Raw genomic sequence first — 56,931 nt, forward strand, 5'->3', positions numbered from 1 at the left:
GATAATGCCGCTAACCTGAGGACGCACTTCCGCAATGCGGTAAGCATTTGTACGGCCGGGTAATTCGGTAGTGATTTGTAGAGGTTCAGATTTGAGCGTCACAACGCCTACTTCTGGCGCCTGCTGAGCTCCTTGTTGAGCCGGTTTGTCGTCACATCCTGTTAGCGCTAAGCTGCCTGAGAGCATCAGAACGACCGCCAGAGGCGTTAACCCTCTGTTTTTGTTCATATGTAAACCTCGAGTGTCCGATTTCAAATTGATCAAGGGTCCTGAGTCTAAAAACCCATTGCTGCGTTTATATTATCGTCATGCTATGGTACATACATTCACAAATGTATGTAAATCTGACTCCTGTAAATTCACCCACCTATGGCACGAAAAACTAAACAACAAGCGCTGGAAACCCGACAACACATTCTGGATGTGGCAATACGTTTGTTCTCGCAGCAGGGTGTTTCATCTACCTCGCTGGCACAAATTGCTCAGGCTGCCGGTGTGACGCGGGGAGCGATTTACTGGCATTTTAAAGACAAGTCAGATCTGTTCAGTGAAATCTGGGAGCTTTCAGAGTCCAGCATTAGCGATCTCGAGAGTGAGTATCGGGCAAAATTCCCTGACGATCCACTCTCAGTATTGAGAGAAATATTAGTATATATCCTTGAAGCTACGGTAGTTGAAGAACGTCGCAGATTAATGATGGAAATAATCTTTCATAAATGCGAGTTCGTGGGCGAGATGGCGATTGTTCAGCAGGCACAACGCAGCCTCAGCCTGGAGAGCTATGACCGTATTGAATACAACCTGAATCAGTGCATGCAGGCAAAACTGCTGCCTGCCAACCTGTTGACCCGCCGGGCGGCGATTCTGATGCGTAGCTACATTTCCGGTCTGATGGAAAACTGGCTGTTTGCGCCACAGTCGTTTGATCTTAAAGCGGAGGCCCGCAGCTACGTCGCGATTTTACTGGAAATGCTACAGCTCTGCCCGACGCTGCGCAGCGACGCGCCGTCGCTAACCGCCTGACTCATTTCCAGGATTTATCTCAGAGGCTCACGTTCGCGCTATTCTGCTTCCGGCGAGCGTGATATTCTTCACGCCGGACTATTTTCGGTCATCTTCTGACATCATTCACAACTATGCTGCCCATCAATCGCTCGCAACATCCTGTTTTTGCATTGCTCTTTGCGATGCTGTTTTTCTTCGCCACGGCGCCGCTGACCTGGGCCCGCGCCGACAACAGCAACGATATCCCCACGCGTGCGGATGTTCAGTCGCAGCTCGACACGCTGAACAAACAAAAAGAACTCTCTCCTCAGGAAAAACTGACGCAGCAGGATCTGACGGAAACGCTGGAAACGCTGGATAAAATTGAACGCGTTAAGGCTGAAACCGCACAGCTCCGTCAGAAGGTGGCGCAGGCCCCAGAAAACATGCGCAAAGCGACGGAATCGCTGAATGCCCTGAGCGACGTGGATAACGACGACGAAACACGCAAAACGCTCGCCGCGCTCTCCTTACGCCAGCTCGAATCGCGCGTGGCGCAACTGCTCGACGACCTGCAAACGGCGCAGTCCGATCTCGCCACCTACAACAGCCAGCTTGTCTCCCTGCAGACCCAGCCCGAGCGCGTGCAAAATGCGATGTACGCCGCGTCTCAGCAGCTGCAGCAGATCCGCAACCGCCTCAACGGCACAACGGTAGGAGAGGGCACGCTGCGCCCGACGCAGCAAACCCTGCTGCTGGTGCAGCAGACGTTGCTCAATGCGCAGATTGAACAGCAGCGTAAAAGCCTGGAAGGGAATACGGTGCTGCAGGACACCCTGCAGAAACAGCGCGATTACGTCACCGCGAACATTAATCGTCTGGAGCACCAGCTACAGCTGCTGCAGGAAGCGGTTAACAGCAAGCGCCTGACGCTGACGGAAAAAACCGCCCAGGAGGCCGTATCCCCTGACGAAACCGCCCGCATCCAGGCCAACCCGCTGGTGAAGCAGGAGCTCGAAGCCAACCACCAGCTTAGTCAGCGCCTGATACTGGCGACCGAAAATGGCAACTCGCTGGTTCAGCAAAATATCAAGGTGAAGAACTGGCTGGATCGCGCCCTGCAGGCGGAACGCAACATCAAAGAGCAGATCGCGGTCCTGAAAGGCAGCCTCCTGCTGTCGCGTATTCTCTACCAGCAGCAGCAGACGCTTCCGTCCGCCGATGAGCTGGAAGACATGACCAACCGCATTGCGGATTTACGTCTGGAACAGTTTGACGTCAACCAGCAGCGCGATGCTCTTTTCCAGAGCGATACCTTTGTCGCCAAAATTGAAGAGGGTCATTCCAGCGACGTGAACCCGGAAGTGCACGACGCGCTGCTCCAGGTCGTGGATATGCGTCGCGAGCTGCTGGATCAGCTCAACAAACAGCTGGGCAACCAGTTGATGATGGCCATTAACCTGCAAATCAACCAGCAGCAGCTGGTGAGCGTCTCGAAAAGTCTGCAGGAGATCCTGACCCAGCAGATTTTCTGGGTAAACAGCAACAAACCGATGGACTGGGACTGGATTAAATCCTTCCCTGAGACGCTGAAAACGCAGATCAAGAGCATGAAAATCACCGTGAACTGGGAGAAAGCCTGGCCTGCGGTGATGATTGCCTTGCTGGCGGGGCTACCGCTGCTGCTGATCGCGGGCCTGATTCGCTGGCGTCTGGGCTGGCTGAAAAAATACCAGGCGAAGCTGGCGTCCGAAGTGGGGCAGCTGCGTAACGATAGCCAGCTCCATACGCCAAAAGCGATTCTGATCGATCTCATTCGCGCCCTGCCGGTGTGCCTGATTATTCTGGCCGTGGGCCTGATTCTGCTCACCATGCAGCTCAACGTCAGCGATCTGCTGTGGGCGTTCAGTAAAAAACTGGCGCTGTTCTGGCTGGTTTTTGGCCTGTGCTGGAAGGTGCTGGAAAAAGACGGCGTGGCGGTGCGTCATTTCAACATGCCTGCGCAACTGACCAGTCACTGGCGTCGTCAGATTGTGCGCATCAGCCTGGCGCTGCTGCCGCTGCACTTCTGGTCGGTTGTCTCTGAGCTTTCCCCGCTGCATCTGATGGATGATGTGCTGGGCCAGCTGGTCATCCTGCTGAACCTGCTGCTGATTGCTATCCTGATGTGGCCGATGTGCCGTGACAGCTGGCGTGATAAAGAGTCCCACAATATCCGTCTGGCCACCGTGACCGTGCTGGCGATCATTCCGCTGGCGCTGATGGTGCTGACGGCAACGGGCTACTTCTATACCACGCTGCGCCTGTCCGGGCGCTGGATTGAAACGGTCTATCTGGTGATCGTCTGGAACCTGCTCTATCAGACCGTGCTGCGCGGCCTGAGCGTGGCTGCCCGCCGCATCGCCTATCGCCGTGCCATCGCGCGTCGTCAACATCAGGTGAAAGAGGGGGCCGAGGGCGCGGAGCCGCAGGAAGAGCCGACCATCGCGCTGGAGCAGGTTAACCAGCAGACGCTGCGCATCACCATGCTGGTGATGATCGCCCTGTTTGCCGTGATGTTCTGGGCGATCTGGTCCGATCTTATTACCGTTTTCGCCTATCTCGACAGTATTACCCTCTGGCAATACAACGGAACCGAAGCCGGCGCGGCGGTCATGAAAAGCGTGACCATGGGCAGCCTGCTGTTTGCGCTGGTGTCGTCGGTGGTCGCCTGGGCGCTGATCCGCAACCTGCCTGGCCTGCTCGAAGTGCTGCTCCTGTCACGTTTGAATCTTCGCCAGGGGGCGTCCTACGCCATCACCACGATCCTCAACTACGTCATCATTATTGTTGGAGCGATGACGGTCTTTGGTTCGCTTGGCGTCTCGTGGGATAAACTGCAGTGGCTGGCGGCCGCCCTCTCGGTCGGTCTTGGTTTTGGCCTGCAGGAGATCTTCGGTAACTTTGTCTCCGGCCTGATCATCCTGTTTGAACGTCCGGTACGTATCGGCGATACCGTCACCATCGGCACGTTCTCGGGAACGGTCAGCAAGATCCGCATTCGTGCGACCACCATCACCGACTTCGATCGCAAAGAGGTGATCATCCCGAACAAAGCGTTCGTGACCGAGCGTCTGATCAACTGGTCGCTCTCGGATACGGTGACGCGCGTGGTGATCCGCCTGGGCGTGGCCTATGGTTCGGATCTGGATAAGGTGAAAGAGGTGCTGCTGAAGGCGGCGTCTGAACATCCGAAAGTGATGCACGATCCGGCTCCTGCGGTCTTCTTCACCACCTTTGGGCCGAGTACGCTGGATCACGAGCTGCGTTTATACGTGCGTGAACTGCGTGACCGCAGCTACACGGTGGATGAGCTTAACCGCTCTATCGATCGTCTGTGCCGTGAAAACGATATTAATATCGCCTTCAACCAGCTTGAGGTTCACCTGCGTAACGAGAAAGGTGATGAGCATACGGAAGTGAAGCGCGAGATTAAGGGTGATGACCCGACTCCAGCTTAATCTATTTTCCCTCTCCCCGTGGGAGAGGGTTAGGGTGAGGGGGAAGTTTCCCCTCAAAATCCCGCCGTACAATTTCCAGTGCCTTAAGCACCGTCCCGGCGGGGATCTCATGATTCTCCAGCAGCATAATCAAATCGACGGCCAGCTTGACCTCATCGGGTGCATTTTCCAGTGACATGGGTGTGGCTCCTGTTAACGGGTCAAACGTTCTATGACGCGTTCAATGTCATCCAGCGCCTGACGGCAGCGGACGATGCGTCCTTCCAGCGCGCTAATCTCGCGCATCAATAGCTGCTGCTCTTCCAGCGTTTCGCTGTTGTTCAGGCGCACCTCGCGTTCGCGCTTCATCTCAAACAGTCGGCGTTCAAATTCCTGGTTCTCCAGCCGTTTGCGCTGCCATTTGCCAAGCCCCGGCGAGGCGCTGTCCCAGGCGCGCAGCGGCCAGGCGGCGATTTCGCGATGCAGCGCGGTGATCTGCTCGGTGAGATGCGCCGCAAGCCACGCCACCTGTTCCTGCTGTTCATGCTCAACCGCATGGCGAAGTTCGTCGAGGTTCGTCTGCGCTTCAGCCAGGTAATCCTGAATAACGGTGCTGCGGGTACGAAAAAGCTGCCGGTCAAAGCGCGGTTTCAGCGTGGCGTGCCCCATCAGCGGCGTGGCCTGCTCCCGCAGAGCAATCAGCTGATTTTGCAGCCTCTCAAGAAGCAGTGCTGTTTTCAAGGCGCTCTCCAGTGGTAAAGTAGCCGTTCAGTTTGATAACGATTCGCATTATGCAGCGTACTATTTTAATCATCATTGGCTGGCTCGCGGTAGTGCTTGGCACGCTGGGTGTGGTTTTACCCTTGCTGCCGACCACGCCGTTTATCCTGCTGGCGGCCTGGTGCTTCGCCCGCTCGTCACCGCGTTTTCACCACTGGCTGCTCTATCGCTCATGGTTTGGCGGCTATCTGCGGCACTGGCAAAAACACCGGGCCATGCCGCCCGGCGCCAAGCCGCGCGCGATCGCGGTGATCCTCATCACCTTCGCCATTTCATTATGGCTGGTGAAAATGATGTGGGTGCGGATCCTGCTGCTGGTCATCCTGACCTGCCTGCTTATCTTCATGTGGCGGATCCCCGTGGTTGATGAAAAGCAACAAAAGCACTGAAGCCTTATCATGGCTGTTGCAATTATTGCGTACAGCCAGTAAATTCGACCGTTTTCGAGCACAGGCGCGCCTGGTTAAAGGTTAAACAATTGTTACCTTTGCCGACTCGTTGCGCGCCGTGAGTAACACTGTTTCATTTAGGCACAAACCGATGACCGCAACTGCACAGCAGCTTGAATATCTGAAAAACAGCATCAAAAGCATCCAGGACTATCCAAAGCCTGGCATTCTTTTCCGTGATGTCACCAGCTTGCTGGAAGACCCGAAAGCGTACGCGCTCAGCATTGAACTGCTGGTCGAGCGTTATAAAAACGCCGGGATCACCAAAGTAGTAGGTACCGAAGCCCGTGGCTTCCTGTTTGGCGCACCGGTTGCGCTGGCGATGGGCGTAGGTTTTGTGCCGGTGCGTAAGCCGCGCAAGCTGCCGCGTGAAACCATTGCAGAAAGCTACGAGCTGGAGTACGGCACCGATCAGCTGGAGATCCACGTTGACGCGATCAAGCCTGGCGACAAAGTGCTGGTGGTTGACGATCTGCTGGCGACCGGCGGCACCATTGAAGCGACCGTGAAGCTGATCCGCCGTCTGGGTGGGGAAGTGACCGACGCGGCCTTCATCATCAACCTGTTCGATCTCGGCGGTGAACAGCGCCTGGAAAAACAGGGTATTACCAGCTACAGCCTGGTGCCTTTCCCGGGTCACTAATCCCGGTTTTCACAACCTCGCTCAATGGGTGAGGTTGTGATAGCATTCCCCTCCATAAATTCACCTTCCAGCGTTGCAGAGCCTGCCCATGAGTTATCAGGTGTTAGCCCGTAAATGGCGACCACAAACCTTTGCTGACGTTGTCGGTCAGGAACATGTGCTGACGGCCCTGGCGAACGGCTTGTCGCTAGGTCGCATCCATCACGCCTATCTTTTTTCCGGCACCCGCGGCGTCGGTAAGACCTCTATTGCCCGTTTGCTGGCAAAAGGTCTCAACTGCGAAACCGGGATCACCGCCACGCCGTGCGGCGTGTGTGATAACTGTCGGGAGATCGAGCAGGGGCGTTTTGTCGATCTGATCGAGATCGATGCCGCTTCGCGCACCAAAGTGGAAGATACCCGCGACCTGCTCGACAACGTGCAGTACGCCCCGGCGCGCGGCCGCTTCAAGGTCTACCTGATCGATGAAGTGCACATGCTGTCGCGCCACAGCTTTAACGCTCTGCTGAAAACGCTGGAAGAGCCGCCCGCACACGTGAAGTTCCTGCTGGCGACCACCGATCCGCAAAAGCTGCCGGTCACGATCCTGTCGCGCTGCCTGCAGTTCCATCTGAAGGCGCTGGATGTTGAGCAGATCCGCGCGCAGCTTGAGCATATTCTTGATGAAGAGAAGATTGTCCACGAACCGCGCGCCCTGCAGCTGCTGGCCCGCGCGGCGGACGGCAGCCTGCGTGATGCATTAAGCCTGACCGACCAGGCGATTGCCAGCGGTGACGGCAAGCTCTCCACCGAGGCGGTCAGCACCATGCTCGGCACGCTGGATGACGATCAGGCGCTGTCGCTTATCGAAGCGATGATTGCCGCCAACGGCGAACGCGTGATGTCGCAGGTGAACGCCGCCGCTGCCCGGGGTATTGAGTGGGAAGGGCTGCTGGTTGAGATGCTCAGCCTGCTGCACCGCGTGGCGATGCTGCAGCTTTCTCCCTCCGCGATTGGTGCGGATATGGCGGCCATTGAACAGCGGATGCGTGAGCTTGCCCGCACCGTGCCGCCTGCCGACGTCCAGCTTTATTACCAGACGCTGCTGATTGGCCGCAAAGAGCTACCGTTTGCGCCGGATCCGCGTATGGGCGTTGAAATGACGCTGCTGCGCGCGCTGGCGTTCCACCCGCGCATGCCGCTGCCGGAGCCGGAAGTGCCGCGACAGTCTTTCGCGCCGGTCGCGCCCACGGCGGTGATGTCACCGCAGCAGGTGCCGCCGCAGCCGACACCGCCACCGCAGCAGAACGTACCGCTGTCGGATGCCACCAGTTCGGTGCTTGCCGCGCGCAGCCAGCTGCAGCGTGCCCAGGGAGTAACCAAACCAAAAAAGAGTGAACCGGCAGCGCCAGGAAGAGCGCGGCCGGTGAACAACGCCGCGCTTGAACGACTGGCCTCGGTAACGGAGCGCGTACAGTCGCGTCCGGCACCGTCCGCGCTCGAGCAGAAAGCCCCGGTGAAAGAAGAGGCTTACCGCTGGAAGGCAACCACCATCACCGAAACCGTGAAGGAAGAGGTGGCCACGCCGAAAGCGCTGAAAAAGGCGCTGGAGCATGAAAAAACGCCGGAGCTTTCCGCGAAGCTTGCCGAAGAGTCCATTGCGCGCGACGCCTGGGCCGCGGAGGTCAGCAAACTCCAGCTGCCGAAGCTGGTGGAGCAGGTCGCGCTGAACGCCTGGAAAGAGCAGGACGGCAATCAGGTGCGTCTGCACCTGCGTCCGGGCCAGCGGCACCTCAATTCCCCTGGCGCGCAAAAGGCGCTGGCCGAGGCGCTCGCCGCTTTACAGGGTGCACCGGTTGAATTGACTATCATTGAAGATGATAATCCGGCTGTGAAAACGCCGCTCGAGTGGCGCCAGGCCATTTATGAAGAGAAGCTCGCGCAGGCGCGCGAGGCGATTATTGCGGATAACAACATTCAGACCCTGCGCCGGTTCTTCGACGCCGATCTGGATGAAGAGAGTATTCGCCCCATTTGATCGTGAGTCTGACTTACGGTTGTAATCCTTAAACGTGAAAGAAGAGAGAAGCCTATGTTTGGTGGAAAAGGCGGTCTGGGTGGCCTGATGAAGCAGGCTCAGCAGATGCAGGAAAAAATGCAGAAGATGCAGGAAGAGATCGCTCAGCTTGAAGTCACAGGTGAATCCGGTGCCGGTCTGGTCAAGGTGACCATCAACGGTGCGCACAACTGCCGTCGCGTTGAAATCGACCCGAGCCTGCTCGAAGACGACAAAGAGATGCTGGAAGATCTGGTTGCAGCCGCGTTTAACGATGCCGCTCGCCGTATCGACGAAACCCAGAAAGAGAAAATGGCCTCCGTGTCCAGCGGCATGCAGCTGCCGCCTGGCTTCAAGATGCCGTTCTGATGCAAACCAGTCCGCTGCTCACGCAGTTAATGGAAGCACTGCGCTGCCTGCCGGGCGTTGGCCCGAAGTCGGCGCAGCGCATGGCGTTTACGCTATTGCAGCGCGACCGCAGCGGCGGGATGCGCCTGGCGCAGGCTTTAACCCGCGCCATGTCAGAAATCGGTCACTGTGCGGATTGCCGTACCTTTACCGAGCAGGACGTGTGTAACATCTGCACGAACCCGCGTCGTCAGGAAAACGGCCAGATTTGCGTGGTGGAGAGTCCGGCGGACATCTACGCCATCGAACAAACCGGGCAGTTTTCCGGCCGCTATTTCGTGCTGATGGGGCATCTCTCCCCGCTGGACGGTATTGGCCCGGACGATATCGGTCTTGACCGCCTTGAACAGCGTCTTGAATCCGAAACGATCAAAGAGGTGATCCTCGCCACCAACCCCACGGTGGAAGGGGAGGCAACCGCCAACTATATTGCCGAGCTGTGCTCGCAGTATGGCGTTGACGCCAGCCGCATCGCCCACGGCGTGCCGGTCGGCGGCGAGCTGGAGATGGTGGACGGCACCACGCTGTCGCACTCTCTGGCCGGACGTCACAAGATTATTTTCTGACCAAACGGAGGCTGCGCGCGCGGCCTCCGCTTGAAAATTTCCCCCCGTATCCCCATCTCTCACTCAACGTTTTAAAACCCCATTAAATGGCATTGTTGAGGTCGACATAGATGAAAGGACAAGAAACCCGTGGTTTCCAGTCAGAAGTAAAACAGCTTCTGCACCTGATGATCCATTCCCTGTATTCCAACAAAGAAATTTTCCTGCGTGAGCTGATTTCCAACGCCTCGGATGCGGCGGACAAGCTGCGCTTCCGCGCGCTGTCTAACCCGGATCTGTACGAAGGCGACGGCGAGCTGCGCGTGCGCGTCTCGTTTAATAAAGAGAACCGCACCCTGACTATCGCCGATAACGGCATCGGGATGAACCGCGACGAGGTGATCGACCACCTCGGGACCATCGCGAAATCCGGCACTAAGGCGTTCCTGGAGTCCATGGGATCTGACCAGGCGAAAGACAGCCAGCTCATCGGCCAGTTCGGCGTCGGTTTCTACTCGGCGTTCATTGTGGCGGACAAAGTCACCGTGCGCACCCGTGCGGCGGGCGACAGCGCTGAAAACGGCGTGCTGTGGGAATCCAAAGGGGAAGGCGAATACACCGTTGATGACATCACCAAAGCGGACCGCGGCACCGAAATCACCCTGCACCTGCGTGAAGGGGAAGATGATTTCCTGAACGACTGGCGCGTGCGCTCCATCATCAGCAAATATTCCGACCACATCGCCCTGCCGGTTGAGATTGAAAAACAGGAAGAGAAAGACGGTGAAACCGTGGTTTCCTGGGAGAAAATCAACAAGGCGCAGGCGCTGTGGACACGCAACAAGTCTGAAATTAAAGACGACGAGTACAACGAATTCTACAAGCACATCGCCCACGACTTTACCGACCCGCTGACCTGGAGCCACAACCGTGTGGAAGGTAAGCAGGAGTACACCAGCCTGCTGTACATCCCGGCACAGGCGCCGTGGGACATGTGGAACCGCGATCACAAGCACGGCCTGAAGCTGTACGTGCAGCGCGTCTTCATCATGGACGACGCCGAGCAGTTCATGCCGAACTACCTGCGCTTTGTCCGCGGCCTGATCGATTCCAACGACCTGCCGCTGAACGTCTCCCGTGAAATTCTGCAGGACAGCACCGTCACCCGTAACCTGCGCAACGCCCTGACCAAACGTGCGCTGCAGATGCTGGAAAAACTGGCGAAAGACGATGCGGAAAAATATCAGACCTTCTGGAAACAGTTCGGCCTGGTGCTGAAAGAAGGCCCGGCAGAAGACACCGCGAACGTTGAAACCATCGCCAAACTGCTGCGCTTCGCCTCTACGCACACCGACTCCTCCGCGCAGACCGTGTCGCTGGAAGAGTACGTCTCCCGCATGAAAGAAGGGCAGGAGAAGATCTACTACATCACCGCCGACAGCTACGCCGCGGCGAAGAGCAGCCCGCACCTGGAGCTGCTGCGTAAGAAAGGCATCGAAGTGCTGCTGCTTTCTGACCGCATCGACGAGTGGATGATGAACTACCTGACCGAGTTCGACGGTAAGGCGTTCCAGTCCGTTGCCAAAGCCGACGAATCTATCGACAAGCTGGCGGATGAAGTGGATGAGAACGCGAAAGAAGCCGAGAAGGCCCTGGAGCCGTTCGTTGAGCGCGTGAAAACCCTGCTGGGCGACCGCGTGAAAGAGGTGCGTTTCACTCACCGTCTGACCGACACCCCGGCCATCGTCACCACCGATGCCGACGAAATGAGCACCCAGATGGCGAAGCTGTTCGCGGCGGCGGGCCAGCCGGTACCGGAAGTGAAATATATCTTTGAGCTTAATCCGGATCATCCGCTGGTGAAACGCGCGGCGGATACCCAGGACGACGCCCGCTTTGCCGAGTGGGTTGAACTCCTGCTGGATCAGTCCCTGCTGGCCGAACGCGGCACGCTGGAAGATCCTAACCTCTTCATTAAACGTGTGAATGCGCTGCTGCTGGCGTAATTAAACACCTGCCCCTCACCCTGGCCCTCTCCCCAAAGGGGAGAGGGTATAATCGTCCCCTCTCCCCTTTGGGGAGAGGGTTAGGGTGAGGGGGCATTCTCGCACTATCCCAAATTATCTCCCCCCATTAACCGTTTCAGCCTTCCTGCCTTCCTTGAGCGATGCCCGTTCTGGTGGTATTGTTTAGCGCTTTTGAAAAATTGAAACGACTTTTGAGGGGATTTTCGCAATGCGTATTATTCTGCTTGGCGCTCCGGGCGCGGGTAAAGGAACTCAGGCTCAGTTCATCATGGAGAAATACGGTATTCCGCAAATCTCCACCGGTGATATGCTGCGCGCCGCTGTTAAATCTGGCTCCGAGCTGGGTAAACAGGCGAAAGACATCATGGACGCAGGCAAGCTGGTGACCGACGAGCTGGTAATTGCTCTGGTCAAAGAGCGCATTGCTCAGGAAGACTGCCGTAACGGTTTCCTGCTGGACGGCTTCCCACGCACCATTCCTCAGGCTGACGCCATGAAAGAAGCGGGCATCAACGTGGACTACGTTCTGGAGTTCGACGTACCGGACGAGCTGATCGTTGACCGCATCGTTGGCCGTCGCGTACACGCTGCTTCTGGCCGCGTTTACCACATCAAATTCAACCCGCCTAAGGTTGAAGGCAAAGACGACGTTACTGGCGAAGAGCTGACCACCCGTAAAGACGATCAGGAAGAGACCGTGCGCAAGCGCCTGGTGGAATACCATCAGATGACCGCGCCGCTGATCGGCTACTACACCAAAGAAGCGCAGGCGGGTAACACCAAATACGCCAAAGTCGACGGCACCAAAGCCGTGGCTGACGTACGTGCAGAGCTGGAAAAAATCCTCGGCTAATTGCACTTCTCTCACCCGGGTCCTCCGGGTGAGAAATATTCTCATCTTACCTATTGCAGCAATGGGTTCCGTTTAAACGCATTTCCGCTACAATTGACAACCATTCAAATGGTTAAGAGGCGTGAATGAGTCAGGCGAAAACCGGCATCCTGCTTGCCAATCTGGGCACTCCAGAAGCACCTACATCAGACGCGGTAAAACGCTACCTGCGACAATTTTTAAGCGACACGCGCGTCGTGGATTTTCCGCGACTGCTGTGGTGGCCGCTGCTGCGTGGCGTCATTCTGCCGATTCGCTCTCCGCGCGTCGCCAAACTCTATCAGTCCGTATGGATGGAAGAGGGCTCGCCGCTGATGGTCTACAGCCGTCGCCAGGAAAAAGCGCTGGCTGCCCGCCTGCCGGAGATGCCCGTCGCGCTCGGCATGAGCTACGGCAAACCCTCTCTGGAAAGCGCGGTAGAATCCTTGCTGGCGCAGGGCGTGGACCATATCGTGGTGCTGGCGCTCTACCCGCAGTACTCCTGCTCGACGGTGGCCGCCGTCTGGGACGAGCTGGCGCGCATACTGGCGACCCGCCGCCGCATTCCGGGCGTGACCTTTATTCGCGACTACGCGGATAACGAGCTCTACATCAAGGCGCTTGCTAACAGCGCGCGCGCGTCGTTTGAAAAGCACGGTGAGCCGGATCTGCTGCTGCTCTCCTATCACGGGATCCCGCAGCGTTTCGCTAACGAAGGGGATGATTACCCGCAGCGCTGTCGCGATACCACCCGCGAGCTGGTCTCCGCCCTTGGCCTGCCGCCGGAGAAGGTGATGATGACCTTCCAGTCGCGCTTCGGCCGCGAGCCGTGGCTGACGCCGTACACCGATGAAACCCTCAAAATGCTCGGCGAGAAGGGCGTGAAGCATATTCAGGTGATGTCGCCGGGCTTCTCGGCAGACTGTCTGGAAACGCTGGAGGAGATCGCGGTGCAAAACCGGGAATTTTTCCTGGAGGCTGGCGGCGAAAAGTACGAGTACATTCCAGCGCTTAACGACTCGCCTGAGCATATCGACATGATGGTCTCACTGGTGACGAACAGCCGCTGATCGCACTTCGGGCCGGGTTTGTGCTACCATTCCCGGCCCATATTCTTCGTACAGTTCAGACCATGAAATTTCCCGGTAAACGTAAATCCAAACACTACTTCCCCGTCGATGCCCGCGATCCGCTCCTGCAGCAGATCCAGCCAGAAAATGAAACCAGTGCGGCGTGGGTCGTCGGTATCGATCAGACGCTGGTGGACATTGAGGCGAAAGTGGATGATGCGTTTGTCGCCCGTTACGGTCTGAGCGCCGGGCACTCGCTGGTGATTGAGGATGACGTTGCCGAAGCGCTGTACCAGGAGCTGGTGCGCGAAAACCTGATTACCCATCAGTTCGCCGGCGGTACCATCGGCAATACCATGCACAACTACTCCGTGCTGGCCGACGACCGTTCGGTACTGCTCGGCGTGATGTGCAGCAACATTGAAATCGGCGGCTACGCTTACCGCTATCTGTGCAACACCTCCAGCCGTACCGATCTGAACTATCTTCAGGGCGTCGACGGCCCGATTGGCCGCTGCTTTACGCTGATCGGCGAATCCGGCGAGCGGACCTTTGCCATCAGTCCTGGGCATATGAACAAGCTGCGCGCGGAAAGCATTCCCGAAGAGGTGATTGCGGGCGCCTCGGCGCTGGTGCTGACCTCCTACCTGGTGCGCTGCAAGCCGGGCGAGCCGATGCCTGAAGCGACCATGAAGGCGATTGAGTACGCGAAGAAGTACGACGTGCCGGTCGTTCTGACGCTGGGCACCAAATTCGTGATTGCCGATAACCCAGAGTGGTGGCAGGCGTTCCTGAAAGAGCACGTCTCGATTCTGGCGATGAACGAAGAGGAGGCCGAAGCGCTGACCGGTGAAAGCGATCCGCTGCTGGCGTCCGATAAAGCGCTGGACTGGGTGGATCTGGTGCTCTGCACCGCGGGCCCTGTCGGACTGTATATGGCCGGCTTCACGGAGGAAGAGAGCAAACGCAAAACCCAGCACCCGCTGCTGCCCGGCGCGATTGCCGAGTTCAACCAGTACGAGTTCAGCCGCGGCATGCGTTTTAAGGATTGCATTAACCCGCTGCGCATCTACTCTCACATCGCGCCATATATGGGTGGTCCGGAGAAGATCATGAACACCAATGGCGCAGGCGACGGCGCGCTGGCCGCGCTGCTGCACGACATTACCGCCAATGCCTACCACAAAACCAACGTGCCGAATTCCAGCAAGCATAAGTTCAGCTGGCTGACCTATTCGTCGCTGGCGCAGGTGTGCAAGTACGCCAACCGCGTAAGCTATCAGGTGCTGAACCAGCACTCACCGCGCTTAACGCGTGGCCTGCCAGAACGGGAAGACAGCCTCGAAGAGGCGTATTGGGATCGGTAAATGTAAAAAGGCAACGTAAGTTGCCTTTTTTAATGTTTGTTCCCTCTCCCCGTGGGAGAGGGCCAGGGTGAGGGCATCAGGCCGCACCAAACCTACCCCGTCACCGCCTCTTCAACCGGCGGTTTCTCCAGTAGCGTCAGCATGGTATTCGCAATCTCGCGCTCGCCCATCACCACCTTATCTGCACCGCGCTCGGTGATGTACTCTACCTCGTCGTCATAGTGCGCCCGGGCGATAATCTCAATCGTTGGGCACTTCGCGCGCGCGGAAGCCACAATCTCACCCGCTTCATAGCCGTTGGGTATGGTGAGCAGCAGCCAGCGGGCGCAGTCCAGATGCGCCAGATTCATGATCTCTTCGTTCGCCGCGTTGCCCAGCACCGCGCGAATACCGCGCTCGCGTAGCTCGTCGACGCGGGTGCGTGAGGTTTCAATCACCACCAGCGGAATGCCCTGCGCCATCAGCTTCTCGCCGAGCAGGCTGCCCACGCGGCCAAAGCCGACCAGCAGGGCGTGATTGCAGATATCCACCGGGATCTGCTTCTCTTCTTCGATGGCCTCTTCGAGCGTCTGCTCTTCCAGCGTTTCGGTTTTGTCGAGGTATTTTTCCAGCAGGGCAAACAGGACCGGGTTCAGCATAATCGACAGGATCGCCCCCGCCAGCACCAGGTTTTGCCCGGCCTGCGGCAGCAGGTTCAGGGCCATGCCCAGACCGGCCAGAATAAAGGCGAACTCGCCAATCTGCGCCAGGCTGGCGGCAATGGTCAGCGCCGTCCGCGGGGAGTGACCGAACATTCGCACCAGGAAGAAGGCAGCGAGCGACTTACCAAAAATAATGATCGCCAGCGTGCCCAGCACGGCCAGCGGCTGCTGGATCAGCACCAGCGGGTCAAACAGCATTCCGACGGAGACGAAGAATAGCACGGCAAACGCATCGCGCAGCGGCAGCGTATCGTGCGCCGCACGGTGGCTCAGCTCGGATTCGTTCAGCACCATTCCGGCGAAGAACGCGCCCAGGGCAAAGGAGACATCAAACAGCTCAACGGCACCAAAGGCGATGCCCAGCGCCAGCGCCAGCACGGAGAGGGTGAACAGCTCGCGGGAGCCGGTCGCCGCGCTGCGGGACATGATCCATGGTACCAGACGGCGGCCCACCAGCATCATGATGGCGATAAACGCCACCACTTTACCGATGGTGATGCTCATATCCAGCGCCAGCGAGGCGAAGCCGACGTTGTCTTTTTCCATCATTCCGGCGACGGCGGGCAGCAGCACCAGCGTCAGGACCATGACCAGATCTTCAACAATCAGCCAGCCAATCGCGATCTGCCCGCGCTGGCTGTCAATCAGCTGTCTCTCCTCAAGCGCGCGCAGCAGCACCACGGTACTGGCGGTTGAGAGACACAGCCCAAATACGATACCGGTCATTAACGACCAGCCCAGCACGGCCGAAAGCGCCATCCCAAGCAGCGTCGCCACCCCTATCTGGGCGATCGCTCCCGGTATGGCAATCGACTTTACCGCCATCAAATCCTTCAGGGAAAAGTGCAGACCGACGCCAAACATCAGCAGAATCACGCCCAATTCCGCCAGTTCAGGGGCCAGTTTGGTATCCGCAACGAAACCTGGCGTAAACGGTCCCGCCAGCACACCTGCCAGCAGATAGCCGACAAGAGGAGAAATACGCAGTTTATTGGCAATCATGCCGAGGATAAAAGCGAGCACAAGTCCACCAACAATGGTGGTGATAAGCGGTGTGGCGTGGTGCATTCCGTCTCCTTTCGTTGTGGGTGTTCCTTTTTGGTGAAAAACCAAAAAACCGAGTAATAGTTTATGACAATTTTTACTCTTATGTTTATGAATAATTGTTGAAGTTTGAATAAAACAGCAATATGCGCGTAAAAAAGCGCATTTTGATAAATTCAGAGAGAGGAGAAAGAAGAAACCCTTATGGCATCAGGGTGTCAGGCAGCCAACGTCACACTTTGGCTGCCCGTAATTCACGCTTTGTGGCGGTTATCAGGCAGGAATATGGTCAACATCCCAAGAAGTGGCAGGAAAGCGCAGATTTTATAAACCAGGAAGATGCTGGTGTGATCCGCAACCATTCCTAACACCGCTGCACCCAGCCCGCCCATGCCGAAGGCAAAACCGAAAAACAGTCCGGAAACCATACCGATACGGCCAGGCAGCAGCTCCTGGGCATAGACCAGAATGGCGGAAAACGCGGAGGCGAGAATAAAACCAATAATCACGGTTAAAATTCCCGTCCATTCAAGGCTGGCGTACGGCAAAATGAGGGTAAAGGGCGCCACGCCGAGGATAGAGCCCCAAATGACATATTTACGCCCAATCTTATCCCCCACAGGCCCGCCAATGACCGTACCGGCCGCAACGGCGAACAGGAAGGCAAACAGGTGGATCTGCGCATTTTGTACCGATAATCCGAATTTTTGCATCAGATAAAAGGTGTAATAGCTGCTGATGCTCGCCATATAGAAGTATTTCGAGAAAATCAGCACCAGCAGGACGGCTACCGCCAGGATAACCTTATTGCGCGGCAGGGGATTGATAACCTTCGCTTTAGGTTTTCCTTTATTGACGCGATGCTGAGCGGCATACCAGCGGCTAATCTGCGCCAGCACAATAATCGCCAGCAGCGCAGCCAGCACAAACCACGCCACGTTGCCTTTACCGTAAGGGGCAATGATGACTGCGGCCAGCAGCGGGCCGAGAGAGCTACCAAAGTTACCGCCCACCTGGAAAAGTGACTGCGCCAGGCCGTGGCGACCACCGGACGCCATCCGCGCCACGCGGGAGGACTCCGGATGGAACACGGACGAGCCGGTACCCACCAGCGCGGCGGCGATCAGCACGGCTTCAAAGCTCCCGGCCATGGCGAGCAGCACCAGACCGCTTAGGGTAAAGCACATGCCGATCGGCAGCGACCACGGCATCGGGTATTTATCCGTCCAGTAGCCCACCACCGGCTGCAGCAGCGAGGAAGCCAGCTGGAAGGTCAGGGTGATCATCCCGATCTGCACGAAGGTTAACGAAAACTCGGACTGCAGTAGCGGATAAATTGCCAGAATCAACGACTGGATCATGTCGTTGAGCAGGTGTGAAAGACTGATTGCCCCTAAGACTTTAAAGGAGGTGCGCGAAGCCGGCGCGCCCGGAACGGGCTGGGTTGATTCACTGATTGCCATAAATACCACGTTTTGTTAGCAGAAGTGCAGGGAGTAATTATTATCCGACTAACATACCTGCCTGCGACATTTGAAGAAAGTCGCAATTATGAAAACTTATTTGTCTATTCTTATTAGTCACTGTAATTTCTGCCTTTGTCTATTGGTCAGGGAGAGAGAAGATGAAGTTAATGAAGCGGGGCGTCGCGCTGGCGCTCATCGCAGCGTGGGGGCTGGTAAGCCTGCCCGCGCAGGCGTATGAAAAAGACAAAACCTATAAAATTACCATTCTGCATACCAACGACCACCACGGTCATTTCTGGCGCAGTGAATACGGCGAATATGGCCTCTCGGCACAAAAAACGCTGGTGGACGGCATTCGTAAAGAGGTCGCAGCCCAGGGCGGCAGCGTGCTGTTGCTCTCAGGCGGCGATATCAACACCGGCGTGCCGGAATCCGATTTGCAGGACGCCGAACCCGACTTTCGCGGCATGAATCTGATTGGCTACGACGCGATGGCCGTCGGTAACCATGAATTTGATAATCCGCTGACCGTACTCCGTCAGCAGGAAAAATGGGCCAAATTCCCGTTCCTCTCCGCCAATATTTACCAGAAAAGTACCGGCGAGCGCCTGTTTAAGCCGTGGGCGCTGTTTAAGCGTCAGGATCTGAAGATCGCGGTCATCGGCTTAACCACCGACGATACGGCGAAAATTGGCAACCCTGAGTTCTTCACCGATATCGAATTCCGCAAACCGGCAGACGAAGCGAAGCTGGTGATTCAGGAGCTGCAGCAAAACGAAAAGCCGGACGTGATTATCGCCACCACGCACATGGGGCACTACGACAACGGTGAGCACGGCTCTAACGCGCCCGGTGACGTGGAGATGGCGCGCAGCCTGCCTGCGGGCTCGCTGGCGATGATTGTGGGTGGTCACTCACAGGATCCGGTGTGCATGGCATCCGAGAACAAAAAGCAGGTGGACTACGTCCCGGGCACGCCGTGTGCGCCAGACCGTCAAAACGGTATCTGGATTGTGCAGGCGCACGAGTGGGGCAAATACGTGGGGCGGGCAGACTTTGAGTTCCGTAACGGCGAGATGAAGCTGGTCCACTACCAACTCATCCCGGTCAACCTGAAGAAGAAAGTCACTTACCCTGACGGGAAAAGCGAGCGCGTACTTTACACCCCAGAGATTCCAGAAAACCAGCAGATGCTCTCCCTGCTGACGCCGTTCCAGAACAAAGGCAAAGCGCAGCTGGATGTTAAAATCGGTACGCTGAACGGTCGTCTGGAGGGGGACCGCAGTAAAGTTCGCTTCGTGCAGACCAACATGGGCCACCTGGTGCTCGCGGCGCAAATGGCGCGCACCGGGGCTGATTTTGGCGTGATGAGCGGCGGCGGCATTCGTGATTCCATCGAAGGCGGAAACATCACCTATAAAGACGTTCTGAAGGTGCAGCCGTTCGGTAACGTGGTGGTCTATGCCGACATGAGCGGGAAGGAGGTTGTTGAGTACCTGACCGCCGTGGCGCAGATGAAGCCGGATTCCGGGGCCTATCCGCAGTTTGCCAACGTGAGCTTCGTAGCGAAAGACGGCAAGCTTAACGACCTGAAGATCAAAGGCGAACCGATTGACCCGGCGAAAACCTACCGTCTGGCGACGTTAAGCTTTAACGCTACCGGTGGCGACGGCTATCCGCATATTGATAATAAACCGGGATACGTGAACACCGGCTTTATCGACGCGGAAGTGCTGAAGCAGTATATCGAGCAGAATTCGCCGATTGACGTGAATGCGTATGAGCCGAAAGGTGAGGTGAGCTGGCAGTAGTGCCGTTGTGTTGCCCGGTGGCGCTGCGCTTACCGGGCCTACGGGTGCAAAATGTAGGCCGGGTAAGGCGTAGCCGCCACCCGGCTTTTTTTACTCCCGGCGGGCAATATCCGCAAACTTCGCGTCCAGCATTTTCGCCAGATCGCCCGCGGCAAGCTCAATGTCCAGCCCGCGTTTGCCGCCGGAGATAAAGATGGTCTCAAACTCCTGTGAAGGGGCATCGATCAGCGTCGGCAGGCGTTTTTTCTGCCCGAGTGGACTGATGCCGCCCACCAGGTAGCCCGTGGTGCGCTGCGCAACCATCGGATCCGCCATATCCACCTTCTTCGCCCCCAGCGCTTTGGCGACCTTCTTTAGATCCAGCTGTCCTGCCACGGGCGTCACCGCGACGGCGAGGTGCTTCATATCGCCGTTCACCGCCACCAGCAGCGTTTTATAAACCTGGTCAGCGTTCAGCCCCAGCTTACGCACCACTTCATCACCAAAGTTGGTTTCATTCGGATCGTGATCGTAGGTGTGGATCCGGAAAGAAATGTTGTTTTTTTCGAGTAATTTAACGGCGGGAGTCATAGCTATCCTTCTTACGACAGACAAATCATGCCAACAGCATACGCCTGACGTTTGTCTAAAAAATAGCACCATCTTGCGCAATAGTGTTGGCAGTGATGGTCACTTTGAGCGACAATCGGCTCAACCGAAGGTCTCCTTCGGCATAATAAAAACGATGAAATTCCTCTTTGACGGGCCAATAGAAATATTGGCCATTTTTTTATTTCAGCAACGACGGCAAGTTCCCTTCTCCGTACAAATGTAACGCCCCGACCGCCACCACGTAACGCCCCGCAGGTAAGGCATGCAGCGTCTGCCGCCAGGCTTTATTACGCGCATTCATCAGCACATCATACAGCGATTCGCTGAACGTCGACGGTAACGCCAGCCTGCCGTCCGCGGGCGGCGCATCCAGCCACCAGCCAATCATGGTTTGCAGCAGGCGCGCGTTGGTGTGCCAGTGGGTCAGCGTATCATCCAGCAACATCAGACCGTCGTCGGGAAGCTGTCGCAGGAGCGCAATCTGGCTGTCCGTTCCTTCCAGCTCGATGATGGGCAAACTGCGCGCCCTTGCCACGTTCAGCAGCTGGTAATCAATGCCATAATCACCGCGCAGGCCCAGACGCTGCGCCTGCGTAGCCTGCAATACCATCGCGATTTGCCAGAGCGGCAGGGTGTCAATCATGGAGAGCGAGACGCCGGTTTCCTCGGCGACGCGCGTCAGTTCCGCAAGCTGGGTTTCATCCAGGCGCTCCGCCAGGGTGAGATCGCTCTCGAGCCCGGCAAACGGTGACTCCTGACCCGAAATGTCCGCCTCAACGACCAGCGCATCGGCGTGTTTCAGCAGTTTAATCAGGCCGGGAGGCAGGGGAGACATATCCTGCGTGCCCATATGGATGCTGCCGACCAGGTGCAGGTGTTGCCCGCCGGGAAGCGAAATATCCAGACCGGGCCAGGCGTAACGGCGAGGGAAAAGGGCGCGAAACGATGTTTTTATACGATGAAACAGACCCATACGCGCTCCATAAACGGAAAGGTTCATGCTAGCGCGTACGGGTACAAGGTTCAATCCTTCGGTTTAAACCGCAACAGTCGGTTGGCGTTGCTGACCACGGTGATGGAGGAGAGCGCCATCGCCGCACCCGCGACGACCGGATTAAGCAGCGTGCCGGTCAGCGGCCACAAAATACCGGCAGCAATCGGAATACCGAGCGAGTTGTAGATAAACGCCCCCAGCAGGTTCTGCTTCATGTTGCGCAGTGTAGCTTTCGAAATAGCCAGCGCATCGGCCACGCCCATAAGGCTGTGGCGCATCAGCGTGATGGCCGCGGTTTCGATGGCCACGTCGCTCCCGCCGCCCATTGCGATCCCCACATCCGCCTGGGCCAGCGCCGGGGCATCGTTGATGCCGTCGCCGACCATCGCCACCTGACGGCCCTGACGTTGCAGGTTTTTAATGGCGTCCGCTTTGCCGTCCGGCAGTACGCCCGCAATCACCTCATCAATACCGGCTTCTTTCGCGATGGCGTTGGCGGTGGTCGGGTTATCCCCGGTCAACATCACCAGACGATATCCCGCACGGTGCAGGCGCTGTAAGGCATCCACGCTGTCCTGGCGAAGCGGATCGCGCACGGCCAGCAGCGCGGCGGCTTTGCCATCCACCGCCAGCAGAACCGGGGTGGCGCCCTGTGACGCCTGCGTTTTAAGCTCGTTTTCCAGCGCGGCGGTATCAATACCGTTTTCATTGAGCAATGCCTGGTTGCCCAGCAGCAGCGCGTGGCCTTCTGCTTCACCGCTCACGCCGAGTCCGCGCAGGGTGCGGAAGTTGCTCACCTGCGGCAGGGCAGATGCATTGGCTTTATCGAGAATGGCGCGCGCCAGCGGATGGCTGGAGCCTTGCTCCAGCGCGGCGGCGAGACGCAGCGCGTCCTCTTCCGTAATGCCCACGGTGTGGACGGCGACCACCTGCGGTTTACCTTCCGTCAGCGTGCCGGTTTTATCAAACACCAGCGTGTCCAGGGTGCTGGCCCGCTGCAGCGCGTCCGCATCCCGCACCAGCACGCCAAATTCGGCCGCGCGGCCTACGCCGGAGATAATCGACATCGGCGTCGCCAGACCAAGGGCGCAAGGGCAGGCGATGATCAGCACCGTGGTGGCGATCACCAGGGTATACACAATCTGCGGCGCCGGGCCGAAGAAGTACCAGATCGCCGCACTCAGCAGGGCAATGCCGACCACAACCGGCACAAAAATGGCCGAGATTTTATCAGCAAGCTGGCCAATTTCCGGCTTGCTGCTCTGCGCCTGGCGCACCATGCGGATAATACGCGACAGCGTCGTGTGGCTGCCGACGGCGCTGGCGGTGAACAGCACGCTGCCGTCCTGCACGACCGTACCGGCATGCACGGCGTCGCCGTCTGATTTCTGCTGAGGGATAGGCTCCCCGGTCAGCATCGCTTCATCCAGCCAGGCTTCGCCCTGGGTTATCTTGCCGTCAACGGGAACCCGGTCGCCGGTGGTCAGGCGCAGCGTCATGCCGGGCTGAACCTCGGCCAGCGGAACGCTTTTTTCCCCTTCGTCCGTGACCACGCGTGCCGTCGGTGGGGTTAAATCGAGCAATCTTTCCAGCGCTTTCGAGGAGCGCTGGCGGGCGCGGGCTTCCAGCATATGGCCTAAGTTAATCAGGCCGATAATCATCGCGCTCGCTTCGTAATAGAGATGCCGCGCTTCCATCGGGAACCACTGGGGCCAGACGTTCACGCTCATCGAATAGAGCCACGCCGCGCCGGTCCCGAGGGCGACCAGGGTATCCATCGTCGCGGTACGATTTTTCAGGCTCTTCCAGGCGCTGGTATAGAAATGTCCGCCTGCCAACACCATCACCGCAAGGGTAATCAAACCAATCACCAGCCACAGCGTGCGGTTGTCGTCGGTGACCATCATGTTGTCGCCGAGCATGCCCCACACCATCACCGGAATACCGACCAGCAGGGCGACAATCGCCTGCCAGCGAAAGCGCTTCATGGTGGCGATAGCCGTTTCCTGCTGGCGCTCGCGGCGCTCGGCATCATCTTCGATGGCCTCCGCGCCGTAGCCCGCTTTTTCAACGGCCTGCACTAACTCTGCGGCGGAGGCGCTGCCCATTACCAGCGCAGTGCGCTCCGCAAGATTCACCCGTGCCTGCGCGACGCCCGGTACCGCCTGCAGGGCGTTTTGTACCCGGGAGACGCAGCTGGCGCAGCTCATGCCGTTGATCAGCAGCTGTTGGCTGTCATCAATATCATCCGCTGCCGGAAGATCAGGAGTGGCCGCTGTCAGTGCTTCCGACGGGGATGATGACTCTGCCAGCGGTTTAGCCTTTGGGTGGCTTAACTCCGCCCCGTAACCGGCCTGCTTGATGGTATCGATCAGCGCATCCGCGCTGGCGCTGCCGGTCACGGCCGCATGATCGATAGTCACGTCAGCGCTTTCCACATCAGGGCGCTGTTCCAGGCTTTCTTTAACGCGTTTGACGCAGTGGCCGCAGGAGAGGCCGTCCAGCGTCAGGTCAATAGTGTGAGACATAACAAAACTCCCGTATAATATTTTGGTCAGTTGTTGACCGGAGTAACGCTTTTCACTAACTGTTATGAAGGTTAAACCTTCCATCAAGGGGAAGGTCAAGGGGGAAATGTGAATATCAGTGATGTGGCAAAAAAAACCGGCTTAACCAGCAAAGCGATTCGCTTTTATGAAGAGAAGGGACTGGTGACGCCGCCGCTGCGCAGTGAAAACGGCTACCGTAGCTACACGCAGCTGCATCTGGATGAACTGACGCTGCTGCGCCAGGCAAGACAGGTCGGTTTTAATCTGGAAGAGTGCGGCGAGCTGGTTAACCTGTTCAACGATCCAAAGCGTCACAGCGCCGACGTGAAAAAACGCACGCTGGAAAAGGTGGCCGAAATTGAACGCCACATCGTCGAGCTACAGGCGATGCGCGAACAGCTGCTGCAGCTCGCGGCGTCCTGTCCGGGGGATGACAGCGCCGACTGCCCGATTATCGATAATCTTGCCGGCTGCTGCCACCGCAAAACCCACGCTTAGCAGGCTTTTACCCGCAGGGTAATGCCCTCCACCGCGATGACCTCCACCCGCGTGCCGGCGCTGAGGTCATCGTCGGCCACCACCGGCCACGAACTGTCACCTACCCGCATGTGCCCACGTCCGTTCACCAGCGTGCTGTCGAGCGTAAAACGCTTGCCGACAATCTGCTGCCCGCGCTGGTTAAGGTGGGCGTCCACCGGTTTCTGCTCGTTAACCCGCCGGTTGAGCCAGCGCCACCACAGCCAGGCGGCCACCAGCGTCAGCACGGCAAACAGCGCGCCCTGCCACGCCCACTCCAGGGGAAGGATCCAGACCAGAAGACCGGTAATGACGGCGGCTACACCGCTCCAGAGCAGGTAGCCATTGCCGCCCAGCATCTCCGCCGCCAGCAATAAGCCGCCGAGGCTTAGCCAGAAGGCATGAGGATGTGCAACGATGAGCTCAATCATTTTTTACGCTCGTTTCCGCTGTCCTTGATCAGTTCGGCTATGCCCGCGATAGAGCCCATCAGGCTGCTGGCATCCAGCGGCATCATCACCACTTTGCTGTTGTTCGCCGACCCAATCTCTTTCAGCGCGTCGGTATATTTTTGCGCGACAAAGTAGTTCACGGCCTGAATATCACCGGCGGCAATCGCCTCGGACACCATCTGGGTCGCGCGGGCTTCCGCTTCGGCGGAACGCTCACGCGCTTCCGCCTGTAAGAACGCGGACTGACGATCACCTTCCGCTTTCAGGATCTGCGACTGTTTTTCCCCTTCCGCTTTGAGGATCTCCGCCTGGCGCACCCCTTCGGCTTCCAGAATATAGGCGCGCTTGGTTCGCTCGGCTTTCATCTGGGCGTTCATGGAGGCGATCAGCTCCGCCGGCGGGCGCACGTCGCGGATCTCGATGCGGGTAACTTTGATCCCCCACGGGTTTGTAGCCTCGTCGACAATGTGCAGCAGGCGGGTGTTGATGCTGTCGCGCTGGGAAAGCATCTCGTCCAGCTCCATCGAGCCGAGCACGGTACGGATGTTGGTCATCGTCAGGTTGACGATCGCCAGCTCCAGGTTGCTGACCTCATAGGCCGCTTTCGGCGCGTCAATCACCTGAATAAAGCAGACGGCGTCGATGGTGACGTTGGCGTTATCCTTGGAGATCACTTCCTGGGACGGAATGTCCAGAACCTGCTCCATCATGTTGATCTTGCGACCAATTCTGTCCATGAACGGAACAATCAGGCTTAAGCCTGGCTGGAGTGTATTGGTGTATCGGCCGAAACGCTCGACGGTCCACTGATAACCCTGAGGGACAATTTTGACGCCGGCGCCCACGATAACCAGCGCAACGAAAATAAGGACGGGAACAACGATAAGCATAAAAACCTCCTGTTTTGCATGCTGTGGCGAGTGAAAGTGTGTGTTTATTGCTCGTAAGTATAGGTAAAGTCAGAGATGAATCCATCACCCGCTTCAGCAATGGCTTTCGATAATCCCTGGTAGTAATTCTCCAGCCCCAGCGCTTCGATACGCTGGATCTGTTCGCGAATGGGGGCGCAGAACAGAACGGCATTCCCCGCTTCAACGCGTTTGTTATTCGGTGGAAGGTCGCCCGCGATGGCTTTAAACCAGGTTCTGATGCCCTGCTTTAAATTATGCGGCGCTTTTGCCAGGTTATCCATGCCCGTCAGGATCTGCAGAGTCGGGAACTCATCGGCCAGCACGGCGGTTTTCATGCGCGCAAAGAACTGGCTGAACAGCTCGAACGAGCCCAGATCGGTGACGCGGGGCTTGGTGGTTTTACCGTTTTTATTGCCGATTTTACCTGCCGCTGATGCCGCGGCCGGAACCGCGTTCACCTTTTCCAGCTCCAGTCCGAACAGCAAATTGCAGTGCGCGCGGCGCGCTTTCAGCGGGTAGGACATCAGGACGTCAATGAACTGTGTGGCTTTCACATCCGCAAGATTGTGGTTGATAAGCCACTGGGTGCGTGAAAATTCCGCCGGAGAGACGAACCAGTCCGGCACCTCATTGAAGCGTTTTGATTTGCCTTCACCGTCAAATTCAAGGAAGTGTGTTCCGTTGTCGAAGGCGAAATAGCAATTTTTGAAGCTGCCGATCGTGGTGTTCACGATGAGCGCCTTCTTAACAAAGTCCACCACCTCTGCACCTATCACAAAACGCGTGAGCTCCGACGATTTGATGACTTCCATTAATGTTTCGACATCAGGAACACCAGGCTTCAGGGAGGGAAACTCATAAAAGATATGTGCCATGTCGCATACTTCCTGTAGTGATGGAGGTGACAATTTGCAAACAAAAAGTTTAACACTTGCTTCAGCGTGAGGCTATTCGCGCTGTGCGGGCGAAAGGATTATGCTACAGGCGGTTATTACACGAAGCGGTCAACGGAAGCGCGATGAACGATAAAAGAAACGTATTACTGCTCAGGGATGTCGGATTTCGAGTCGGGGAAAACACGATCCTGCAGCACGTCGGGTTTAGCCTGTCGCCGGGCGAGTTTAAATTAATCACGGGTCCCTCAGGCTGTGGTAAAAGCACGCTGCTGAAGATTGTGGCGTCACTCCTCAGCCCGACGGAGGGCGCCATTCTGTTTGAAGGCGAGGATATCGCCTCGCTTTCTCCGGAAAGCTATCGCCAGCAGGTCTCGTACTGCGTGCAAACGCCCGTGCTTTTTGGCGATACGGTCTATGACAACCTGATTTTCCCGTGGCAAATCCGCAATAAAACGCCGGAGCCGGAAAAGTTTATCCAGGATCTGGCCCGCTTTGGCCTGGCGCAGGAGACGCTGAGCAAATCCATCAACGCGCTGTCGGGCGGAGAAAAGCAGCGGGTCTCGCTGATCCGCAACCTGCAGTTTTTACCGAAGGTGTTGTTGCTGGACGAAATCACCAGCGCGCTCGATGACGTCAACAAGCGCAACGTTAACGAGATTATTCATCGTTACGCCCGGGAGCAGAACATTGCCGTGCTGTGGGTGACGCACGACGCTAACGAAATAACCCATGCGGATGACGTTATTACGCTCCAGCCGCACGGCGGGAAAATGCAGGAGGCAAACCGTGGGTGAACACAACATTACCAACGAATCGCTGGCCTTTTCGATGGTGCTGGTGCTGATTGCGATTGTGGTCAGCTACCGCGAAAAGCTTGGGCTGGAAAAAGATATCGTATGGAGTATCTGCCGCGCGGTGATTCAGCTCATCATCGTCGGCTATGTGCTGAAGTATATCTTCAACGTTAACCACGCGGTGCTGACGCTGCTGATGGTGCTCTTTATCTGCTTTAACGCGGCGTGGAATGCGCAAAAGCGCAGTAAATACATCGATAAGGCGTTTATTTCATCGTTTATCGCGATTACCACCGGAACGGCGCTCACGCTGGCGGTGCTGGTACTTTCCGGCTCGATTGAGTTTACGCCGATGCAGGTTATCCCTATTTCCGGGATGATTGCGGGGAACGCGATGGTGGCCGTTGGGCTCTGTTATAACAACCTCGGCCAGCGTTTCAGCAGCGAACAGCAGCAGCTGCAGGAGAAACTAAGCCTGGGGGCAACGCCAAAAGTGGCCTCGGCGCGGCTGATTCGCGAGAGCATTCGCTCATCGCTGATCCCTACGGTAGATTCTGCCAAAACGGTGGGGCTGGTGAGCCTGCCGGGCATGATGTCGGGGCTGATTTTTGCCGGTATCGATCCGGTAAAAGCGATTAAGTATCAGATCATGGTGACGTTTATGCTGCTTTCCACGGCAAGCCTGTCCACCATCATTGCCTGCTACCTGACCTATCGGAAGTTCTACAACGCGCGTCACCAGCTGGTGGTGACGCAGTTGAAAAAGGTGCGGTGATTGTGCCGGGCGGCACTGCGTTTGCCCGGCCTACGATTCGTGCTTTTGTAGGCCCGGTAAGGCGAAGCCGTCACCGGGCAAAGTGCATCAATACAACAACGCGTAAAGCTGACGACGATACTTCGACGCCAGCGCGTCTCCGGTGCCGAGCGCGGCCAGGATCTCCTGGAACATCTTGCGCGCCTGACCGTCTGCGGCGGCTAAATCTTTTTGCAGATGGCTGAAGAGCAGCTCAAGCGCTTCTTCGTTACGCCCCACCTGATGCAGCTGCAGCGCCAGCTGGCTTGCCAGCGCGGCGTCCGCCGGGTTGTCGGCAACCTGCTGCTGCAGCTGCTGAATTTCCGGGGTATCCGCCGCCTGCTTAAGCAGCTCAATTTGTGCAACCAGCCCCTGATAGCGGGTGTCCTGATCCTGCAGCGGAACCGTCTTGAGTACGGCTTCCGCGTCTTCTGAGCGGTGCAGGGCGATCTGCGTCTCCGCCAGCAGCAGGCCAATCTGACTGTTCTGTTTTGACAGCTGCCACGCCTCTTTGAGCAGCGGCAGCGCCTCGTCGTATTTGCCTTCCTGCATCAGCGCCATGCCTTCCTGCGCTTTCAGCTCTTCTTCGCGCGGCAGCACCTTATCCAGCAGGGCGCGGATAGCATCTTCCGGCTGTGGCCCCTGGAAGCCATCAACAGGCTGGCCGTTCTGGAACAGATAGACGGTAGGAATGGCGCGCAGACCAAACTGAGACGCGACCATCGGCTCGGCGTCACAGTCCAGCTTCGCGAGAATGAATTGACCGTTGTACTGGGCGGCAAGGCTTTCCAGCACCGGCGTCAGCTGCAGACAGTGTTGGCTACGTTCAGACCAGAAGTAGAACAGGACCGGTTTGGTCATCGACTGTTCAAGCGTCTGTTGCAGGTTAGCTTCTGTGATATTGACGATATTCTGTACGGACATGCGGCTTTCTCTTTTGTCGGTTTGTTCTTTACATGGGGATGCGCGTCGGCGCTTCAACTCAACCGTGTAAAATTTTGTCCATTATCCGGCCCGGCAGCAGGCGTTTTAACCAGCCGACGGCATGGGTGACCAGCGTCACCGGATAGCGCATTTTGGGATGTTCACTCTCAAAAGCATGGCGCACTTTGGCTACCACCGCCTCTGGCCCGAGGGTAAAACGTGCGGCGATGCCGGGGTTCTCGACTGGTTTATCCGCCTGCGTCTGGTTAACGTTTTCGGTAAAGCGGGTGCGGATCGGGCCGGGTTCAATCAGGCTGACCTTAATGCCGCTGTGGCGTAACTCCATACGCAGGGCGTCGGACCAGGCCTCCAGCGCATATTTGCTGGCGGCGTAGGCGCCGCGGCCCGGGGTGGAAATTAGCCCCATCACCGACGACGTCATCACGATGCGCCCTTCACCGTGCGGCAGCATCGCGGGGAGCAGACGCATGGTGAGCTGATGCACGCCGAAAAAGTTGGTCGAAAACTGCTTCTCCAGCGTTTCGCGGGAGAGGGTATCCAGCGGGCCATACACGCCGTAGCCGGCATTATTAAACAGGCCGTACAGACGATTACCGGTCAGTGCGATCACCTCGTCCGCGGCGCGCTCAACGCTCTCCGGCGAGTCCATATCCAGCAGCACGCCGGTAAAGCCCAACCCGTTCATGCGTTCGACATCGTCGGGTTTGCGGCAGGCCGCCAGAACCCGAAACCCCTGGCGCTTTAATTCGAGCGCGCTTTCCAGGCCGATTCCGCTGGAACATCCTGTAATTAAGACCGATTTTTGCATAACTTTACCTGTCAGGATCTCCGCTTAATCAGGAGTCATGTTTAACTAAAGGAGCCAGCCGCGTTGCCATCCAGTCGGCAATAAACGGCTGCGCATCGCGATTGGGGTGGATCCCGTCGTCTTGCATCCACTGGGGTTTGAGATAGACCTCTTCCATGAAAAATGGCAGCAGCGGAATATCAAACTCTTTGGCAAGCTTGGGGTAGATCGCGCTAAAGGCCTCATTATACCGGCGACCGTAGTTGGCGGGCAGGCGAATTTGCATCAGCAGCGGCTGGGCGTTTGCCGCCTTGATGTCCTGCAAAATGGTGCGCAGCGTATCCTCCGTTTGCTGAGGCTGGAAACCGCGCAGGCCATCATTACCGCCAAGCTCAACCAGCACCCACCGTGGCTGATGCTGTTTGAGCAGCGCAGGCAGGCGCGACAGCCCCTGCTGCGAGGTGTCGCCGCTAATGCTGGCGTTGATTACAGCCGTTTTGCTCTGCCATTTGTCATTAAGCAGGGCGGGCCAGGCCGCGCTGGCCGCCATACGATAGCCTGCGCTCAGGCTGTCGCCGAGAACCAGTAACGTGTCCGCTGCCGCCGCGCGGAAAGTCATCAGAATCAAAAACAGGAAGGGCAAATGCCAGCGGAAAACAGTGTTGAAGTTCATCATCTTAAGAAGTCCGTCGGTCAGGGGGAGCACGAGCTTTCCATCCTTACCGGAGTTGAACTCGTTGTCAAACGCGCTGAAACCATTGCGCTGATTGGCGAATCCGGTTCCGGTAAGTCCACGCTGCTGGCGATTTTAGCCGGTCTGGACGACGGCAGCAGCGGTGAGGTCCACCTTGTCGGGCAGCCGCTGCATCAGCTTGATGAAGAGGCGCGGGCCGCGCTGCGCGCGCGTCACATTGGTTTTGTCTTTCAGTCCTTTATGCTGATCCCGACCCTGAACGCCCTGGAAAACGTCGAGCTCCCGGCGCTGCTGCGCGGTGAAAATAGCCGTGAAAGCCGCGCTCACGCGAAGGCGCTGCTGGAACAGCTCGGTCTGGGGAAACGTCTCGACCATCTTCCCGCCCAGCTTTCCGGCGGTGAGCAGCAGCGCGTGGCGCTGGCCCGCGCGTTTAACGGCCGCCCTGAGGTGCTGTTTGCCGATGAGCCTACCGGCAACCTTGACCGTAAAACCGGCGACAGGATTGCCGACCTGCTGTTTTCGCTCAACCGCGAGCACGGCACGACGCTTATCCTCGTGACCCACGATCCGCAGCTCGCGGCGCGCTGCGACCGTCGCCTGCGGCTGGTCAACGGTGTTCTGCAGGAGGAAGCATGATTACCCGCTGGTTCTGGCGCGAGTGGCGCTCGCCCTCGCTGCTGATTGTCTGGCTGGCGCTCAGCCTGGCGGTGGCCTGCGTGCTGGCGCTCGGCAGCGTCAGTGACCGCATGGAAAAAGGGCTCAGCCAGCAGAGCCGGGAGTTTATGGCGGGAGACAGGGCGCTGGAAAGCTCCCGCCCCGTGCCGCCGGACTGGATTGAAGCAGCGCGCAAAGAAGGGCTGAAGGTGGGAGAGCAGCTCACCTTCCAGACCATGACCTTCGCGGGCGACACGCCGCAGCTGGCGAGCGTCAAGGCCGTCGATGATATCTACCCGATGTACGGTGATTTGCAGACCCGCCCGCCGGGATTAAAGCCGACGCCCGGTACGGTGCTGCTGGCATCGCGTCTGATGGCGCTGCTGAACCTGAAACCCGGCGACAGTATCGACGTCGGTGACGCTACCCTCAGGATTGCCGGGGAAGTGGTGCAGGAGCCCGACGGCGGATTTAACCCGTTCCAGCTTGCGCCGCGTCTGCTGATGAACACCGCGGATGTCGCGGCCACCCATGCGGTACAGCCGGGCAGCCGCGTTACCTGGCGCTATAAATTTGGCGGCACGCCCGCCCAGCTTGACGCGTATGAAAAATGGCTTCTGCCGCAGCTCAAACCGGAACACCGCTGGTACGGGCTGGAGCAGGACGAGGGGGCGCTCGGTAAATCTCTGGAGCGCTCTCAGCAGTTCCTGCTGCTGTCGGCCCTGTTGACCCTGCTGCTGGCGGTGGCGGCGGTGGCCGTCGCGATGGGGCACTACTGCCGCAGCCGCTACGACCTGGTGGCGATCCTCAAAACCCTCGGGGCGGGCCGGGCGCAGCTGCGCAAGCTGATCGTCGGCCAGTGGCTGATGCTGCTGGTCCTGTCGGCGCTGACCGGCGGAATAATGGGGCTGCTGTTTGAAAAACTGCTGATGGTGATGCTAAAACCGGTGCTCCCGGCCGCATTGCCGCCGGCCAGTCTCTGGCCGTGGTTGTGGGCGATGGGCGCGATGACGGTGATCTCGGTGCTGGTGGGGCTCCGGCCTTACCGCCTGCTGCTCGCCACGCAGCCGCTGCGCGTGCTTCGCAATGATGTCGTGGCGAACGTCTGGCCGCTGAAGTTCTACCTTCCGGTGATTATTGCGGTGGCGGTGGGGCTGCTGGCGTGGCTGATGGGCGGCAGCACGCTGCTGTGGGCGGTGCTGGCCGGGGCGGTTGTGCTGGCGCTGCTGTGCGGCGTGCTGGGCTGGATACTGCTTAACCTCCTGAAAAGGGTGACGGTAAAATCCCTGCCCGTGCGCCTGGCGGTTAACCGTCTGCTGCACCAGCCCTGGTCTACGCTCAGCCAGCTGTCGGCGTTCTCGCTGTCGTTTATGCTGCTGGCGCTGCTGCTGGTGCTGCGCGGCGATCTGCTCGATCGCTGGCAGCAGCAGCTTCCGCCGGAAAGCCCGAACTATTTCCTGATCAATATCGCCCCTGAGCAGGTTACGCCGCTGAAGGGCTTCCTGGCGGAGCATCACATCATCCCTGAGTCGTTCTATCCCATCGTTCGCGCGCGTCTGACGCAGATCAACGGGCAGCCAACGGAGGGGAACAAGGACGAGTCGCTGAACCGCGAGCTGAACCTCACCTGGCAGGAGAAACGCCCTGACCACAATCCGATAACCGCCGGCACCTGGCCGCCGAAAGCGGGAGAGGTGTCGATGGAGGAGGGGCTGGCGACGCGCCTGAACGTGAAGCTGGGAGACAGCGTCACCTTCACAGGGGATACCCAGGATTTCACCGCGAAAGTGACCAGCCTGCGTAAAGTGGACTGGGAAAGCCTGCGGCCCAACTTCTTCTTTATCTTCCCGCCGGGGGCGCTGGACGGGCAGCCCCAGAGCTGGCTGACCAGCTTCCGCTGGGAAAACGGTAACGGCATGTTGACCCAGCTTAACCGGGAGTTTCCGACGGTCAGCCTGCTGGATATTGGGGCGATCCTGAAGCAGGTGGGGCAGGTGCTGGAGCAGGTGAGCCGCGCGCTGGAGATGATGGTGGTGCTGGTGACGATCTGCGGCGTGCTGTTGCTGCTGGCCCAGGTGCAGGTGGGCATGCGCCAGCGCCATCAGGAGCTGGTGGTATACCGCACGCTGGGGGCCGGTAAGCGGCTGCTGCGAATGACGCTCTGGAGCGAGTTTGCGCTGTTGGGGCTGGTGGCCGGTCTGGTGGCCGCCATTGGCGCAGAGACGGCGCTGGCGGTGCTGCAGACAAAGGTCTTCGACTTCCCGTGGGAGCCTGACTGGCGTCTTTGGTTGATCCTGCCTCTGTGCGGCACTGCGCTGCTTTCTCTCTGCGGAGGCTGGCTCGGCACGCGGCTGTTAAAGGGCAAAGCCCTGTTCCGTCAGTTTGCGAGTTGATTTAGTATGGTGATAATTACGCACCGGATTTTTATGCCGGTGCGTAGTGTTTAAATAGCACAAAGTGATAATACCCACTCATTTAGTAGCACAAAACATTAAAAACCCAACCACACAGCCCGATTATTTCCAGTTAATATTCACCCGCTAAATATTTAGCAGCGTGTCTATTAAGGAAAAATAATGACTATAAAAAAATCAGCGCTTGCGGCAACGATCGGCGCGGCAGTGGCATTAACGACCTTCGCTTCTCAGGCGGAAATCACCGTTCTTAAGCAGGATCCTCAGGCGGGTAACCCGCTGAGCCGCCTGAACTTCACCGTTGGCGGTAGTATTCGTCCTCAGTTCCAGAACATGACCGGCGACGACGGTAAAAACAGCTACAAGCGTAACGGCTTTGACGGCGGCACCCGTTTCCGTTTCGCTGCAGATTACTACCTGTTTGATGACATCAGCTGGATCAGCTACTACGAGCTGGGTGTGAACATTCCTGCGCAGTTTAACTGGGATCACCACTACGCCGAAGGCGCACACGACACCACGCGTCGTATGCTCTACACCGGTCTGAAGAGCGACACCTGGGGTACGCTGACCTTCGGTCAACAGAACAGCGTTTACTATGATGTGGTGGGCGCGAAAACCGATATCTGGGACTACGACATGATCGCTCAGGCGCCAGGTAACGGGATCAACGGCGACTACGACGGTTCTTACCGTTCACGCCAGATGCTGAAATATAAGAAAACCGTGGGCGATGCTGATATTTATGCATCCTACCTGTTTGAAGACAGCGAATACCTGCCGGGCAACGGCCTGCGCTACAAGCGTAAAGGCGGCGGTTCACTGGGCCTGGATTACCACCTGACTACCGACCTGACCTGGGGCGCCGCGTGGAACTACACCCGCGCCGACATGCGTAACCCGGACAACGGCGACAGCAAAACCTACGACCAGAACATTCTCGGTACCGCGCTGAGCTGGACCCCGGACAACTGGACCTTCTCCGCAGGCGGCGGCTGGTACCAGAACTTCCTGACCACCAAAAAAGTGTCTGTTAACGATTACTTTGCGGGCGACGCGTGGGGTATTGAGTACTTCGCAGGTTATAAATTCCCAATCGGTCAGTATGCGGTTAAATCCATCCAGCCTTACTTCATGGGTGACCGCATTGAGTACGTGAACGGCCGTAACTACCAGCGCATCGACAACGGCGTGGGTATCAGCTTCCAGCTGGATTACGGTTTCCGCGTGGATTACGAACACGTGTTCACTTCCAGCACCGACAACCTGGGCGACATGAACCTGGTGCGTCTGCGTTACGACTTCTAAGCCGTCTGTTCCCCGGTGGCGCTGCGCTTACCGGGGCTACAACAGTACGCGTAGGCCGGGTAAGGCGTAGCCGCCACCCGGCTTTATTTTTCAGCGATTAAGCCACTCAGCAACCTCGCCGTACGTCCCGCGATAGACAATCTTCTCCGCCTTTTTCTCCAGCTGATAGCCGTACATCGGGTCGTAATAGTCCTTCAGCAGCGGCGCAAGCCAGCTGAAGTGCGCGTCCGTGCGGCCAGATCGTTGCTGTTCCAACAGCGCGGAATCTAACAGCGCGGTAAATTCCGCAAAGCGCTGCAGCCCCAGGCGGCGACGAATGGCGAACAGGCCGTGATGCAGGTACTCGCTGTATTCTTTCCAGCCTGCTTCCTCGCCGTAGGCAGCAGAAAAATCCGCCCACATATGGTCGAAATACTCTTCGCGCAGGCGTTCAAGACGGATCTCAAACGGATCCTCTACCACCACGATAGGGGCTTCAACCATGCGGTCGCGCAGGCAGGCCGGCAGGTGGTTAGAGCCAATCATCCGGCCTTCATCTTCCAGCACCCAGCGCGCGGAATCTTTTTTCAATAGCTCAACCGCAAGGTGATTTTCAAAGCTGGCCTGGGAAAGCTGCGGCGTCAGCGTGCGACCAAACGATGAACCGCGATGGTGCGCCAGTCCTTCCAGATCGATACCCTGTGCATGCTGCTTCACCAGCAGGGTTTTACCGTTCCCGGTACAGCCGCCAATAAGCACCATCGGCTTTTGCGACTGCTCAATGGTCACCTGAATTGCCGTCTGGCGCAGGGCCTTATAGCCACCGCGGATCAGCGGGTAGTCGATACCCGCCTCTTTCAGCCAGGCCTGCGAGATATGCGAGCGCTGGCCGCCGCGCGCGCAGCAGAGAAAGCCCGCAGGATGGGCAAGGCTGGCTTCGCGCCAGGCGTTGATGCGGGCCTCACGCGTGTCGCCGCTCACCAGGCGATGGCCGAGCGCCAGCGCGGCGTCTGGTCCCTGACGTTTATAACAGGTGCCGACGGCGGCGCGCTCGTCATCATTCATTAAAGGCAGGTTGACTGCCGCTGGCATCGCGCCCTGGGCAAATTCGATCGGCGCGCGAACGTCGATTAAAGGGGTATCGGACGCGAGGATCGCGCGATAGTCCGTTCCATCGTTCATGGTTATTCCAGAAGAAAGCTAAGCAGCAATGGGCGGGAATTGTACGCCGGGGAAAGAGGAGGTCAACTCCCCGGCGGAGGGATAACTATTTAAGCTTTGACTGTGCCCAGACAATACCGCTCGCGTATTCCGGCGGCAGGAGCGGGATCATGGCTTCCAGCGTGGCGCTCAGACGGCCCGTGTCGCTGTCGTTGAGGTTCAGGTGGCCAACCTTACGACCCGGACGAACCTCTTTGTCATACCAGTGCAGATGCACCAGCGGCAGCTTCAGCCAGTCGTAGTTCAGATCGGTTCCGATCAGGTTGATCATCACCGACGGGCTGTTCACCACCGGCTGCGGCAGCGGCAGGTCGGTAATTGCGCGCAGGTGCAGCTCGAACTGGCTGATGGAGGCGCCGTTTTGCGTCCAGTGGCCGCTGTTGTGCACGCGCGGTGCCAGCTCGTTGATCAGCAGACCAGACGGGGTGATAAAGCACTCCATCGCCATCACGCCCACGTACCCGAGCTCGTGCATGATGGCAGAGAGCATCTCTTCCGCCTGCGCCTGGTGGTCAGCATTGGCCTGCGGGAAGGCCACGCTGGTGCGTAGAATGCCGTCCTGATGGAGGTTATGCGTCAGCGGATAAAAGACGGTATGCCCGTCATGACCGCGCGCGCCAACCAGCGACACTTCACCGCTAAAGTTGATGCCCTGCTCAACAATGCACTCGCCGTAGCAATCATCCGGCAGCTCGGCGGTGTCGCCTGCGCGCAGGCGCCACTGGCCGCGGCCATCGTAGCCACCCACGCGACGCTTCACGATCGTCAGCTCGCCCAGCATGGCGAAGACGTCGTTCCACTCGCTTTTATCAGACAGGAGCTGCCACGGTGCGGTTGCGAGGCCCAGCTTGTCGAAAAGCTGCTTTTGCGTCAGACGGTCGGCAATGATCGGGAACACGTCGCGGTTAACGAAGGCGTTATGACGCGCCAGCTCGCGGGTCAGGGCGGTCTCCGGCCAGCGTTCGATCTCAGCGGTAATGACGCTCTGGTGGAACGGTACCGCTTCCGGCTCGGCGTCCAGGCCGACGGGCCAGACGGAAATCGCCAGCGGTTCGCCAGCCTGACGCAGCATGCGGCCTAGCTGGCCGTTACCGAGAACGCAAACCTGCTTCATGCGGCACCCCGCGGGTCTGGATTGTCCAGCACCTCGTCGGTCTGGGCTTTACGCCACGCCGCCAGACGCTGATGTAAGTCTTTATCGTGCGTCGCCAGGATCTGCGCGGCCAGCAGGGCGGCATTGGCGGCGCCCGCTTTACCAATCGCCAGCGTGCCGACGGGAATGCCACGCGGCATCTGAACGATGGAGTAGAGGCTGTCCACACCGCTTAACGCGGCGCTTTGTACCGGGACGCCCAGCACCGGCACCAGGGTTTTGGCGGCAATCATGCCCGGCAGATGTGCTGCGCCGCCCGCACCGGCAATGATCACCTCATAACCGTTCTCTTCGGCGATTTCGGCGAAGCTGAACAGTTTGTCCGGTGTACGGTGCGCGGAGACCACTTCAACGTGGTGCGGAACATTCAGGATGTCAAAGATTTCGGCGGCGAACTGCATGGTAGCCCAGTCGCTTTTGGACCCCATCACGATGGCGACACGCGCCGGATTATTGCGGGAAGACATGCGTCTTAAAACTCCTGTGGTGCGAAACACACTGCTTTCGAGGGCACAGAGAATAGCATGTTATACGGGCAAGGAAAACGGTTGCGCGGTTAAATCTTGAGCCGTTGTTGCCATCAATTCATAACAAAACAGACCGCATTCTGGCGGTCTGTTTTTGTCGAGGGGCAATCATTATTTCGTCAGTTCTGCGGTCATATACACGCGGTTGTCGACCTTCGCGCTGGTGATTTTGTAAGACGCGCCCTGTTCAGCAGCCTGTGCAGCGATTTTCGCTTCTGCGCGGTCAAGGGTAGAGGCGGTTGCACTCACGCTCTGCGCGAAAGAACCGAAAGAAACCAGGGAGAGAGCCGCAACTGCAACGAAAGTTTTGATGGATTTCATGGTCGTATTCCTTAAGTGTTTTGTCTGGGATAGGGCATGTTGCCCTGATGTGATAAATAATAGGCCGACCACGGGCTGATTAAAATCGAAACAATTTGCCAGTATTGTTCAAAAAAATAGAATGATATGAAGGGGGTTAAAACGGAAACGCGATCAGCTCCACACCCTCAGGCGTGACTTTGACCATGGAGCCTTCGGTGTGCCAGGCACCTAATACCACGCGGTGTGCGGGCTGGCCGTTGGCGATAAGGGAATGCACGTCAGGACGATGAGTATGACCGTGGATGAGCCACTGAACGTCATGCTTTTCCATCACCCGCACGACCGCCTGTGGATTGACGTCCATGATGGTCATGGATTTGCTGCTGTTGGCAGCTTTACTGCCTGCGCGCATTCTGGCGGCGATGCGGTTGCGGATAAACAGCGGCAGGGCAAGGAACACCTTCTGGATCCACGGGGTGTGGACTTTGGCGCGAAACGCCAGGTAGCCGGTATCGTCGGTGCAGAGCGTGTCGCCGTGCATGATCAGCACCTTGCGGCCGTAGAGGTCGAGCACCTGTTCTTCCGGCAGCAGCGTCATGCCGCTTTCATGGGCGTAGCGCTTACCGATCAGGAAATCACGGTTGCCGTGAATGAAGTAGCAGGGGACGCCCGAATCCACCAGCGCGTGAATGGCGGCGGCCATTTCACGGTGCAGCGGGTTAGGATCATCGTCGCCAATCCAGGCTTCAAAGAGGTCGCCCAGGATGTACAGCGCATCGGCGCTTTTCGCTTCACCGCGTAAAAAACGCAGAAAACCGGCGGTTATCGCCGGTTCTTCTGTTTGCAGATGAAGATCCGCAATAAAGAGTGTCGCCACCAATTACTCGCTGACGGTCACGCTTGTAATCACAACGTCTTCTTTTGGAACGTCCTGGTGCATACCGCTGCGGCCAGTAGAGACGGCTTTGATCTTGTCAACCACGTCCATACCTTCAACCACTTCTGCGAATACGCAGTAGCCCCAACCCTGCAGGCTTTCGCCGGAGAAGTTCAGGAAGTCGTTGTCCGCCACGTTAATGAAGAACTGTGCAGTAGCAGAGTGAGGCGCCTGAGTACGTGCCATCGCCAGCGTGCCGCGGGTGTTTTTCAGGCCGTTGTTCGCTTCGTTCTTGATCGGCTCTTTAGTGGCTTTCTGGTTCATGCCAGGTTCGAAACCGCCGCCCTGGATCATAAAACCGTTGATCACGCGGTGGAAAATGGTGTTGTTGTAGAAACCTTCGCGGCAGTAGTCCAGGAAGTTTTTAACTGTTTCAGGCGCTTTGTCATCAAAGGTTTTGATTACGATATCGCCATGATTAGTGTGGAAAGTAACCATTTTTGCATCCTGTTCCGTTATTGTGGTACGTCGACCCGCCTTCGGGTCATCTATAGGGGCTTGTTATAGCATAACCACAGGATGCGATCACCTTGCATTGTGTGCTGCTTCGGGTTTGAATTACGGGTAGAATAGCCGGTTTTCAACCACACACGTGTTTACATGGAATCTTCGATGTTAAAAATCTTTAATACAATGACGCGCCAAAAAGAGGAATTTAAACCTATCCATGCCGGGGAAGTCGGCATGTACGTGTGTGGTATTACGGTTTACGATCTCTGTCACATTGGCCATGGCCGTACCTTTGTCGCCTTCGACGTGGTGTCACGCTACCTGCGTTTTCTGGGGTACAACCTGAAATACGTGCGCAACATCACCGACATCGACGATAAGATCATCAAGCGCGCGAATGAAAATGGCGAAAGCTTTGTCGCGCTGGTGGATCGCATGATCGCTGAGATGCACAAAGACTTCGACGCCCTGAATATTCTGCGTCCGGACAGCGAGCCGCGCGCGACCCACCATATTCACGAAATCATCGAGATCACCGAAAAGCTGATCGCCCGCGGTCATGCGTATGTTGCCGACAACGGCGACGTGATGTTCTCCGTGCCGACGGACCCAACCTACGGTGCGCTTTCCCGTCAGGATCTGGATCAGCTCCAGGCCGGTGCCCGTGTCGACGTGGTTGACGTCAAGCGTAACCCGATGGACTTCGTGCTGTGGAAGATGTCCAAAGAGGGTGAGCCAAGCTGGCCATCCCCGTGGGGCGAAGGCCGTCCGGGCTGGCACATTGAATGTTCTGCGATGAACTGCAAGCAGCTGGGCAAACACTTCGACATTCACGGCGGCGGCTCAGATCTGATGTTCCCGCACCACGAAAACGAAATCGCGCAGTCCACCTGCGCCCACGGCGGCGAGTATGTGAACTACTGGATGCACTCCGGGATGGTAATGGTTGACCGCGAGAAGATGTCGAAATCGCTGGGTAACTTCTTTACCGTGCGCGATGTGCTGAAATACTACGACGCGGAAACCGTGCGCTACTTCCTGATGTCCGGCCACTATCGCAGCCAGCTGAACTACAGCGAAGAAAACCTGAAACAGGCGCGCTCGGCGCTGGAGCGTCTCTACACCGCGCTGCGCGGTACCGACAGGTCTGTTCCGGCGGCAGGTGGCGAAGCGTTCGAAGCGCGCTTTATTGAGGTGATGAACGACGACTTCAACACCCCGGAAGCCTACTCCGTGCTGTTCGACATGGCGCGCGAAGTGAACCGCCTGAAGTCAGAAGATATGACCGCGGCGAATGCGCTGGCGTCCCATCTGCGTAAGCTCTCTGCCGTGCTTGGCCTGCTGGAGCAGGAGCCGGACGCGTTCCTGCAGAGCGGTGCGCAGGCGGACGACGGCGAAGTGGCGGAGATTGAAGCGTTGATCAAGGCGCGTCTGGAAGCGCGTCAGGCGAAAGACTGGGCGGCGGCAGATGCGGCGCGTAACCGTCTGACCGAGATGGGTATTATTCTGGAAGACGGCCCGCAGGGCACCACCTGGCGCCGTAAGTAAGTCTGTAACGCCCGGTGGCGCTCACGCTTGCCGGGCCTACAGGCAAAAGTAGGTCGGGTAAGGCGCAGCCGCCACCCGGCTTTTTTTTTTACCTTCTTTTCCACCACAACATTCCCATCAGCACGACCCCCGGCAGCCACACCCAAAGCAGTTCTGAAATAATCACCTGATGCCCGTACGGTGTGGTATAGCGTGAGAGCGCAAACGGCGCGACCTTAATCACCTGCCACGGCGCAAAGAAGCGTTCATCCGACCACGGCCACAGCCAGCCGACGCCTTTCCCGCCTGTGGTAATCGAATCCAGCAGGCTGTGCGACAGCAGTGACACGGTTAAAAACAGCCAGCATCGCATCAGGCTGGCCCTGAACCATCGTCGTCCAGTCAGTACGCAAAGTATCGGCACCACGAAGGCAAACAGCAGGGAGTGGGTAAAGCCGCGATGGCCGAAAACGTTGCCATACGCGACGCCGAACTTAAACGCCAGCACGTCGGCGTCCGGCAGCATGGCGAGAACAATCCCGGCAAACAGCAGACGGGGTGGGATAACTTTTGTCCCCAGGCCTAATCCCAGGCAAAGCGGAACAGCAGCGTGTGTAATGACGGTAGGCATTGTGATTATCCATGGCAAATCATGGAAATATAGCAGTCATTCCGCGCTAAAAAACCTGTGCGAAATTCTGATTTTACGCCGACTCGCGTGCGATAAGCTGCCCGGAAAGCGTAATGCGCTGGGTTTGCAGCGTCGGCTCCTTCAGCGTGCGAATAATCAGCCCGGCCGCCTGACGCCCCGTCTCTTCGCTGGCGGACGAAACGTAGGTAAACGAGGGCGAGGTGAGGTTAACGTGGAGCATATCTTCGAAACCGACCAGGGCGACCTGCTGCGTCAGAAACACATCTTTACCCACCGTACGCCCGACCTGATGAATACCGGAGATGGAGCCGATCATGGCATCCGGCGAGTGGCAGAGCAGGGCGGTGATGGTATTGTTTTTTTCCAGCAACTGGCGGGTCGCGAAACCGGCTGCCAGCGTGTCATCGCTGCAGGCCGGAGAGTATTCATCGCGCCAGACCAGCCCGTTTTGCGCCATCGCGCTGCGAAAACCGAGCAGGCGCTGTTCGCGGATAAGGCAGCCTTCGCGTCCGCCAATATAGGCGATATTACGATGACCGCGTTCGATAAGATAACGCACCGCCAGACTGGCCGCCTGTCGGTTATCGCGCATCACCAGATTGCATTTTTCATCCAGCAGCGACTGCGAGACCACCACCAGCGGCAGAGGGCAGTGGCGAATCTTTTCCGGGAGGGTGGCGGTGCGGGTATCCGAGGCCAGATAGATCACCCCTGCGACGCCCTGCTGCTTAAACGACAGCAGGCAGCGCTCAAGATGGTCATGGTCGTTCTGGGGCTGACCGAGAAAAACCATATACCCCTGTTTTTCAAGATCCTGAACGATGCTCGCCATCACCTTGATGGAGAAACTGTCGCTAAAGTCACGGAGGATCAGGCCAATCAGGTTGGAGGTATTGGCGCGAAGGTTGGCAGCGGCAACGTTATGAACATAGCCCAGGGTATTGATGGCAGCGTTGACCTTCTCGATCGTTGCCTCTGAGATTTTCCCTTTCTGGCGCAGCACCAGCGAGACGGTGGAAACCGACACGCCCGCGTGCTTCGCGACATCAATAATGCTGACTTTCTTCAAAACCGCTCCCTGAAATTTACCGATTATCAGCCAGATAAAACACGTCTCCCAGCGTACAGGAGACGTGTCGTTCAGGCATCTTATTATTTGCCGATCATGGTGGACATGGTCTGGGCGATAAACTGTGCTCTGGCACCGAAAATCACCTGAATACCGTTGTCGCCGACAAACACCACGCCGCGCGCGCCGAGCCCGTTCAGGCCGTCTTTATCCACCGCCTCGCTTTTTGTGACTTCCAGGCGAAGACGAGTGATACAGGCGCCGACGGAGTCGATGTTATGCGCGCCGCCCAGCAGGGTGATGATCTCGGTCGCGAGTTCGGAATCCGATTTCTCATCCGCGTTAGCGGTTACTTCAGTGCGGCCCGGCGTTTTCACGTCGAAACGACGGATCACAAAGCGGAACGTGAAGTAATAAATCAGGCCCATTGGAATGCCGATGATAATGGCGCTCAGGAAGTGGGTCTGGTAGCCGTTAAACGACGGCAGGATCCCGAATGACAGATAGTCGATAAAGCCCGCAGAGAACGACTTGGCGATATGCGCATGCAGCAGGTACATGGTCATGTAGGCCAGGCCCGCCATGATGGCGTTAAAGACGTACAGAATCGGTGCCACGAAGATAAAGGTAAACTCAACCGGTTCGGTGATCCCCGTCAGGAAGCAGGTGAGCGCCGCAGAGAACAGAATACCGGCCGCGATTTTTTTATTCTTCGTATGGGCTTCGTGATACATCGCCAGGCACGCCGCAGGCAGCGCGAACAGCATCAGCGGGAATTCACCCTGCATGAACTTGCCGGCGTTCTGGTAGGTGTCGCTGCTGAAGGATTTCACCCCTTCTTCCAGCATCTTGAACCAGATGGTCTGGTCGCCGTGGATCACCTGGCCTGCCTGGGTGGTGTAATCCCCAAACGAATACCAGAACGACGGATACCAGATATGGTGCAGACCGAGCGGGATCAGCGCGCGTTCCACCAGACCGAAGATAAAGGTCGAGGCCGCCTGATTATCGCCGTTAACGACCACGGAGAGGGCGTCGATACCGGCCTGGATATGCTGCCAGACGTACGGCAGCAGCAGCCCCATCAGGAACGAGAGGAACGCCGTTGCAATCGCCACGAAGCGCTTGCCGGAGAAGAAGCCCAGGAATTCCGGAAGCTGCATGGTGTGGAAGCGGTTGTAGCACCAGGCCGCGAGAATACCGCAGATCAGGCCGCCAAAGACGCCCATCTGCAGCGTCGGAATGCCCACTACCATGGCGTATTTCCCGCCCTGGGAGGCCATTTCCGGCGTGATGCTCAGCACGGTGCTGATGGTGATATTGGTGACAAACACCGAGACCGCCGCGGACAGCGCCGCAATGCCGGATTCTGACGCCAGGCCCACGGCAGAACCAATGGCAAACAGCATCGGCAGGTTATCAAAAATAACCCCGCCCGCGTTCATCATCAGCGGCAGATGGAACTTATCGCCGAAGGCCAGCAGCAGGCCCGCAGCGGGAAGCAGTGAAATTGGCAGCATTAAGGCGCGACCAATCATCGATAACTTAGACAGCGATTTAACAAACCCTGATATCAGACTCATGCTGATTTCCCCCGAGTAGCGCTTTTTTGGCGCTGTTATTGTAAGTAGAACGTTTTAGTAGAACGTTCTACTTATCGTGGGCAAAGAGTGAAAAACGCGCAACTGAATTTTCACTTTTCAACAGATGAAATAGTGATTATTTGAAGTTGATCGATAAATAACCGTGATGGGTGTGAGGGGATGATGAGAGACATTGCCGGGTGGTGGCTTCGCCTTACCCGGCCTGGAAACGGCGTTCGGACTGTACCCTCTCCCCGTTGGGGAGAGGGGTAGGGTGAGGGGGCTCAGGCCGTAACGGTTACGCTCTGGCCTTCAAAGCTCACGGTCTGCCCCGCGACAATCTTGCAGCGCTTGCGGGTTTCCACCACGCCGTCGACTTTTACCTGCCCGTCGGCGATGACGATTTTCGCCTGCGCACCGCTTTCGCTCCAGCCTTCCAGCTTGAGCAGATCGCACAGCTCAACGTGCGGGTGTTTGCCTAATGAAAATGTGGCCATCTTACGCGTCCTCTACGTCGTGATATTCTTCGCATGCCTGCAGGGTATTCTGAATCAGCGTTGCGACGGTCATCGGGCCTACGCCGCCCGGTACTGGGGTAATGTAAGAGGCACGCGCGGCGGCATCTTCATACACCACGTCGCCGACCACTTTGCCGTTTTCCAGACGGTTAATCCCGACGTCCACGACAATCGCACCCTCTTTAATCCACTCGCCTGGAATAAAGCCCGGCTTACCGACCGCGACGATCAGCAGATCGGCGTTCTCAACGTGGTGGCGCAGGTTTTTGGTGAAGCGGTGGGTAACGGTGGTGGTGCAGCCGGCCAGCAGCAGCTCCATGCTCATCGGACGGCCCACGATGTTGGACGCGCCAATGACCACGGCGTTCAGGCCGTAAGTATCGATGTTATAACGCTCCAGCAGCGTCACAATACCGCGCGGCGTGCATGGACGCAGACGCGGCGCGCGCTGGCACAGGCGGCCCACGTTGTACGGATGGAAACCGTCCACGTCTTTATCCGGTGCGATACGCTCCAGCACCTTCACGTTGTCGATACCGGCAGGCAGCGGCAGTTGAACCAGAATACCGTCGATCTCTTTATCGGCATTCAGAGTGTCAATAAGTTCCAGCAGTTCTGCTTCGCTGGTGGTTTCCGGCAAATCGTAAGAGCGGGAGACGAAGCCGACCTCTTCACACGCTTTGCGCTTGCTGCCGACATAAATCTGCGATGCCGGGTTACTGCCAACCAGCACAACGGCCAGCCCGGGGGCGCGTTTTCCGGCCGCTTTACGCGCCTTCACTTTTTCCGCGACCTCAGAGCGCACCTGCTGCGCAATCGTTTTACCGTCAATAATCTTTGCTGCCATCAGAGAGAAGATTCCGTCTGTAACGTTCGAAAAGGGGGATGCGTGTATTTTGTCAGAAGCGAGCCTCGCTGTCAGTCACCCTTTGCGCGTTTTTATCAGCAAGCCGCAAAAACCCTTCTTAAGGGATGGTCAATTTCTTAGGCGGGATTAGGATGTGACCTGGCGAAATGGCAGCGTTTTGACATATTTAAAAATCGCCTCCTGAGCTACTTTGTCTCCTCCGAAATAAGCTTTCAATTCATCAATTGAACGTATTTCTTATTCCCGATTATTCGCGGGAAGGGTTATTTACATTTTAAAGGAATAGACATGAAACTCAGCAACATTGCTTCTACTGTTATTGCAACTTTGGCCCTGGTTGCGGGTGCCGCAAATGCAGCAGATCCTGCTGCCCCGGTTTCCGTAAATGGCGGTACCGTACATTTTAAAGGTGAGCTGGTTAATGCGGCTTGTTCAGTCAATACTGATTCTTCCGAGCAGACCGTTAATCTGGGTCAGTATCGCACCGCGAAATTCACCAAAGTGGGCGACACCACCTCTAATATTCCGTTCAACATTGAACTGAACGATTGCGATCCGCTGGTCGCCAAAACCGCAGCCGTTGCGTTCACCGGTCAGATCGACCCAACCGACAAAACCCTGCTGGCCGTCACCTCCGGCAGCAACGACAACACCGCGAAAGGCGTGGGTATCGAGATCCTCGACAGCAAATCCAGCGTTCTGACCCCAGACGGTGCGACCTTCTCTGCTGCGCAGACGCTGATCGAAGGGACAAACACCCTGAAGTTCACCGCGCGTTATAAATCAACGGCTGCGACTACCGAGCCAGGCCAGGCGAACGCCGATGCCACCTTCGTAATGAAATACGAATAATTCCTCCGCACAGGGATGTTCAGGCCTCAGGGACGAGGCCCGTCATACGCTATTGCCAGGAACGAAGGATGACAAGGACAGGAACACTACTGCTGTTAACCCTTGCGATGGCTTGCCCGGCATCGGCGCATACCGTGGTGATCGAAGGCGGCAAGGTTCATCTCCGGGGTGAACTGGTGAACGGCGGCTGCGCCGTGGCGCCCGACAGCCAGAATATGCGCATCGATATGGGGCAGTACCGAACCAACTCATTTTCCGGCGTGGGCAGTTTTTCCACGGTGAATGTGCCGTTCACCGTGCGGTTGCTGGACTGCAGCGTTGATGTTTCGCGCACCGTGGGGATCCAGTTTCAGGGCGTCACACCCGCAGAGGATCCGCAGGTCTTTCTGGCGACATCGCGGCCAGGGGAAACGCCTGTCAGCAGCGGCGTCGGGCTGGCGCTCTTTGACGAACAGCAACGTCAGATTATCCCGAATGCCACGGCCGTCAGCTGGCTGCCGATCGATACCCGCGAGCTGGCGTTCCATTTTAGCGCCCGCTATCGGGCTATTTCCGAACACCTCGAGCCAGGCAAAATTCAGTCGGATGTCTGGTTTACGTTGATTTATCCATAACACCTGCGAACACATTATTAAAGGTACGGTTGTGATGAATACCCTAATTAAACCAGGACTTTTTTTATCGTTTATTTTAATGATGGTTTCTGCATGCGCGAATGCATCCGGCGGTATTGCGCTGGGAGCCACCCGCGTTATTTATCCCGCAGAGGCGAAGCAAACGTCGCTGGCAATCACCAACAGCAATAAACAGGAACGCTATTTAATTAACGCGTGGATTGAAAATGCAAACGGGCAAAAAGAAAAAACGTTTGCCGTCACGCCGCCCCTGTTTGTTAGCGAGCCGGACAGTGAAAACACGCTGCGCATTATTTACGCCGGTCCTGCGCTGCCTGCCGACCGTGAATCGCTGTTTTACATGAACGTGAAAGCGATCCCGTCAGTGAACAAAGCCAAAACGGAAAACAATAACGTGCTGCAGCTGGCTATCCTCTCGCGCATCAAGCTGTTTGTGCGACCGAACAACCTGGCGATGCAGCCAGAAGAGGCGCTTTCCCAGCTGCGGTTTGAGCGCGCCGGCAACCATCTCAAAGTCAGCAACGCATCCCCGTATTACATCACCCTCGTCAATCTTAAGCTGGGCGGTCAGACGCTGGATAACCTGATGGTTGCGCCGAAAAGCGCGGCTCAGCAGGTACTGCCAGCCGGTGCCAGCGGCACGCTCTCCTGGCAGAGCGTGAATGACTACGGTGCCATCACGCCGGCGCGTAGCGTCAACCTGTGAGCAGAGTCAGGGCGATGAAAAACCACCAGAGACGTTACTGCCCGGTTGCGCTGGCGCTGATGGCTGCGCTCTGGCCACAGGCTGGCTGGAGCGAAAGCTATTTCAACCCGGCCTTTTTGTCCGACGACACCGCCAGCGTGGCGGATTTGTCGCGTTTTGAACAAGGGCACCAGCAGGCACCCGGCGTTTATCGCGTGGATATCTGGCGTAACGATGAATTTATCGGAACTCAGGACGTGCGTTTTGAGCAGGCTGAGAACACGCCGCCGGTGGCGGGCGGGTTATCGCCGTGTATTACGCGGGCGATGCTCGACCGCTTTGGCGTCAACGTTGTGGCGTTTCCCGAGCTGGCTAAAGTCCAGGGTGAGGCGTGCGTCCCGTTGACCACGGCCATTCCCGGTAGCGAAACGGTATTCAACTTTGCCTCACAGCGCCTGAACGTCAGCCTGCCGCAGGTGGCATTGCAGAACAGCGCCCGGGGCTACATTCCGCCTGAACAGTGGGATGAGGGCATTCCCGCCGCGCTGCTGAACTACAGTTTCTCCGGCAACCGGGGAAGCGAAGACGACAGCTATTATCTCAACCTGCAAAGCGGGCTGAACTATGGCGCCTGGCGCTTGCGTAACAACGGCGCATGGCGATACACGCAGACCAACGGGCAGCGACACAGCGAGTGGCAGAATATTGGCACCTGGGCGCAGCGCACCGTGATCCCGCTGAAAAGCGAACTGGTCCTGGGCGACAGCAATACCGGCAATGACGTCTTCGACAGCATGGGGTTCCGCGGCGGACGGCTCTTCTCGTCTGACAGCATGTACCCGGACAGCCTGCAGGGCTACGCGCCCACCGTGCGCGGGATCGCCCGTACGCCCGCCAAAGTGGTGGTCCGTCAGAATGGCTACGTGATCTATCAAAGCTATGTGCAGCCGGGCGCCTTTGCGATTACCGATCTCAACCCCACCTCTTCAAGCGGTGACCTGGAAGTGACGGTGGAAGAGAAAGACGGTACCCAGCAGCGCTATACCGTGCCGTACTCCACCGTGCCGCTTCTGCAGCGTGAAGGGCGCTGGAAGTATGACCTCGTCGCGGGGGATTACCGCAGCGGTAACAGCGATCAGGACACGCCGTTCTTCACCCAGGGCACCCTGATTACCGGACTTGCCAACGGCTTTACGCTCTACGGCGGAACGCAGCTGGCCTCACGCTATACCGCGGTCGCCGTCGGGGCCGGAAAAAACCTGGGCGACTGGGGCGCGGTTTCGCTCGATATCACCCACGCCCGCAGCCAGCTCGCGGACGACAGCAAGCATGAAGGACAGTCCCTGCGCTTCCTCTATGCGAAATCCCTTAACGGTTTCGGCACCAACTTCCAGCTGCTGGGCTACCGCTACTCCACAAAAGGATTTTACACCCTGGACGATGTCGCCTGGCGCTCAATGGAAGGCTATCAGTATGCCGACAGCCAGGATAATGACGGTGTGCCGGACGTGCAGAGTTATCACAACCTGACGTGGAATAAAAAAGGCCGCTTCCAGCTCAACGTATCTCAGTCTCTGGGGGACTACGGCTCGGTCTATATCTCCGGCAGCGAGCAGACCTACTGGGGAACCGACGAGTCGAACCTCTGGTACCAGCTGGGCTACGCGGGGGGCGTGAAGGGGATCAACTACTCCGTTTCGTGGTCGTGGAACAAATCCGTCGGGATCGACGGCACCGACCGGATCGCGTCGTTTAACGTCTCCGTGCCGTTCAGTATCTTTACTCGCCAGGGCTATCGCCGGGACAGCGCGATTGACCGCGCCTATGCCACGGCATCCGCCAGCCGGAACAGCGATGGCGACACGAGCTGGCAAACCGGCGTCAGCGGCACGCTGCTGGAGGACCGCAACCTGAACTACAGCGTGACCCAGGGACACACCAGCACCAACGGCGCAAGCGGAAGCGCCAGCGCCAACTGGCAGGCGACCTACGGCACGTTGGGCGTGGGCTACAACTACAGCGACGATCAGCACGATCTTAACTGGCAGCTCTCCGGCCGGGTCGTCGGTCATGCCGACGGCGTGACCTTCAGCCAGCCGCTGGGCGACACCAACGTGCTGATCAAAGCTCCGGGGGCATCCGGCGTCAGCGTGGAAAACCAGACCGGCGTGAAAACCGACTGGCGAGGCTACGCGGTAATGCCGTATGCCACCGTCTACCGCTATAACCGCGTGGCGCTGGATACCAACACCATGAGCAACAACACCGACATCGAAAACAACGTGAGCAGCGTGGTGCCGACCAAAGGCGCGCTGGTGCGCGCCAGCTTTGATACCCGCATTGGCGTGCGCGCCCTGCTGACGGTGATGCGCGGTAACCAGCCCGTGCCGTTCGGCGCGGTGGTCCGTGAGACCCGGAGCGGTGTCACCAGCATGGTGGGGGATGACGGGCAAATTTACCTGAGCGGGCTGCCGCTGGAAGGCGAACTGCTGATCCAGTGGGGCGACGGGGCGCAGTCCCAGTGTCGCGCGCCTTACAGCTTGCCTGAAAAGAGCCTGCAACAGGCAATCACACTGAAGGGGATTCGCTGTGAATAAAACCCACATCTTTGCCTTGTCGCTTCTGGCGTTACTGCCTGCGACAAACGCATTCGCTACCGTGTGCGTCAATGAAAAGGGCGTGCCGACGGAGGTGCATTACGACCTGACGGATAAATTCAATAGCTCGAATAACCAGATTGGACAGGTCGTGACGCTCAGCGAGAAGTCGCAGTGGGTAGGGGTGAATGCCGTCTGCCCGAAGGGCACCGTCGGGAATACCACCAAGCGTAGCTATGTGACCGACTACCCGGTAACGGGCACGAGCGATGGCTATCAGTATCTGAAGCTTAACGACTATCTGGACGGGGCCATGAAAATCACGGACAGCTATGCTGGCGTGTTTTATCCGCCCAAAAACTATATCCAGATGGGGAGCCACCCTAACGTCTCGAAAAACAAACCGTTTGGCGTGCAGGACTCCAGCCTTGTCTTCCGCCTTAAGGTGACCCGGCGTTTTATTAACATGGTCGTGATCCCGCGCGCCACCATGTTCCGCGTTTACGTCACCACCACCTCTTCCGATCCGCTCACCACGCCGGTCTATACCATCAGCTACAGCGGTACCATCCAGGTGCCGCAAAGCTGCGCCATCAATGCCGGTAACGTGGTGGAGTTTGATTTCGGTGACATTGGCGCCTCCCTGTTCAGCAAGGCGGGTGTAGGTAACAAACCGGAGGGCGTCTCATCGCAAAGCAAAACCATTGCGATCAAATGCACCAACGTGGAGGCGAACGCCATGCTGACGATGCGCGTTGAGGCGGAAAAAGTCTCTGATAATGTGCTGGTGTCGGATAACCCGGACGTCGGATTTATCATCGCTAACGAGAGCGGGGCGCCGCTGATGCCTAACAACCTGACAAGCAAAATTCCGTTCCGCCTTGACGATAGCGCGCAGGCACAGGTAGGGATCCGGGTCTGGCCGGTGAGTGTGACGGGCAATAAGCCAGCGGAAGGGCGTTTTACCTCGCGCGGGTATCTGCGTGTGGATTACGACTAAGGAGCCGATATGCGAAACGGGATCCGTTTTATCACCGTGGCGCTTTTTGCGCTTTGCACACAGGCTCAGGCGGACACCGCGCTGGGCGAAATTAACATTCGGCTCTACGGCAACATTGTCGATTTTACCTGCGTTGCCGAGGGGAGCGACAGCGACAAGACCGTTACGCTGGGCACCTGGCCCACGAAACAGCTCAGCACTACCGGGAGCCGAACGCAGCCCATGCCGTTTACGCTGAAGCTGACCGGCTGTCCGCCAGGGGCGGCGTCCATTACGTTTTCGGGCAAAGCCGACGGGAGCAATAACGGATTGCTGGCGCTGAACGACGCCAGTACAGCGAGCCGTGTCGCGGTAGAGATCAGGGATGCGGATAAAACGCGTCTGGCTCTCCAGCAGGCCAGCCAGCCGGTCTCGGTTGATGCGCAGGGGAATGCAACATTGTCGTTTTATGCCAATTATATTGCCACTGCAGATAACCCTCAGCCCGGACGAGCCGATGCGGATGCCACCTTTATGATTAACTATAATTAGCACTGACCGCACTCCCTGCAGCTCAGATAAGCTGCAGGGAGTGAATTCAGGTTAAAGCAGCTCGTGCGCTTTGGCGTAATCAATTAATTCCACGATGCTTTGCACACCCAGTTTGGAATAAATATTGGATTTATGCGCGCTAATGGTTTTGTTGCTTAATAGTAGCTGTTCAGCAATTTCCTTATTGGATAATCCATTCGCCAGATACCGTAATACCGTGACCTCGCGATTCGATAATGGCATATCGACAGCCATCCCTTTCCCTGAACCTAAATGGTTTATAAAGTTCAGTGTTTCCGACGGGAAAAAGGAATAGCCCATCAGGATCATTTCTACGGCGTTGTAGATCTCACCCAAATCTTTACGTTTACTGACGAAGCCATTTGCCCCGGCGCGAATAGCGCGACCCGCGTAAAATAACTCTGATTTAGACGAGAGGAACAGAACCTTAATGTCTTTGTTTAAGTTTCTGATTCTCTTAAGTAAAGCGAAAGCATCCGTGCCCGTGAGTTCAATGTCAAGGATCACCAGATCGATAGGGTGATTACGGATACAGTCAAGAACTTCATGGCTATCGCCAGACTTGAGCTTGACTGTGATATTCTTATTTTTCTGTAGCAGGACTTCTATCGACATTCTGACGATAGGATGTTCGTCCATAATGATAACGGATGCCGGTTTCATTTTTAATGCCTCAGATTGTTAAAAGCGTTATGCAGAGTTTGGTAAAACTCTCGAAATGCCGGAAGGATATAATGTGCAGATCCCTATACCGTAGTATTTCCCTGGAAAGAGCGAAAGCATCCTTGTTTACGTAATGAAAAGAACTATGCCTCAGCGCGGTCATCTCATTTGGCTGGTGTTGGCAAAAAGGTTTTTCTTATTCAGATTTGGTACGCATCTTATTATACAGGGTAAGTTTTTTCCGAAAACCCTGTAAATTAATATCCGCTTATGGGTTTGTATTATCTTCTGGATCTGAATCGCTATTTTTTTAAATTTAGCGGAAATATCCTGTTATCTCATTTACCGCATATTTTCATCTTTATGTAATAACAAAAAATAACACATATCTCTTTATGTTGATCAATTGTTAACAAAAATACGCATCATTCAGGGGGACAAACCCACGCTGATGAGGACAACAATTGCCCTCGCAGGCCGTCAGACCTTCATCTGAAAGCGCGCAGGTTGACCCGAAGGCCCACATCTCATGCACAGGAGAACATGCTATCCGCTTCGCTTTTTTCTCCTGAGCGTTCCCGCTAACCTGCTTGTTTTTACATCATTATCATCTTGTTAACGCCGTCTGCATTCACTTAACGGATGGAGGAAAGTGCTGCCGTTCGTTCAATTTGTGGCATTTCGCAAGGTTCGCGGCCATAAATTAGGAATAGTTATAATTTCGACTTTATTGTTAAAAATTAACATTTTTGAAACACGAATGGTAAGTAAATTCCTAAAGCGCTTTAGGAAATAAGGGGTTAGGACGTGAGTGTAAACGTGCAGTCTGAGAGGTTATTAAGAAGGTGAAGTAATTCCTGCCGATGACTCAGCCCCAGTTTCACCAGGATGCAGCTGAGACGATAGATAATGCGGCTATAGGGACGATTCTGCATAAGGGCAATCTGACGTAACGTCTTGCCCCGGGAAAGTTCCTGCAGGATCGGCCATTCGTTGCGGGAGAACCAGTCTTTGTCGGAGCCCTGTGGGGGGCGGGTATCCAGCAGGCTGTGCTGGAGTGCTGCGGCGTTCAGCTGGCGTTCGAGCACATGAAAAGGACCCGCCGCTTTGCAGAAGAGGCGAGTGTCGTAATTATCGGCCCGGACTAACAGCCAGGGCGTAAGGAAAGGCGGAAACAGGCTGTGGCGTCTCAACTGATCCAGTTTCTCCAGAAGCCCCGTGGACCGGCTTTCAATATCCACGACCAGACGGGCAGAAGGCCACTGCGTCTGCGCGACAAGGGCGTCATCCAGCGTGGCGTAGTCACAGCAGCTGCTCAGCGGGAACTGCCCGTTGAGAAAACCGGTGCGCAGATAGTGATCCTCCGTCACCAGAAGGATAAACGGGGCGTCTGTTTTGCGGGGCTGGCTGATGGACTGGCTCAAGAATTCGAGCCGGTCGAAAAAGGGGGGGGCAAAAGGTGAGCGCGTAAATCCCAGTGCATCACTTCCTGTACGCCGCCGCCGGTAACGGCGCACTGTCATTCGCATGGTCTCCCTCCTGGAAATGGCGTTTTAATCCTCCGGCTATGTCCAGGACGGCCAGTAATATCCCTGGCCGAAGTCTGCGCCTGCCTGCAGTGCCCAGGTACGATCGCGTTCAGTCTCAATACCTTCGATAAGCACTTTCCCGGCAAGCTGAAAGCAAAGGGAAACCAGTTGCCTCAGCGCAGGGGTGTCGCGTAAACGCCAGAATGCTTCCTTATCTATTTTGATGCCGCTTAACGGGAGTCGACAGGATAAAAACGACTGCACTAAGACGTCATCGATGTCATCCAGCCAGATTGCGTGCCCCTGTCTGCTCAGCTGCAGCAGATTCTGAACCACAAGCTGCTTGCGCGCGACAGACAGCGCCAAAAAAGCCGCAGGGTCGACAAACTCAATATTGAGCGGCACGCAGGGGAGTCTGATAAGACGCTGAAAGGACGCAGGCTCTGTCAGGACGGTTATCGGCAGATTAATAAAAAGGTTATGACCGTGCGGCATATTTTTTAACGTGGCAAGCTGCGCTTCAAGCAGCGTTATCGACCACTCAGCGGACCGATCGCAAAAAAAGTCCTCACTGTGCCGCGTGTCGGCCAGAACGCTAAGGACCTCGACGCCAACCTGGCGCAAGGAGGTAAGGGCGACGATGGGCTCAAGCTTAATGCCGACGATGTCCTGAGATAAGTACTGTAACCGGGGGGGCGTATCGATCAGGTTTTGCGCTGTCACTCCATTGTCCTGTTGTCTGTCAGCCTCCAGGCGGCCGGGATACCTGACTCTAGTGTGACGAGCTGACGTACAGGAAAACAGCAGGCGTTACTTAAATGCAACTAAGCCTTTTCGCAGCGCTAAATTTTACGGTAAAACGGGGATAAATGTTGAGAAAATAGCCGTATTTACAATCGGCTAGCGGTAATTGCTCCTTAAAACGGAAAAGGCATTGACTCACCTGCCATTGACCGTATAATTCTTCGCGTTTCACCGCCGCGAAGTACACGCTTCTCAGTGCGCCCTTAGCTCAGTTGGATAGAGCAACGGCCTTCTAAGCCGTAGGTCGTAGGTTCGAATCCTACAGGGCGTGCCATTTAAAAACAGGCATTTACGCCAGTTTCAAGCCAGCCTGATTCTCTCCTTGTGTCGTATTTGTGTCATGCTTGCCAAATTGGCATCTATTTTCCGTGCATGTTCGCTTAAATGATTTTGCGCCAGATGAGCGTGACGACTGACCATTTCTATTGACTCCTGGCCTTCCATTTCCTGCAGAACGAACAGCGGAACGCCGAACTGAATTAACCAGCTCGCCCAGGTATGCCGGAAGTCGTGAAAACGGAAGTTCTCTATACCTGCTTTTGCCAGGCCAATGCATCATGCGCTGTTATCGTCCATACGTATTTTCGGACCGCCGGAGGAAAGCCACCTTCTAAGAAGGTTGGCTTTTACACTCTATCTTGCTGGCTGAACTATCTGAGCGCCTCGTTTTCTTAATGGGGACTCAATAAATCTAAATGAGAGCTCGGAAAGTGCTATGGTCAGTAAAGTGCCGAAAAACATAATCGTGAACATGGCATCGTTATTCAACTGTCCACGTGTTTGTTTGCAATACTCCATCATCAAAACATAAGCCAATGGATGACTGAGATAGATACTGTAAGATCTTGAGGCAATCCACAAAACAACTTTATTATTAGAAATATACTTACCAAACAATAGACCTTCATCATAAGATGAAATCCATACCATGCTTGCAGAAACTAGCGCAACTACACCCATATTGAAACTTACGATTTCACCTCTGGCAAAAAATGCCAAAGAATAGAGAAGCACAGACGCAATTAGCACCTTGTAAGGTATTGATTTTAATGATGTAGGTTTAATCTTTTGATAAAACTTAGTTTCGGTTGCCATAGCGATTAAGCACCCCCACATCATTGAATCTACTCTATTAAGCCATAACCATTCCCCTGGAATGCGTGACGTCGGGAATTGAATTACTATCAACGCCGCAAAAAACCAAACAACGTTTTTCCTTAAAATAAGGATGGCAATTGGTAAAATAAAATAGAATTGCTCTTCTAATGATAATGACCAATAATGATTATTGAGTCCGCATGCTGCCTGACCAGCAGTGCAATAATATGATCGCCAATTAGAAAGATAAAAGAATTGCCCTATCGCATCGGCAAGATTATTAGATGGTACGCCAAGTGTACCCATTGAGTTGAAAAAAATAGATGCGAGATATGTCAATAAAAGAAAGGTCCAGGATGCAGGAATAAGCCTGTAAAATCTCTTTATCCAGAAAGTAATTGTTGCTGATATGTAAGCATCTTTTTCTGAACTAAATACCCACGGATAAATACTCTTCATTATTACAAAACCAGAGACTGCAAAGAATAAATCAACACCACTCCAGAAGTAAGTGTGATTAAATAGCCATCCATGCCATGAGGGATTCCAGGGCATAAACACTGGAAAGTGGGATATAATTACATAAAGTATACCGACAGCCCTTAAAACTTCTATGTCATTATTCTTTTTCATTAAATTATACTGGTTGAGTTTTGACCATTCAGGTCAATTAAATTGAGATTAATCCTATCGTAGCATGCGTATCATTATGCGGCTAACCGCTGGGCTGGCTACGTGATCAAAACTTGAT

At 56.6% G+C, this 56,931-nt stretch carries 54 protein-coding genes, 1 tRNA gene, 1 pseudogene and 1 other annotated feature (1 of these 57 cut by a window edge); of the genes and pseudogenes, 26 read left to right on the forward strand and 30 right to left on the reverse strand.

All coding sequences use genetic code 11. The features are described 5' to 3' along the window. Positions 1-228, reverse strand: the beginning of a protein-coding gene (acrA, locus tag ABFV38_RS05095) for a multidrug efflux RND transporter periplasmic adaptor subunit AcrA (RefSeq protein ID WP_045909753.1). It extends 966 nt beyond the left edge of the window; only the first 228 of its 1,194 coding nucleotides appear in the window; it begins with the start codon at positions 226-228; its stop codon lies beyond the left edge, outside the window. Positions 229-369: 141 nt separating this feature from the next. Between acrA and acrR the strand changes: the two genes are divergently transcribed. Beyond that, complete coding sequence (gene acrR, locus ABFV38_RS05100) at positions 370-1,023, forward strand: multidrug efflux transporter transcriptional repressor AcrR (RefSeq protein ID WP_048225918.1); 654 nt, start codon at positions 370-372, stop codon at positions 1,021-1,023. Between the two features lie 113 nt (positions 1,024-1,136). Further along, positions 1,137-4,484: a mechanosensitive channel MscK gene (gene mscK / locus ABFV38_RS05105; protein WP_262749314.1), complete on the forward strand. Its 3,348-nt coding sequence runs from the start codon at positions 1,137-1,139 to the stop codon at positions 4,482-4,484. Position 4,485: 1 nt separating this feature from the next. Here the strand turns inward: mscK and rsmS are convergent, their stop codons facing one another. After that, positions 4,486-4,662, reverse strand: a complete 177-nt coding sequence (gene rsmS, locus ABFV38_RS05110) for a pleiotropic regulatory protein RsmS (RefSeq protein ID WP_048225921.1) — start codon at positions 4,660-4,662, stop codon at positions 4,486-4,488. 14 nt (positions 4,663-4,676) lie between these two features. Then, positions 4,677-5,204, reverse strand: a complete 528-nt coding sequence (priC, locus tag ABFV38_RS05115) for a primosomal replication protein N'' (protein ID WP_234081281.1) — start codon at positions 5,202-5,204, stop codon at positions 4,677-4,679. Positions 5,205-5,254: 50 nt separating this feature from the next. On the opposite strand from priC, the gene ABFV38_RS05120 reads away from it, so the two are divergent. The 9 genes from ABFV38_RS05120 to ABFV38_RS05160 all read left to right on the forward strand — a co-directional run bounded on the left by ABFV38_RS05120 (position 5,255) and on the right by ABFV38_RS05160 (position 14,658). Beyond that, entirely contained in the window at positions 5,255-5,632 is a 378-nt protein-coding gene (locus ABFV38_RS05120) for a DUF454 family protein (RefSeq protein WP_013095896.1), read from the forward strand. A gap of 151 nt (positions 5,633-5,783) precedes the next feature. Next, the gene (apt, locus tag ABFV38_RS05125) at positions 5,784-6,335 is read left to right on the forward strand and encodes an adenine phosphoribosyltransferase (RefSeq protein WP_000127359.1); all 552 of its coding nucleotides are present in this window, start codon (positions 5,784-5,786) and stop codon (positions 6,333-6,335) included. An 88-nt stretch (positions 6,336-6,423) separates the two neighbouring features. Then, the gene (gene dnaX / locus ABFV38_RS05130) at positions 6,424-8,352 is read left to right on the forward strand and encodes a DNA polymerase III subunit gamma/tau (protein WP_048030118.1); all 1,929 of its coding nucleotides are present in this window, start codon (positions 6,424-6,426) and stop codon (positions 8,350-8,352) included. Continuing rightward, positions 7,682-7,746: a sequence feature (DnaX frameshifting element), on the forward strand. (Overlaps the previous gene by 65 nt.) A gap of 54 nt (positions 8,353-8,406) precedes the next feature. Beyond that, on the forward strand, positions 8,407-8,739 hold the full coding sequence (locus ABFV38_RS05135; protein ID WP_003858972.1) for a YbaB/EbfC family nucleoid-associated protein: 333 nt from the start codon (positions 8,407-8,409) through the stop codon (positions 8,737-8,739). After that, a complete protein-coding gene (recR, locus tag ABFV38_RS05140; protein ID WP_008499298.1) occupies positions 8,739-9,344 on the forward strand; it encodes a recombination mediator RecR in 606 nt (201 codons plus the stop codon). Before ABFV38_RS05135 ends, recR begins: the two co-directional genes overlap by 1 nt. 110 nt (positions 9,345-9,454) lie before the next feature. Beyond that, positions 9,455-11,329, forward strand: coding sequence for a molecular chaperone HtpG (gene htpG, locus ABFV38_RS05145; RefSeq protein ID WP_348958696.1), 1,875 nt, complete (start codon positions 9,455-9,457; stop codon positions 11,327-11,329). 229 nt (positions 11,330-11,558) lie between these two features. Next, a complete protein-coding gene (adk, locus tag ABFV38_RS05150; RefSeq protein ID WP_006809841.1) occupies positions 11,559-12,203 on the forward strand; it encodes an adenylate kinase in 645 nt (214 codons plus the stop codon). A 125-nt stretch (positions 12,204-12,328) separates the two neighbouring features. Beyond that, entirely contained in the window at positions 12,329-13,291 is a 963-nt protein-coding gene (hemH, locus tag ABFV38_RS05155; RefSeq protein WP_045909746.1) for a ferrochelatase, read from the forward strand. 62 nt (positions 13,292-13,353) lie between these two features. Next, positions 13,354-14,658 (forward strand): inosine/guanosine kinase, encoded by a 1,305-nt coding sequence (locus tag ABFV38_RS05160; RefSeq protein ID WP_023616310.1) that lies wholly within the window; start codon positions 13,354-13,356, stop codon positions 14,656-14,658. A gap of 92 nt (positions 14,659-14,750) precedes the next feature. Here ABFV38_RS05160 and ybaL read toward each other — a convergent pair whose 3' ends face one another. Together ybaL and ABFV38_RS05170 are read right to left on the reverse strand one after the other, a co-directional pair. Further along, positions 14,751-16,427 (reverse strand): YbaL family putative K(+) efflux transporter, encoded by a 1,677-nt coding sequence (ybaL, locus tag ABFV38_RS05165; RefSeq protein ID WP_045909744.1) that lies wholly within the window; start codon positions 16,425-16,427, stop codon positions 14,751-14,753. Between the two features lie 230 nt (positions 16,428-16,657). After that, positions 16,658-17,866: an MFS transporter gene (locus ABFV38_RS05170; RefSeq protein WP_021241625.1), complete on the reverse strand. Its 1,209-nt coding sequence runs from the start codon at positions 17,864-17,866 to the stop codon at positions 16,658-16,660. Positions 17,867-18,027: 161 nt separating this feature from the next. On the opposite strand from ABFV38_RS05170, the gene ushA reads away from it, so the two are divergent. Further along, positions 18,028-19,680, forward strand: a complete 1,653-nt coding sequence (gene ushA, locus ABFV38_RS05175) for a bifunctional UDP-sugar hydrolase/5'-nucleotidase UshA (RefSeq protein ID WP_235404417.1) — start codon at positions 18,028-18,030, stop codon at positions 19,678-19,680. 90 nt (positions 19,681-19,770) lie between these two features. Here the strand turns inward: ushA and ybaK are convergent, their stop codons facing one another. The 3 genes from ybaK to copA form a co-directional block, all read right to left on the reverse strand. Next, positions 19,771-20,250: a Cys-tRNA(Pro)/Cys-tRNA(Cys) deacylase YbaK gene (ybaK, locus tag ABFV38_RS05180; RefSeq protein WP_059311188.1), complete on the reverse strand. Its 480-nt coding sequence runs from the start codon at positions 20,248-20,250 to the stop codon at positions 19,771-19,773. A 199-nt stretch (positions 20,251-20,449) separates the two neighbouring features. Then, the gene (locus ABFV38_RS05185) at positions 20,450-21,244 is read right to left on the reverse strand and encodes a TraB/GumN family protein (RefSeq protein WP_063621001.1); all 795 of its coding nucleotides are present in this window, start codon (positions 21,242-21,244) and stop codon (positions 20,450-20,452) included. 50 nt (positions 21,245-21,294) lie between these two features. Continuing rightward, a complete protein-coding gene (gene copA, locus ABFV38_RS05190; RefSeq protein ID WP_348958700.1) occupies positions 21,295-23,793 on the reverse strand; it encodes a copper-exporting P-type ATPase CopA in 2,499 nt (832 codons plus the stop codon). A gap of 108 nt (positions 23,794-23,901) precedes the next feature. Here copA and cueR point away from each other — a divergent pair, with 108 nt between their 5' ends. Then, positions 23,902-24,312, forward strand: a complete 411-nt coding sequence (cueR, locus tag ABFV38_RS05195; RefSeq protein ID WP_045909739.1) for a Cu(I)-responsive transcriptional regulator — start codon at positions 23,902-23,904, stop codon at positions 24,310-24,312. On the opposite strand, the gene ABFV38_RS05200 is transcribed toward cueR, so the two are convergent. Genes ABFV38_RS05200 through ABFV38_RS05210 form a run of 3 tightly spaced genes read right to left on the reverse strand, consistent with a single transcriptional unit; the run spans position 24,309 to position 26,568 of the window. Next, positions 24,309-24,761 (reverse strand): NfeD family protein, encoded by a 453-nt coding sequence (locus ABFV38_RS05200; protein ID WP_048225940.1) that lies wholly within the window; start codon positions 24,759-24,761, stop codon positions 24,309-24,311. The genes cueR and ABFV38_RS05200 overlap by 4 nt on opposite strands. Further along, positions 24,758-25,672 carry an SPFH domain-containing protein gene (locus ABFV38_RS05205; protein ID WP_008499312.1) on the reverse strand — a complete coding sequence of 305 codons (915 nt, stop codon included), beginning with the start codon at positions 25,670-25,672 and terminating at the stop codon, positions 24,758-24,760. Before ABFV38_RS05205 ends, ABFV38_RS05200 begins: the two co-directional genes overlap by 4 nt. A 44-nt stretch (positions 25,673-25,716) precedes the next feature. After that, on the reverse strand, positions 25,717-26,568 hold the full coding sequence (locus tag ABFV38_RS05210) for a hypothetical protein (RefSeq protein WP_045909737.1): 852 nt from the start codon (positions 26,566-26,568) through the stop codon (positions 25,717-25,719). Between the two features lie 143 nt (positions 26,569-26,711). Between ABFV38_RS05210 and fetA the strand changes: the two genes are divergently transcribed. Together fetA and fetB are read left to right on the forward strand one after the other, a co-directional pair. After that, complete coding sequence (gene fetA / locus ABFV38_RS05215; protein ID WP_048030129.1) at positions 26,712-27,383, forward strand: iron ABC transporter ATP-binding protein FetA; 672 nt, start codon at positions 26,712-26,714, stop codon at positions 27,381-27,383. Beyond that, on the forward strand, positions 27,376-28,158 hold the full coding sequence (gene fetB, locus ABFV38_RS05220; RefSeq protein WP_348958703.1) for an iron export ABC transporter permease subunit FetB: 783 nt from the start codon (positions 27,376-27,378) through the stop codon (positions 28,156-28,158). The genes fetA and fetB overlap by 8 nt, the downstream gene beginning before the upstream one ends. An 87-nt stretch (positions 28,159-28,245) precedes the next feature. Here the strand turns inward: fetB and ABFV38_RS05225 are convergent, their stop codons facing one another. Genes ABFV38_RS05225 through tesA form a run of 3 tightly spaced genes read right to left on the reverse strand, consistent with a single transcriptional unit; the run spans position 28,246 to position 30,581 of the window. Continuing rightward, complete coding sequence (locus ABFV38_RS05225) at positions 28,246-29,100, reverse strand: co-chaperone YbbN (RefSeq protein WP_048030131.1); 855 nt, start codon at positions 29,098-29,100, stop codon at positions 28,246-28,248. A 58-nt stretch (positions 29,101-29,158) separates the two neighbouring features. Further along, complete coding sequence (locus tag ABFV38_RS05230) at positions 29,159-29,929, reverse strand: SDR family oxidoreductase (RefSeq protein ID WP_023617270.1); 771 nt, start codon at positions 29,927-29,929, stop codon at positions 29,159-29,161. A 28-nt stretch (positions 29,930-29,957) separates the two neighbouring features. After that, positions 29,958-30,581 (reverse strand): multifunctional acyl-CoA thioesterase I/protease I/lysophospholipase L1, encoded by a 624-nt coding sequence (gene tesA / locus ABFV38_RS05235; protein WP_348959403.1) that lies wholly within the window; start codon positions 30,579-30,581, stop codon positions 29,958-29,960. Between tesA and ybbA the strand changes: the two genes are divergently transcribed. The 3 genes from ybbA (at position 30,552) to ABFV38_RS05250 (ending at position 34,978) form a co-directional block, all read left to right on the forward strand. After that, positions 30,552-31,238 carry a putative ABC transporter ATP-binding protein YbbA gene (gene ybbA, locus ABFV38_RS05240; RefSeq protein WP_044597066.1) on the forward strand — a complete coding sequence of 229 codons (687 nt, stop codon included), beginning with the start codon at positions 30,552-30,554 and terminating at the stop codon, positions 31,236-31,238. The genes tesA and ybbA overlap by 30 nt on opposite strands. Beyond that, a complete protein-coding gene (gene ybbP, locus ABFV38_RS05245; protein WP_348958706.1) occupies positions 31,235-33,649 on the forward strand; it encodes a putative ABC transporter permease subunit YbbP in 2,415 nt (804 codons plus the stop codon). The genes ybbA and ybbP overlap by 4 nt, the downstream gene beginning before the upstream one ends. A gap of 183 nt (positions 33,650-33,832) precedes the next feature. After that, on the forward strand, positions 33,833-34,978 hold the full coding sequence (locus tag ABFV38_RS05250; RefSeq protein WP_048030137.1) for a porin: 1,146 nt from the start codon (positions 33,833-33,835) through the stop codon (positions 34,976-34,978). 90 nt (positions 34,979-35,068) lie between these two features. On the opposite strand, the gene mnmH is transcribed toward ABFV38_RS05250, so the two are convergent. The 6 genes from mnmH to ppiB form a co-directional block, all read right to left on the reverse strand. Then, complete coding sequence (mnmH, locus tag ABFV38_RS05255) at positions 35,069-36,139, reverse strand: tRNA 2-selenouridine(34) synthase MnmH (RefSeq protein WP_348958708.1); 1,071 nt, start codon at positions 36,137-36,139, stop codon at positions 35,069-35,071. 85 nt (positions 36,140-36,224) lie between these two features. Beyond that, positions 36,225-37,292 carry a 5-(carboxyamino)imidazole ribonucleotide synthase gene (gene purK / locus ABFV38_RS05260; RefSeq protein WP_348958710.1) on the reverse strand — a complete coding sequence of 356 codons (1,068 nt, stop codon included), beginning with the start codon at positions 37,290-37,292 and terminating at the stop codon, positions 36,225-36,227. Continuing rightward, complete coding sequence (gene purE / locus ABFV38_RS05265) at positions 37,289-37,798, reverse strand: 5-(carboxyamino)imidazole ribonucleotide mutase (protein WP_348958712.1); 510 nt, start codon at positions 37,796-37,798, stop codon at positions 37,289-37,291. The genes purK and purE overlap by 4 nt, the downstream gene beginning before the upstream one ends. Before the next feature lie 171 nt (positions 37,799-37,969). Continuing rightward, on the reverse strand, positions 37,970-38,179 hold the full coding sequence (locus tag ABFV38_RS05270) for a YdgH/BhsA/McbA-like domain containing protein (RefSeq protein WP_008499325.1): 210 nt from the start codon (positions 38,177-38,179) through the stop codon (positions 37,970-37,972). Positions 38,180-38,315: 136 nt separating this feature from the next. Next, on the reverse strand, positions 38,316-39,038 hold the full coding sequence (lpxH, locus tag ABFV38_RS05275; protein ID WP_348958714.1) for a UDP-2,3-diacylglucosamine diphosphatase: 723 nt from the start codon (positions 39,036-39,038) through the stop codon (positions 38,316-38,318). A 3-nt stretch (positions 39,039-39,041) separates the two neighbouring features. Next, complete coding sequence (gene ppiB / locus ABFV38_RS05280) at positions 39,042-39,536, reverse strand: peptidylprolyl isomerase B (protein ID WP_008499327.1); 495 nt, start codon at positions 39,534-39,536, stop codon at positions 39,042-39,044. A 174-nt stretch (positions 39,537-39,710) separates the two neighbouring features. Here ppiB and cysS point away from each other — a divergent pair, with 174 nt between their 5' ends. Next, entirely contained in the window at positions 39,711-41,096 is a 1,386-nt protein-coding gene (gene cysS / locus ABFV38_RS05285) for a cysteine--tRNA ligase (RefSeq protein ID WP_348958716.1), read from the forward strand. Positions 41,097-41,184: 88 nt separating this feature from the next. On the opposite strand, the gene ABFV38_RS05290 is transcribed toward cysS, so the two are convergent. From ABFV38_RS05290 to folD, 5 genes are all read right to left on the reverse strand, one after another. Beyond that, positions 41,185-41,706: a metal-dependent hydrolase gene (locus ABFV38_RS05290; RefSeq protein ID WP_348958718.1), complete on the reverse strand. Its 522-nt coding sequence runs from the start codon at positions 41,704-41,706 to the stop codon at positions 41,185-41,187. 73 nt (positions 41,707-41,779) lie between these two features. Continuing rightward, positions 41,780-42,796 carry a Mal regulon transcriptional regulator MalI gene (malI, locus tag ABFV38_RS05295; protein WP_045909727.1) on the reverse strand — a complete coding sequence of 339 codons (1,017 nt, stop codon included), beginning with the start codon at positions 42,794-42,796 and terminating at the stop codon, positions 41,780-41,782. An 83-nt stretch (positions 42,797-42,879) separates the two neighbouring features. Beyond that, positions 42,880-44,379, reverse strand: coding sequence for a PTS transporter subunit EIIC (locus ABFV38_RS05300; RefSeq protein ID WP_045909726.1), 1,500 nt, complete (start codon positions 44,377-44,379; stop codon positions 42,880-42,882). Positions 44,380-44,663: 284 nt separating this feature from the next. Then, entirely contained in the window at positions 44,664-44,876 is a 213-nt protein-coding gene (gene ybcJ / locus ABFV38_RS05305; protein WP_028012224.1) for a ribosome-associated protein YbcJ, read from the reverse strand. 1 nt (position 44,877) lies between these two features. Then, positions 44,878-45,744, reverse strand: a complete 867-nt coding sequence (folD, locus tag ABFV38_RS05310; RefSeq protein WP_008499332.1) for a bifunctional methylenetetrahydrofolate dehydrogenase/methenyltetrahydrofolate cyclohydrolase FolD — start codon at positions 45,742-45,744, stop codon at positions 44,878-44,880. A 309-nt stretch (positions 45,745-46,053) separates the two neighbouring features. On the opposite strand from folD, the gene fimA reads away from it, so the two are divergent. The 6 genes from fimA (at position 46,054) to sfmF (ending at position 52,065) form a co-directional block, all read left to right on the forward strand. Then, positions 46,054-46,617, forward strand: a complete 564-nt coding sequence (gene fimA / locus ABFV38_RS05315; RefSeq protein ID WP_008499333.1) for a type 1 fimbrial major subunit FimA — start codon at positions 46,054-46,056, stop codon at positions 46,615-46,617. 68 nt (positions 46,618-46,685) lie between these two features. Beyond that, positions 46,686-47,231, forward strand: coding sequence for a type 1 fimbrial protein subunit FimI (gene fimI, locus ABFV38_RS05320; protein WP_023310642.1), 546 nt, complete (start codon positions 46,686-46,688; stop codon positions 47,229-47,231). Positions 47,232-47,265: 34 nt separating this feature from the next. Next, a complete protein-coding gene (gene fimC / locus ABFV38_RS05325) occupies positions 47,266-47,958 on the forward strand; it encodes a type 1 fimbria chaperone FimC (protein WP_048030144.1) in 693 nt (230 codons plus the stop codon). A 14-nt stretch (positions 47,959-47,972) separates the two neighbouring features. Further along, complete coding sequence (locus ABFV38_RS05330) at positions 47,973-50,534, forward strand: fimbrial biogenesis usher protein (RefSeq protein ID WP_348958721.1); 2,562 nt, start codon at positions 47,973-47,975, stop codon at positions 50,532-50,534. Next, a complete protein-coding gene (gene fimH / locus ABFV38_RS05335; protein WP_348958723.1) occupies positions 50,527-51,534 on the forward strand; it encodes a type 1 fimbria D-mannose specific adhesin FimH in 1,008 nt (335 codons plus the stop codon). Before ABFV38_RS05330 ends, fimH begins: the two co-directional genes overlap by 8 nt. A 9-nt stretch (positions 51,535-51,543) precedes the next feature. After that, positions 51,544-52,065, forward strand: coding sequence for a fimbria assembly protein (gene sfmF, locus ABFV38_RS05340; protein WP_045909722.1), 522 nt, complete (start codon positions 51,544-51,546; stop codon positions 52,063-52,065). Between the two features lie 51 nt (positions 52,066-52,116). Here the strand turns inward: sfmF and fimZ are convergent, their stop codons facing one another. The 3 genes from fimZ to ABFV38_RS05355 all read right to left on the reverse strand — a co-directional run bounded on the left by fimZ (position 52,117) and on the right by ABFV38_RS05355 (position 55,001). After that, on the reverse strand, positions 52,117-52,749 hold the full coding sequence (gene fimZ / locus ABFV38_RS05345; protein WP_008499339.1) for a fimbria biosynthesis transcriptional regulator FimZ: 633 nt from the start codon (positions 52,747-52,749) through the stop codon (positions 52,117-52,119). Positions 52,750-53,549: 800 nt separating this feature from the next. Then, on the reverse strand, positions 53,550-54,278 hold the full coding sequence (locus ABFV38_RS05350) for a response regulator transcription factor (RefSeq protein ID WP_048225963.1): 729 nt from the start codon (positions 54,276-54,278) through the stop codon (positions 53,550-53,552). A gap of 36 nt (positions 54,279-54,314) precedes the next feature. Next, positions 54,315-55,001: an EAL domain-containing protein gene (locus ABFV38_RS05355; protein ID WP_348958726.1), complete on the reverse strand. Its 687-nt coding sequence runs from the start codon at positions 54,999-55,001 to the stop codon at positions 54,315-54,317. 278 nt (positions 55,002-55,279) lie between these two features. On the opposite strand from ABFV38_RS05355, the gene ABFV38_RS05360 reads away from it, so the two are divergent. Then, positions 55,280-55,356 (forward strand) — tRNA-Arg (locus tag ABFV38_RS05360). Positions 55,357-55,371: 15 nt separating this feature from the next. On the opposite strand, the pseudogene ABFV38_RS05365 reads toward ABFV38_RS05360, so the two are convergent. After that, positions 55,372-55,667: pseudogene (locus ABFV38_RS05365) on the reverse strand (tyrosine-type recombinase/integrase); the annotation flags it as partial. Positions 55,668-55,715: 48 nt separating this feature from the next. Continuing rightward, complete coding sequence (locus ABFV38_RS05370) at positions 55,716-56,813, reverse strand: acyltransferase (protein ID WP_235404725.1); 1,098 nt, start codon at positions 56,811-56,813, stop codon at positions 55,716-55,718. Positions 56,814-56,931 lie beyond the last annotated feature (118 nt).

This window comes from Enterobacter cloacae complex sp. Mu1197 (genome assembly GCF_040059225.1).
Classification (GTDB): Bacteria; Pseudomonadota; Gammaproteobacteria; order Enterobacterales; family Enterobacteriaceae; genus Enterobacter; species Enterobacter quasiroggenkampii.

Excerpts from the sequence above, each read along its gene's own strand:
- acrR (WP_048225918.1), top strand. The coding sequence starts at position 370 with ATGGCACGAAAAACTAAACAACAAGCGCTGGAAACCCGACAACACATT.
- mscK (WP_262749314.1), top strand. The coding sequence starts at position 1,137 with ATGCTGCCCATCAATCGCTCGCAACATCCTGTTTTTGCATTGCTCTTT.
- rsmS (WP_048225921.1), bottom strand. The coding sequence starts at position 4,662 with ATGTCACTGGAAAATGCACCCGATGAGGTCAAGCTGGCCGTCGATTTG.
- ABFV38_RS05120 (WP_013095896.1), top strand. The coding sequence starts at position 5,255 with ATGCAGCGTACTATTTTAATCATCATTGGCTGGCTCGCGGTAGTGCTT.
- apt (WP_000127359.1), top strand. The coding sequence starts at position 5,784 with ATGACCGCAACTGCACAGCAGCTTGAATATCTGAAAAACAGCATCAAA.
- dnaX (WP_048030118.1), top strand. The coding sequence starts at position 6,424 with ATGAGTTATCAGGTGTTAGCCCGTAAATGGCGACCACAAACCTTTGCT.
- ABFV38_RS05135 (WP_003858972.1), top strand. The coding sequence starts at position 8,407 with ATGTTTGGTGGAAAAGGCGGTCTGGGTGGCCTGATGAAGCAGGCTCAG.
- recR (WP_008499298.1), top strand. The coding sequence starts at position 8,739 with ATGCAAACCAGTCCGCTGCTCACGCAGTTAATGGAAGCACTGCGCTGC.
- htpG (WP_348958696.1), top strand. The coding sequence starts at position 9,455 with ATGAAAGGACAAGAAACCCGTGGTTTCCAGTCAGAAGTAAAACAGCTT.
- adk (WP_006809841.1), top strand. The coding sequence starts at position 11,559 with ATGCGTATTATTCTGCTTGGCGCTCCGGGCGCGGGTAAAGGAACTCAG.
- hemH (WP_045909746.1), top strand. The coding sequence starts at position 12,329 with ATGAGTCAGGCGAAAACCGGCATCCTGCTTGCCAATCTGGGCACTCCA.
- ABFV38_RS05160 (WP_023616310.1), top strand. The coding sequence starts at position 13,354 with ATGAAATTTCCCGGTAAACGTAAATCCAAACACTACTTCCCCGTCGAT.
- ybaL (WP_045909744.1), bottom strand. The coding sequence starts at position 16,427 with ATGCACCACGCCACACCGCTTATCACCACCATTGTTGGTGGACTTGTG.
- ABFV38_RS05170 (WP_021241625.1), bottom strand. The coding sequence starts at position 17,866 with ATGGCAATCAGTGAATCAACCCAGCCCGTTCCGGGCGCGCCGGCTTCG.
- ushA (WP_235404417.1), top strand. The coding sequence starts at position 18,028 with ATGAAGTTAATGAAGCGGGGCGTCGCGCTGGCGCTCATCGCAGCGTGG.
- ybaK (WP_059311188.1), bottom strand. The coding sequence starts at position 20,250 with ATGACTCCCGCCGTTAAATTACTCGAAAAAAACAACATTTCTTTCCGG.
- ABFV38_RS05185 (WP_063621001.1), bottom strand. The coding sequence starts at position 21,244 with ATGGGTCTGTTTCATCGTATAAAAACATCGTTTCGCGCCCTTTTCCCT.
- copA (WP_348958700.1), bottom strand. The coding sequence starts at position 23,793 with ATGTCTCACACTATTGACCTGACGCTGGACGGCCTCTCCTGCGGCCAC.
- ABFV38_RS05200 (WP_048225940.1), bottom strand. The coding sequence starts at position 24,761 with ATGATTGAGCTCATCGTTGCACATCCTCATGCCTTCTGGCTAAGCCTC.
- ABFV38_RS05205 (WP_008499312.1), bottom strand. The coding sequence starts at position 25,672 with ATGCTTATCGTTGTTCCCGTCCTTATTTTCGTTGCGCTGGTTATCGTG.
- ABFV38_RS05210 (WP_045909737.1), bottom strand. The coding sequence starts at position 26,568 with ATGGCACATATCTTTTATGAGTTTCCCTCCCTGAAGCCTGGTGTTCCT.
- fetA (WP_048030129.1), top strand. The coding sequence starts at position 26,712 with ATGAACGATAAAAGAAACGTATTACTGCTCAGGGATGTCGGATTTCGA.
- ABFV38_RS05225 (WP_048030131.1), bottom strand. The coding sequence starts at position 29,100 with ATGTCCGTACAGAATATCGTCAATATCACAGAAGCTAACCTGCAACAG.
- ABFV38_RS05230 (WP_023617270.1), bottom strand. The coding sequence starts at position 29,929 with ATGCAAAAATCGGTCTTAATTACAGGATGTTCCAGCGGAATCGGCCTG.
- ybbA (WP_044597066.1), top strand. The coding sequence starts at position 30,552 with ATGCCAGCGGAAAACAGTGTTGAAGTTCATCATCTTAAGAAGTCCGTC.
- tesA (WP_348959403.1), bottom strand. The coding sequence starts at position 30,581 with ATGAACTTCAACACTGTTTTCCGCTGGCATTTGCCCTTCCTGTTTTTG.
- ybbP (WP_348958706.1), top strand. The coding sequence starts at position 31,235 with ATGATTACCCGCTGGTTCTGGCGCGAGTGGCGCTCGCCCTCGCTGCTG.
- ABFV38_RS05250 (WP_048030137.1), top strand. The coding sequence starts at position 33,833 with ATGACTATAAAAAAATCAGCGCTTGCGGCAACGATCGGCGCGGCAGTG.
- mnmH (WP_348958708.1), bottom strand. The coding sequence starts at position 36,139 with ATGAACGATGGAACGGACTATCGCGCGATCCTCGCGTCCGATACCCCT.
- purK (WP_348958710.1), bottom strand. The coding sequence starts at position 37,292 with ATGAAGCAGGTTTGCGTTCTCGGTAACGGCCAGCTAGGCCGCATGCTG.
- purE (WP_348958712.1), bottom strand. The coding sequence starts at position 37,798 with ATGTCTTCCCGCAATAATCCGGCGCGTGTCGCCATCGTGATGGGGTCC.
- ABFV38_RS05270 (WP_008499325.1), bottom strand. The coding sequence starts at position 38,179 with ATGAAATCCATCAAAACTTTCGTTGCAGTTGCGGCTCTCTCCCTGGTT.
- ppiB (WP_008499327.1), bottom strand. The coding sequence starts at position 39,536 with ATGGTTACTTTCCACACTAATCATGGCGATATCGTAATCAAAACCTTT.
- cysS (WP_348958716.1), top strand. The coding sequence starts at position 39,711 with ATGTTAAAAATCTTTAATACAATGACGCGCCAAAAAGAGGAATTTAAA.
- ABFV38_RS05290 (WP_348958718.1), bottom strand. The coding sequence starts at position 41,706 with ATGCCTACCGTCATTACACACGCTGCTGTTCCGCTTTGCCTGGGATTA.
- ABFV38_RS05300 (WP_045909726.1), bottom strand. The coding sequence starts at position 44,379 with ATGAGTCTGATATCAGGGTTTGTTAAATCGCTGTCTAAGTTATCGATG.
- ybcJ (WP_028012224.1), bottom strand. The coding sequence starts at position 44,876 with ATGGCCACATTTTCATTAGGCAAACACCCGCACGTTGAGCTGTGCGAT.
- folD (WP_008499332.1), bottom strand. The coding sequence starts at position 45,744 with ATGGCAGCAAAGATTATTGACGGTAAAACGATTGCGCAGCAGGTGCGC.
- fimA (WP_008499333.1), top strand. The coding sequence starts at position 46,054 with ATGAAACTCAGCAACATTGCTTCTACTGTTATTGCAACTTTGGCCCTG.
- fimI (WP_023310642.1), top strand. The coding sequence starts at position 46,686 with ATGACAAGGACAGGAACACTACTGCTGTTAACCCTTGCGATGGCTTGC.
- fimC (WP_048030144.1), top strand. The coding sequence starts at position 47,266 with ATGAATACCCTAATTAAACCAGGACTTTTTTTATCGTTTATTTTAATG.
- ABFV38_RS05330 (WP_348958721.1), top strand. The coding sequence starts at position 47,973 with ATGAAAAACCACCAGAGACGTTACTGCCCGGTTGCGCTGGCGCTGATG.
- sfmF (WP_045909722.1), top strand. The coding sequence starts at position 51,544 with ATGCGAAACGGGATCCGTTTTATCACCGTGGCGCTTTTTGCGCTTTGC.
- fimZ (WP_008499339.1), bottom strand. The coding sequence starts at position 52,749 with ATGAAACCGGCATCCGTTATCATTATGGACGAACATCCTATCGTCAGA.
- ABFV38_RS05350 (WP_048225963.1), bottom strand. The coding sequence starts at position 54,278 with ATGCGAATGACAGTGCGCCGTTACCGGCGGCGGCGTACAGGAAGTGAT.
- ABFV38_RS05370 (WP_235404725.1), bottom strand. The coding sequence starts at position 56,813 with ATGAAAAAGAATAATGACATAGAAGTTTTAAGGGCTGTCGGTATACTT.